This window comes from Yeguia hominis (assembly GCF_014384705.1).
GTDB lineage: Bacteria > Bacillota > Clostridia > Oscillospirales > Acutalibacteraceae > Yeguia > Yeguia hominis.
The window spans coordinates 1-54,733 of the sequence record NZ_JACRSN010000021.1; the positions used below are offsets into that span (position 1 = coordinate 1).

General features: G+C 48.0%; 52 protein-coding genes, 2 pseudogenes and 1 other annotated feature. Of the genes and pseudogenes, 17 read left to right on the top strand and 37 right to left on the bottom strand.

Translation table 11 applies throughout. The features are described 5' to 3' along the window. A partial coding sequence (locus tag IAG03_RS11950) for an IS256 family transposase (RefSeq protein ID WP_249320263.1) occupies positions 1 to 562 on the top strand: 562 nt, incomplete at its 5' end. A gap of 138 nt (positions 563 to 700) precedes the next feature. On the opposite strand, the gene IAG03_RS11955 is transcribed toward IAG03_RS11950, so the two are convergent. Further along, a complete protein-coding gene (locus tag IAG03_RS11955; RefSeq protein WP_249320264.1) occupies positions 701 to 1,180 on the bottom strand; it encodes a DDE-type integrase/transposase/recombinase in 480 nt (159 codons plus the stop codon). Between the two features lie 222 nt (positions 1,181 to 1,402). Here IAG03_RS11955 and IAG03_RS11960 point away from each other — a divergent pair, with 222 nt between their 5' ends. From IAG03_RS11960 to IAG03_RS11990, 7 genes and pseudogenes are all read left to right on the top strand, one after another. After that, positions 1,403 to 2,155 (top strand): N-acetylmuramoyl-L-alanine amidase, encoded by a 753-nt coding sequence (locus IAG03_RS11960; RefSeq protein ID WP_249320265.1) that lies wholly within the window; start codon positions 1,403 to 1,405, stop codon positions 2,153 to 2,155. Between the two features lie 226 nt (positions 2,156 to 2,381). Beyond that, positions 2,382 to 3,767, top strand: a complete 1,386-nt coding sequence (gene radA / locus IAG03_RS11965; protein ID WP_249320266.1) for a DNA repair protein RadA — start codon at positions 2,382 to 2,384, stop codon at positions 3,765 to 3,767. A gap of 333 nt (positions 3,768 to 4,100) precedes the next feature. Continuing rightward, positions 4,101 to 5,006, top strand: coding sequence for an efflux RND transporter periplasmic adaptor subunit (locus tag IAG03_RS11970; protein WP_249320267.1), 906 nt, complete (start codon positions 4,101 to 4,103; stop codon positions 5,004 to 5,006). After that, a complete protein-coding gene (locus IAG03_RS11975; RefSeq protein WP_249320268.1) occupies positions 4,978 to 6,201 on the top strand; it encodes an ABC transporter permease in 1,224 nt (407 codons plus the stop codon). Before IAG03_RS11970 ends, IAG03_RS11975 begins: the two co-directional genes overlap by 29 nt. Before the next feature lie 1,163 nt (positions 6,202 to 7,364). Beyond that, positions 7,365 to 8,345 (top strand): tyrosine recombinase XerC, encoded by a 981-nt coding sequence (locus tag IAG03_RS11980; RefSeq protein ID WP_249320269.1) that lies wholly within the window; start codon positions 7,365 to 7,367, stop codon positions 8,343 to 8,345. A 17-nt stretch (positions 8,346 to 8,362) separates the two neighbouring features. Then, entirely contained in the window at positions 8,363 to 9,547 is a 1,185-nt protein-coding gene (gene ytvI / locus IAG03_RS11985; protein WP_249320270.1) for a sporulation integral membrane protein YtvI, read from the top strand. Positions 9,548 to 9,762: 215 nt separating this feature from the next. Then, positions 9,763 to 10,047, top strand: a pseudogene (locus tag IAG03_RS11990) (transposase); the annotation flags it as partial. A 338-nt stretch (positions 10,048 to 10,385) separates the two neighbouring features. Here the strand turns inward: IAG03_RS11990 and IAG03_RS11995 are convergent. Together IAG03_RS11995 and IAG03_RS12000 are read right to left on the bottom strand one after the other, a co-directional pair. Beyond that, on the bottom strand, positions 10,386 to 10,820 hold the full coding sequence (locus IAG03_RS11995) for a cytidine deaminase family protein (RefSeq protein ID WP_249320271.1): 435 nt from the start codon (positions 10,818 to 10,820) through the stop codon (positions 10,386 to 10,388). Between the two features lie 340 nt (positions 10,821 to 11,160). Further along, positions 11,161 to 11,445: a hypothetical protein gene (locus IAG03_RS12000; protein ID WP_249320272.1), complete on the bottom strand. Its 285-nt coding sequence runs from the start codon at positions 11,443 to 11,445 to the stop codon at positions 11,161 to 11,163. A gap of 242 nt (positions 11,446 to 11,687) precedes the next feature. On the opposite strand from IAG03_RS12000, the gene IAG03_RS12005 reads away from it, so the two are divergent. Then, on the top strand, positions 11,688 to 12,071 hold the full coding sequence (locus tag IAG03_RS12005; RefSeq protein WP_249320273.1) for a helix-turn-helix domain-containing protein: 384 nt from the start codon (positions 11,688 to 11,690) through the stop codon (positions 12,069 to 12,071). 232 nt (positions 12,072 to 12,303) lie between these two features. Here IAG03_RS12005 and IAG03_RS12010 read toward each other — a convergent pair whose 3' ends face one another. From IAG03_RS12010 to IAG03_RS12020, 3 genes are all read right to left on the bottom strand, one after another. Continuing rightward, complete coding sequence (locus IAG03_RS12010; protein ID WP_249320274.1) at positions 12,304 to 12,570, bottom strand: hypothetical protein; 267 nt, start codon at positions 12,568 to 12,570, stop codon at positions 12,304 to 12,306. A 94-nt stretch (positions 12,571 to 12,664) separates the two neighbouring features. Continuing rightward, complete coding sequence (locus IAG03_RS12015) at positions 12,665 to 13,861, bottom strand: MFS transporter (protein WP_249320275.1); 1,197 nt, start codon at positions 13,859 to 13,861, stop codon at positions 12,665 to 12,667. A gap of 181 nt (positions 13,862 to 14,042) precedes the next feature. Beyond that, positions 14,043 to 14,684: a helix-turn-helix domain-containing protein gene (locus tag IAG03_RS12020; protein WP_346726144.1), complete on the bottom strand. Its 642-nt coding sequence runs from the start codon at positions 14,682 to 14,684 to the stop codon at positions 14,043 to 14,045. A gap of 309 nt (positions 14,685 to 14,993) precedes the next feature. On the opposite strand from IAG03_RS12020, the gene IAG03_RS12025 reads away from it, so the two are divergent. Beyond that, on the top strand, positions 14,994 to 15,164 hold the full coding sequence (locus IAG03_RS12025; protein WP_249320277.1) for a hypothetical protein: 171 nt from the start codon (positions 14,994 to 14,996) through the stop codon (positions 15,162 to 15,164). Positions 15,165 to 15,505: 341 nt separating this feature from the next. Here IAG03_RS12025 and IAG03_RS12030 read toward each other — a convergent pair whose 3' ends face one another. The 11 genes from IAG03_RS12030 to IAG03_RS12080 all read right to left on the bottom strand — a co-directional run bounded on the left by IAG03_RS12030 (position 15,506) and on the right by IAG03_RS12080 (position 25,356). Beyond that, on the bottom strand, positions 15,506 to 16,498 hold the full coding sequence (locus tag IAG03_RS12030) for a DUF624 domain-containing protein (RefSeq protein ID WP_249320278.1): 993 nt from the start codon (positions 16,496 to 16,498) through the stop codon (positions 15,506 to 15,508). Positions 16,499 to 16,531: 33 nt separating this feature from the next. Then, positions 16,532 to 17,422: a site-specific tyrosine recombinase XerD gene (gene xerD / locus IAG03_RS12035; RefSeq protein ID WP_249320279.1), complete on the bottom strand. Its 891-nt coding sequence runs from the start codon at positions 17,420 to 17,422 to the stop codon at positions 16,532 to 16,534. Positions 17,423 to 17,446: 24 nt separating this feature from the next. Next, positions 17,447 to 17,656 carry a hypothetical protein gene (locus IAG03_RS14690; protein WP_249320280.1) on the bottom strand — a complete coding sequence of 70 codons (210 nt, stop codon included), beginning with the start codon at positions 17,654 to 17,656 and terminating at the stop codon, positions 17,447 to 17,449. A gap of 582 nt (positions 17,657 to 18,238) precedes the next feature. Beyond that, positions 18,239 to 19,051 carry a pyrroline-5-carboxylate reductase gene (proC, locus tag IAG03_RS12045; RefSeq protein WP_283243144.1) on the bottom strand — a complete coding sequence of 271 codons (813 nt, stop codon included), beginning with the start codon at positions 19,049 to 19,051 and terminating at the stop codon, positions 18,239 to 18,241. A 307-nt stretch (positions 19,052 to 19,358) separates the two neighbouring features. Beyond that, positions 19,359 to 19,799 carry a TIGR04086 family membrane protein gene (locus IAG03_RS12050; protein WP_249320282.1) on the bottom strand — a complete coding sequence of 147 codons (441 nt, stop codon included), beginning with the start codon at positions 19,797 to 19,799 and terminating at the stop codon, positions 19,359 to 19,361. Between the two features lie 64 nt (positions 19,800 to 19,863). Then, entirely contained in the window at positions 19,864 to 20,199 is a 336-nt protein-coding gene (yajC, locus tag IAG03_RS12055) for a preprotein translocase subunit YajC (protein ID WP_249320283.1), read from the bottom strand. A gap of 70 nt (positions 20,200 to 20,269) precedes the next feature. Continuing rightward, positions 20,270 to 21,400 carry a tRNA guanosine(34) transglycosylase Tgt gene (tgt, locus tag IAG03_RS12060; RefSeq protein ID WP_249320284.1) on the bottom strand — a complete coding sequence of 377 codons (1,131 nt, stop codon included), beginning with the start codon at positions 21,398 to 21,400 and terminating at the stop codon, positions 20,270 to 20,272. Between the two features lie 280 nt (positions 21,401 to 21,680). Further along, the gene (locus IAG03_RS12065) at positions 21,681 to 22,031 is read right to left on the bottom strand and encodes a cupin domain-containing protein (RefSeq protein WP_249320285.1); all 351 of its coding nucleotides are present in this window, start codon (positions 22,029 to 22,031) and stop codon (positions 21,681 to 21,683) included. A 79-nt stretch (positions 22,032 to 22,110) separates the two neighbouring features. Further along, positions 22,111 to 23,148 (bottom strand): lipid II:glycine glycyltransferase FemX, encoded by a 1,038-nt coding sequence (locus IAG03_RS12070; RefSeq protein ID WP_249320286.1) that lies wholly within the window; start codon positions 23,146 to 23,148, stop codon positions 22,111 to 22,113. A 145-nt stretch (positions 23,149 to 23,293) separates the two neighbouring features. Next, positions 23,294 to 23,974 (bottom strand): D-lyxose/D-mannose family sugar isomerase, encoded by a 681-nt coding sequence (locus tag IAG03_RS12075; RefSeq protein ID WP_249320287.1) that lies wholly within the window; start codon positions 23,972 to 23,974, stop codon positions 23,294 to 23,296. Positions 23,975 to 24,030: 56 nt separating this feature from the next. After that, positions 24,031 to 25,356 carry an MFS transporter gene (locus IAG03_RS12080; RefSeq protein ID WP_249320288.1) on the bottom strand — a complete coding sequence of 442 codons (1,326 nt, stop codon included), beginning with the start codon at positions 25,354 to 25,356 and terminating at the stop codon, positions 24,031 to 24,033. Positions 25,357 to 25,651: 295 nt separating this feature from the next. Here IAG03_RS12080 and IAG03_RS12085 point away from each other — a divergent pair, with 295 nt between their 5' ends. Then, on the top strand, positions 25,652 to 26,008 hold the full coding sequence (locus IAG03_RS12085; protein WP_249320289.1) for a hypothetical protein: 357 nt from the start codon (positions 25,652 to 25,654) through the stop codon (positions 26,006 to 26,008). Positions 26,009 to 26,106: 98 nt separating this feature from the next. Here IAG03_RS12085 and IAG03_RS12090 read toward each other — a convergent pair whose 3' ends face one another. From IAG03_RS12090 to yfmF, 12 genes are all read right to left on the bottom strand, one after another. Further along, entirely contained in the window at positions 26,107 to 27,240 is a 1,134-nt protein-coding gene (locus tag IAG03_RS12090) for a Gfo/Idh/MocA family protein (RefSeq protein WP_249320290.1), read from the bottom strand. A gap of 20 nt (positions 27,241 to 27,260) precedes the next feature. After that, positions 27,261 to 28,121, bottom strand: a complete 861-nt coding sequence (locus IAG03_RS12095; RefSeq protein WP_249320291.1) for a sugar phosphate isomerase/epimerase family protein — start codon at positions 28,119 to 28,121, stop codon at positions 27,261 to 27,263. A gap of 96 nt (positions 28,122 to 28,217) precedes the next feature. Continuing rightward, complete coding sequence (locus IAG03_RS12100) at positions 28,218 to 30,914, bottom strand: YfhO family protein (RefSeq protein WP_249320292.1); 2,697 nt, start codon at positions 30,912 to 30,914, stop codon at positions 28,218 to 28,220. A 343-nt stretch (positions 30,915 to 31,257) separates the two neighbouring features. Next, positions 31,258 to 32,487 (bottom strand): tyrosine--tRNA ligase, encoded by a 1,230-nt coding sequence (tyrS, locus tag IAG03_RS12105; RefSeq protein WP_249320293.1) that lies wholly within the window; start codon positions 32,485 to 32,487, stop codon positions 31,258 to 31,260. Between the two features lie 96 nt (positions 32,488 to 32,583). Then, positions 32,584 to 32,831: a binding site (T-box leader), on the bottom strand. Positions 32,832 to 32,871: 40 nt separating this feature from the next. Further along, positions 32,872 to 34,542 (bottom strand): DNA repair protein RecN, encoded by a 1,671-nt coding sequence (gene recN, locus IAG03_RS12110; protein ID WP_249320294.1) that lies wholly within the window; start codon positions 34,540 to 34,542, stop codon positions 32,872 to 32,874. A gap of 14 nt (positions 34,543 to 34,556) precedes the next feature. Continuing rightward, positions 34,557 to 35,012, bottom strand: a complete 456-nt coding sequence (argR, locus tag IAG03_RS12115) for an arginine repressor (RefSeq protein WP_249320295.1) — start codon at positions 35,010 to 35,012, stop codon at positions 34,557 to 34,559. A gap of 3 nt (positions 35,013 to 35,015) precedes the next feature. Continuing rightward, entirely contained in the window at positions 35,016 to 35,873 is an 858-nt protein-coding gene (locus IAG03_RS12120; RefSeq protein ID WP_249320296.1) for an NAD(+)/NADH kinase, read from the bottom strand. Continuing rightward, positions 35,870 to 36,691, bottom strand: coding sequence for a TlyA family RNA methyltransferase (locus tag IAG03_RS12125; RefSeq protein WP_249320297.1), 822 nt, complete (start codon positions 36,689 to 36,691; stop codon positions 35,870 to 35,872). Before IAG03_RS12125 ends, IAG03_RS12120 begins: the two co-directional genes overlap by 4 nt. Beyond that, positions 36,684 to 38,576: a 1-deoxy-D-xylulose-5-phosphate synthase gene (gene dxs, locus IAG03_RS12130; protein ID WP_249320298.1), complete on the bottom strand. Its 1,893-nt coding sequence runs from the start codon at positions 38,574 to 38,576 to the stop codon at positions 36,684 to 36,686. Before dxs ends, IAG03_RS12125 begins: the two co-directional genes overlap by 8 nt. A 114-nt stretch (positions 38,577 to 38,690) precedes the next feature. Next, positions 38,691 to 39,755, bottom strand: a complete 1,065-nt coding sequence (gene lgt, locus IAG03_RS12135) for a prolipoprotein diacylglyceryl transferase (RefSeq protein ID WP_249320299.1) — start codon at positions 39,753 to 39,755, stop codon at positions 38,691 to 38,693. Continuing rightward, the gene (gene yfmH / locus IAG03_RS12140; protein WP_249320300.1) at positions 39,752 to 41,062 is read right to left on the bottom strand and encodes an EF-P 5-aminopentanol modification-associated protein YfmH; all 1,311 of its coding nucleotides are present in this window, start codon (positions 41,060 to 41,062) and stop codon (positions 39,752 to 39,754) included. Before yfmH ends, lgt begins: the two co-directional genes overlap by 4 nt. Beyond that, positions 41,059 to 42,342, bottom strand: coding sequence for an EF-P 5-aminopentanol modification-associated protein YfmF (yfmF, locus tag IAG03_RS12145; protein ID WP_249320301.1), 1,284 nt, complete (start codon positions 42,340 to 42,342; stop codon positions 41,059 to 41,061). Before yfmF ends, yfmH begins: the two co-directional genes overlap by 4 nt. 505 nt (positions 42,343 to 42,847) lie before the next feature. Here yfmF and IAG03_RS12150 point away from each other — a divergent pair. Beyond that, positions 42,848 to 43,333: a TspO/MBR family protein gene (locus IAG03_RS12150; RefSeq protein WP_249320302.1), complete on the top strand. Its 486-nt coding sequence runs from the start codon at positions 42,848 to 42,850 to the stop codon at positions 43,331 to 43,333. On the opposite strand, the gene IAG03_RS12155 is transcribed toward IAG03_RS12150, so the two are convergent. The 5 genes from IAG03_RS12155 to IAG03_RS12175 form a co-directional block, all read right to left on the bottom strand. Continuing rightward, positions 43,330 to 44,280, bottom strand: a complete 951-nt coding sequence (locus tag IAG03_RS12155; protein WP_249320303.1) for a DUF4097 family beta strand repeat-containing protein — start codon at positions 44,278 to 44,280, stop codon at positions 43,330 to 43,332. The genes IAG03_RS12150 and IAG03_RS12155 overlap by 4 nt on opposite strands. Before the next feature lie 7 nt (positions 44,281 to 44,287). Continuing rightward, positions 44,288 to 44,938 carry a permease prefix domain 1-containing protein gene (locus tag IAG03_RS12160; RefSeq protein WP_249320304.1) on the bottom strand — a complete coding sequence of 217 codons (651 nt, stop codon included), beginning with the start codon at positions 44,936 to 44,938 and terminating at the stop codon, positions 44,288 to 44,290. Between the two features lie 2 nt (positions 44,939 to 44,940). Beyond that, on the bottom strand, positions 44,941 to 45,273 hold the full coding sequence (locus tag IAG03_RS12165; RefSeq protein ID WP_249320305.1) for a PadR family transcriptional regulator: 333 nt from the start codon (positions 45,271 to 45,273) through the stop codon (positions 44,941 to 44,943). Positions 45,274 to 46,376: 1,103 nt separating this feature from the next. Continuing rightward, positions 46,377 to 48,632 (bottom strand): glycoside hydrolase family 3 C-terminal domain-containing protein, encoded by a 2,256-nt coding sequence (locus IAG03_RS12170; protein ID WP_249320306.1) that lies wholly within the window; start codon positions 48,630 to 48,632, stop codon positions 46,377 to 46,379. Between the two features lie 246 nt (positions 48,633 to 48,878). After that, positions 48,879 to 49,652, bottom strand: coding sequence for a M23 family metallopeptidase (locus IAG03_RS12175; RefSeq protein ID WP_249320307.1), 774 nt, complete (start codon positions 49,650 to 49,652; stop codon positions 48,879 to 48,881). Positions 49,653 to 50,004: 352 nt separating this feature from the next. Here IAG03_RS12175 and lexA point away from each other — a divergent pair, with 352 nt between their 5' ends. Beyond that, entirely contained in the window at positions 50,005 to 50,601 is a 597-nt protein-coding gene (lexA, locus tag IAG03_RS12180; RefSeq protein WP_249320308.1) for a transcriptional repressor LexA, read from the top strand. Here lexA and IAG03_RS12185 read toward each other — a convergent pair. After that, complete coding sequence (locus tag IAG03_RS12185) at positions 50,579 to 51,169, bottom strand: cyclase family protein (protein ID WP_249320309.1); 591 nt, start codon at positions 51,167 to 51,169, stop codon at positions 50,579 to 50,581. The two genes, lexA and IAG03_RS12185, sit on opposite strands and share 23 nt — an antisense overlap. A 29-nt stretch (positions 51,170 to 51,198) precedes the next feature. Next, positions 51,199 to 51,897, bottom strand: coding sequence for a 5'-methylthioadenosine/adenosylhomocysteine nucleosidase (locus IAG03_RS12190; RefSeq protein ID WP_249320310.1), 699 nt, complete (start codon positions 51,895 to 51,897; stop codon positions 51,199 to 51,201). Positions 51,898 to 52,120: 223 nt separating this feature from the next. On the opposite strand from IAG03_RS12190, the gene IAG03_RS12195 reads away from it, so the two are divergent. The 4 genes from IAG03_RS12195 to IAG03_RS12210 are packed head-to-tail and all read left to right on the top strand — an operon-like array spanning position 52,121 to position 54,398. After that, positions 52,121 to 53,083: a diacylglycerol/lipid kinase family protein gene (locus tag IAG03_RS12195; protein WP_249320311.1), complete on the top strand. Its 963-nt coding sequence runs from the start codon at positions 52,121 to 52,123 to the stop codon at positions 53,081 to 53,083. Continuing rightward, positions 53,076 to 53,318, top strand: a complete 243-nt coding sequence (locus IAG03_RS12200; protein WP_249320312.1) for a hypothetical protein — start codon at positions 53,076 to 53,078, stop codon at positions 53,316 to 53,318. The genes IAG03_RS12195 and IAG03_RS12200 overlap by 8 nt, the downstream gene beginning before the upstream one ends. Next, the gene (locus tag IAG03_RS12205; protein WP_249320313.1) at positions 53,308 to 53,841 is read left to right on the top strand and encodes an ECF transporter S component; all 534 of its coding nucleotides are present in this window, start codon (positions 53,308 to 53,310) and stop codon (positions 53,839 to 53,841) included. Before IAG03_RS12200 ends, IAG03_RS12205 begins: the two co-directional genes overlap by 11 nt. A 17-nt stretch (positions 53,842 to 53,858) precedes the next feature. Then, complete coding sequence (locus IAG03_RS12210; protein WP_249320314.1) at positions 53,859 to 54,398, top strand: TIGR01440 family protein; 540 nt, start codon at positions 53,859 to 53,861, stop codon at positions 54,396 to 54,398. Positions 54,399 to 54,621: 223 nt separating this feature from the next. Here IAG03_RS12210 and IAG03_RS12215 read toward each other — a convergent pair. Beyond that, positions 54,622 to 54,733, bottom strand: a pseudogene (locus IAG03_RS12215) (IS200/IS605 family transposase); the annotation flags it as partial.

Below are 54,733 nucleotides of genomic sequence, written 5' to 3' on the forward strand. Positions count from 1 at the left end.
CTTCCAGTGGCTGCGCGGGCGCGGTTTGGACGGCGTAAAGCTCCTCGTCGGCGACAAGTGCATGGGGATGCTGGAGGCCGTGGGCGAAGTGTTTCCGGAGGCCAAATACCAGCGCTGCACCGTGCATTTCTACCGCAATGTCTTCTCTGTTGTGCCAAAATCAAAGGTCAAAATTGCAGCGAAAATGCTCAAGGCGATCCACGCGCAGGAGAGCAAGAAAGTCTCCCGCGAGAAGACAAGAGCTGTCGTTGCCGAGCTGAGAGCGATGAAGCTGAAGGAGGCTGCCAAGAAGGTCGAGAACGGCATTGAGGAGACGCTGACCTACTGCGATTTTCCCAGCGAGCACTGGACGCGTATCCGCACCAACAATGCGATCGAACGGCTGAACCGTGAGATCCGCCGCAGGACGCGTGTGGTGGGAACGTTCCCCGATGGGAACTCTGCGCTGATGCTGGTCTGTGCAAGGCTGCGTCATGTGGCGGAAACGCAGCGGGGCAACAAGAAGCACATGAATATGAAGCATCTGGAGGCGGCTTTGAACGACGTCCCTATTGCCGGTTGACTTCATTAAGCCGAAGTCTGCAAATAATTATGCGCATAAATCTTGACAGTACCCAAAAGGTGGATATTGAAAAAATTAAACACAAAAATCCGCAATAAATTCAAAGAAGCACGATTTTGTACGCCAATTGTAGGTTTGTCAAACAAAATGGACAGCGAACTCGGAGGGAGAGAGCCAGCGGAGTGGTCTCATGGGTAAGTTGTTAGAGCGACGATTGTGAACGGCAAGCTGCTTTGTGAAATCATCCAGAGAATAGAAAGCGTGGCAGGAGTAAAAACGTTTCTGATCCTCGCGGCGGTTGCGCTCGACCTTGCCGTTGTGGCGCGGGGTATACGGGCGAATGAGCTTGTGCCGAACGCCCAGCTCAGCGGCAGTCTTTTCAAATAGCGTCGGTAAGTCGCGATTGCTGCCAGAAAAGCGGTTCGTAAACTCGAAGCCGTTGTCCGTCTGGACACACTCCGCCTTGATGCCGCGGCGCGCATACCACACTGTCAGTCTGCGAAGGAAGTCCGCCGAGGAATAGGCAGACTGCTCCGGATAGGCGGCGAGGAAACGCAGGCGCGTGAACTCGTCAATGGCGGTGTACTGGAACAGCCGAAGCTCCGGATTCGCATGCACGAGACCATCCCATACTTTGTGTAAACAGCACGTAATTTAAAATTTTACAAGTTAAAACGTTCCATGAGACATGTTTCGGCCGACTTGCTTGGCGAGATAGCCGCAAACCATTTTGATGACCTCCTTGTGCAAGTTAATGTCATGCTCGCAGAAAAACGCATGGAACCTTAAAACAGGACATATAGATAGGAAAGAACGCTACCTAAAAAGGGGGAGAGGAGCATGCATTGCTGTATTCGCGGCAGCCGGGTTCTTTGGAGTGCGGTGGTTTTCTTGTTTGTCGGATTATGTATTCTGTTTTCGGTGCTGACTGCATTTTCTTATAAAAGGATTGCCAAAGAGGCGGGCGCGCTTTCTGCGGAGATGCCTGCGCCACGGATTGTTTTAGACGCCGGTCATGGCGGGGAGGACGGCGGAGCGGCTGCGGCTAGCGGAATGCTGGAAAAAGAGGTCAATCTTTCTATTACGCTTGTTTTGCAGAATTTATTGGAAGCATCCGGGTTTCAGGTCGTCATGACACGGGATGCAGATGTTGATTTAGGCGAAAAATCACTTTCCAGTGTCCGCGAACGGAAGGTCTCCGATCTACATAACCGGAGGAAGCTCCTCGAGGAAACACAAAATCCAATGCTGATCAGCATCCACCAAAATTTTTTTACGGAGCCGCAATATAGCGGCGCGCAAATTTTCTATTCCACGAATCTTCCGGAAAGCGAAACGCTTTCTTCCGCGATTCAAAATCGGATTGTTTCGCTGCTCCAACCGGAAAACAAGCGGGAAATCAAACCGGCGGGGGAGTCGATCTATCTTTTACGGAACGCACAGTGTCCGGCTGTCATTGTAGAATGCGGCTTTCTTTCCAATCCGGAAGAGGCAGCCAAACTTTCTGATGAAGCCTATCAGAAGCAAATGGCATTTTCCATTTACTGTGGGATTTTAGATTATTTTGCGGCTGCTGAAGCACCGCAGATGTGATGCTATATCGTAAATTAAATGGAAAGGAAAAGCAGAGCGAGCAGACTTGTTTTGAATACAAAAATTCGATATAATAAATATGTCTTCCGGAAACACATGTTTGGGGAGGAAATGTCGGTTGCTCTAGCAGTTTTCTTCCTTTGCGCGCGGTGTTTTTTCACCAAATTCGGTAATTGCGATGTTTAAATTCCGGGGAAATTGGAAAAAGAATGAAGGCGGTAATGCGATGCCTGCAAAACAGAAAACGATTTTTATTTGTTCAGAGTGCGGATTTGAGTCTCCGAAATGGTTTGGACAATGTCCTGGATGCCGGGAATGGAATACCATGGAAGAAGTCATGCAGGATGCGCCGGCCAAAAAAGGGACACTTGGCGTATCTGCTTCCGGCAGCAAAGCGCGTACGTCTGCACCGATTCGAATCTCAGAAATCAGTACAGAGTCGGAATCACGGTATCATACGGGTCTGAGTGAATTGGATCGTGTACTGGGCGGAGGCATTGTAAAGGGGTCGCTCATTCTGATCAGCGGAGATCCCGGAATCGGCAAATCGACCATCCTGCTGCAAATTTGTGAATATCTCGGAAATAGTCTCAAGCTTTTATATATCACCGGTGAGGAATCCAAACGGCAGATCCGTCTGCGTGCAGGAAGACTCGGCGTTTCCAGCCAAAATCTTTATGTGCTGGCCGAAACGGATCTGGGACATATTCTCAATGAGGTGATTGCGGAAAAGCCCGATCTGATTATGGTAGACTCGATTCAGACGATGAACCTTTCTGAGCTTTCCTCTTCGCCGGGAAGCGTTTCGCAGGTTCGGGAATGTACGAATGCCATTATGCGTGTTTCAAAGGCGATGGACATTCCGGCAATTATTGTCGGACACGTGAACAAAGAAGGGGCAATTGCCGGTCCGAAGGTATTGGAACACATTGTAGATGCGGTTCTGTATTTTGAAGGTGACCGGCAGCATACATACCGGATTCTGCGCGCAGTCAAAAATCGGTATGGTCCAACGAATGAAATCGGTGTTTTTGACATGGGAAATGACGGGTTAAAGCAGGTGGAAAATCCATCCTCTGTGATGCTTTCCGGACGTCCGGAGCATGTCAGCGGCACCTGTGTGACCTGTATTATCGAAGGAACGCGCCCATTGCTCGCGGAAATTCAGGGCCTGGCAACGACGACCAGTTTCGGAAATCCGCGAAGAATGTCTACCGGATTTGATTATAACCGCATGTCGCTCTTGCTGGCTGTTTTGGAAAAACGCGCCGGCTACTATTTCTCGAATTTAGATACCTATGTGAATGTGGTCGGCGGATTGCGGCTCGATGAACCGGCTGTCGATCTGGCGGTCGCCATGGCGCTTGTTTCCAGCTTGAAGGATACGGCCATCCGCAGCGACACGATAGTGTTCGGAGAAATTGGCCTGACCGGAGAAATCCGCACCGTCACACACGCAGAACAGCGTATCGCCGAGGCACATCGTTTGGGCTTCCGGCGTTGTATTCTTCCGTACTATAATCAAAAGGGAAGAAATTTGCCGGCGAACGACAGTTTTGAAATTATTGGTGTAAAAACGGTTCGGGAGGCCTTTGAGGCTGCCGCAGAATAGTTGGGGGAGCAGCAGCGTGTTTTAAGTCAATTTTATGCACGCATCCTCCAGTGTGATTGGTGATCAGCGTTGGCGTTTCCAAACAGCAGTACCCTTCCTTCTGGTAGACGCAATCTTCATTGCACGGAATGAACCCCACAAGCAAAAACCACCCTTCTCATAGATCCCATGGCCTTTTTTGCCGCATCAGCTTTTGCTGGTGCGGTTTTTTTCTGTCCATAGTGTGTGATTGGATGTGCGGAAATATTCGCGAGAAAAGGATCATAATTTTGATGCGCAATCATAAAATAAAGGCTGTTGAGAAATTTTAGAAAGCAGGGAGGAAAAGGGTGGATGAAAAAAGCCGTCATGCTGATCCTGGTCACGGTGTGCTGCATTTTACTGATCGGATATGCGGGTGTGTTTTACAAAAATTCAATTGTAAAGGTTGATGCTGTTACAGCTGGTTTTGCACAAGGAGTCGAGTATGTATCCTGTACAGGTAATATAGAATACACAAACGAAAAGCCAATATATGCAAAGTCTGCAACCTTAACAGATGAAGTCCTCGCCGCCAGTGGATGTACGGTGAGCAAGGGAGATGTTCTTATGCGAGGATATTCTGCGACCGGTACTTCTTCCGAACTTACGTATCTTACAGACCACTTGCTGGAGATTCAAGCGCCGGTTTCCGGAACAGTGGTTTCTGTTCGAGCGAAAGCTGGTGAATTTCTATATCCAGGAGAAAAAGCATTTGTAATTGCCAATTCTGATGAAATGCAGGTCCGTCTTTTTGTGAATGAAGCGAATATCAGCGCCGTTAAAACCGGACAAAAAACGAGAATTACCGGAAGTGGATTTCAAAACACCTACACTGGTACCGTCTCTGAAATTTCCTCGGAAGCAGTTCAAAGCGCCTCATCAGCAGGCGGCGATACAAGTGTGGAGGTATTGGTTCGGATCGATCATCCCGCAGCAGAATTAAAGCCTGGGCTCACTTCATCTGTAAAGATTATTACTTCACAAGAAAAACAGAGCTTGATTTTGCCATACGAAACCGTAAAGGCTGATGAATTTGGCAAGGAATACGTGTATACAATACAAGACGGACGTGCCGTTCAAACACCGGTGATTACCGGAAAAGAATTCAGTAATGGATTTGAAATTCTGGATGGAATTTCAGAAAAAGACCAGATTGTTCTGCAGCCGGATTTGGTTTCTGACGGAACACATGTTTTTATTTGTCAGGAGGAGCAGTGACGTGATTTTTGATCTTTTTCGCAATGCGTTTCGAAATCTGCGTCATAAAAAAGGGCGCAGTATTTTAACAATTTCTTCTGTAGCGATTGGAGCGGCTGCTGTCATTGTGATCGGAAGCATCGGAGAATGCGGCACAGCGATTTTGAGCACGGAACTTGACAATATGGGAATGGGCGGTTTTACAATTGCGGTCGATTCTGAAACCAATTCCACCGGAAAATTATTGTCAGAGGATCTGACCCTTGTCAAAAATGAAACAGATGTACAAGATGCTTCTCCAATCCTGGTATATAACGGCAATGTCTCGCATCGAGATGTGGAAGAAGATGTGTTGCTTTGGGGTGTTGATGAAACAGCGGATGATATTGTATCGATCCAGCCTTTATACGGCCGAACGCTCACAAAGTTTGATATTCAGTCCCAAAATCAGGTTTGTTTGGTGGATGCAGAAATTGCAAAAGCATTTTATTTCCGGGACAATATTGTGGGCAAAACAATCTATTTAAATTGTATGGGCACACAACAAGCATTTGAGGTGATCGGCGTTGTAAAGACCGGAGGCGGTTTACTCCAAAATCTCATTGGAAATTATGTCCCATCGTTTGTTTATGTACCGGTATCAACCCTACAGGCATTGACACAGCGAAATGATTTCGACCGAATCGCCGTAAAAGCAACCGAAAATGCGGATCCGGTTCAGGCTGGAAACCTTATTTCGCAGAAATTGGATCGCAAAAGCCAAACAACGCACGGATATATCATCACAAACCTTTCTAATCAACGTGACCAGCTCTTGAATATTTTGGAGATGGTAACGCTGGTGCTTATTGTAATCGGTGCAATTTCATTACTCGTGTCCGGACTGGGAATTATGACGGTCATGTTGGTTTCTGTCAGTGAACGTACGAAAGAAATTGGAATCAAAAAATCGATCGGCGCAAAACGATCGCGTATTTTGCAGGAGTTTTTAGCAGAAGCAATGCTGGTTACGGCGTTTGGCAGCATGGTTGGCATCTTGGTCGGAGTAGGAATTTCCTGGATTGGAGCAACTATTTTGCAAGTGCAGTTAATACCAAATTTTTCCGTTTTAATTGGGACGTTTTGGGGATCCGTTTTAATCGGAGGTGTATTTGGCGTTTATCCGGCAGCGAAAGCATCCAAATTGGATCCAGCGGTCGCGTTGCGGGAATCATAAGTTTTTATGCAATTTTTATGGCGCTGCAGATTCCGTGGCATCAGTCTGGGTACAAACCTGATAAAATAAAGAAATTTTGAAGAACGCAGGATATCGGTAGCTATAATATAAAAATAAATAGAAAGAAAAAAATCATGAGAAAACGCTCCGAATAAGCTAGCAAAAAACAATTGCGGGTTTATAGGAGCTTATTTATTTTAAGAAATTTCTTTGCGTCAATTGCGTTGATTGAAAGATTCCGAATCTTGTTTTTATGTTTTCCAACATTTTGAAGTTGAAGCCAACCGCATATGAACAATGCAAACAAAGGAAGATGAATCTGCAGGCCAATCGGGAAATGAACTTTAAAATTAGTTTTGGTCTGATACTTGATAGATAAATTAATTATCGAAGATCTGCTTGTAAACTTAATGCGCAATAAAAGCTGAGGGCGATGCTTGAAATTGCTTTATGCAAACGAAATTTGGTTTTCGAACTGATCGGCCTGAATATCCAAGATATCAGCCTTAGTCTGTGGATTGCTGTTTCGCGTCGATAGTCAAATATATATCGTAATAAAAAAGCGCACAGAGCGTAACTGGCCTCAGAAGCACGCAGAAACCCACTTTGCTAAGTCTGGCCACAGGCCCACACAGGGTTACAAAGGTCCAATTTACCAGCCGTTCGAGCGTCAGCGTGCGGAAAAATGCTTTGGGTGCTCCCTTAATTATACAAAATATTCATTTTGTATAATAGATATTAGATCATGGAGCGGTAGAATGATTATCATTGCTTGTTTATTCCGTGCTTTATTAATGATTGCTTTTTCCTTCATCATATCGTTCCTCTTTTCTTTACTTCGTACGGCAAAAGATGCGTCCGTTATAGCCGGCCTTTTACTATAAGAATTTGAATGTCGATTATCTTTGCTGCTGTATCATCTGGTATACCGATCCGCACTGCAGTCGGCCCACAAGCTGGTTCAGGTTTTGTTTCTGCATCGTTCGATCTTTCCTTACCGTCAAATGGAACACAACGATTACTCGAAGATTTGTTCTGCTATGCGTAACGCTTCCAACTGCTCAATGATCTTTTTATAACTTTATAACTGAAAATTTCTTGCATTTTCCTATGGTTTCCATTACAATCAAAGATAGAATCCACAATAAGGGGCTAATTGCCGAATGAAGCAGGATCTCTTTTCTGAAGCACCGGCCTTGGTGCGTGAATTTCTCGGTTATCAAAGCACAGTAAAAGGACGTTCTCCCAAGACAGTTACCGAATACTATCTGGATTTGCGCACTTTTTTTCGTTACTTAAAATATACCAATGGCAGCGTTTCGCCAGATACGCCGTTTCAGGAAATCTCCATTGCAGATGTGACGGAAGAAATGATCACATCCGTTACCTTAACACAAGTGTTTGAATATATGAATTTTCTGATTTCTGAGCGCGATAACCATGCTGCCTCCCGACAAAGAAAAACCTCCAGTCTTCGGATGTTCTACAAGTTTTTGACGAATCAAAAGCATCTTATGGACGTCAGCCCTCTGCAGCAGCTGGAATCCCCCAAACAGAAGAAATCGCTTCCAAAATATTTGACCTTAGAGCAAAGTCTAGAACTTCTAAATGCCATTGATGGCCCTTATAAAGAGCGCGATTATTGCATGATTACGCTCTTTTTAAACTGCGGCATGCGGCTTTCTGAGCTTGTGGGGCTAAATTTGTCTGACATTCGCAAAGACGCTACGGTGATCCGGGTTGTCGGTAAGGGCAACAAAGAACGCATTGTGTATCTAAATGATGCCTGCAAAACAGCAATTCAGCGTTATCTTGCCGTTCGACCGCATGAAGGACTCAGAGACCGTGACGCGCTGTTTATCAGCAAGCAGCGCAAACGAATCAGCCCGAAGACGGTTCAATATCTTGTTAAGAAATATCTGGGAGAAATTGATCTGAAAAGCGGCGGATATTCTGTTCATAAACTGCGCCATACTGCTGCAACCCTGATGTATCAATATGGACACGTTGACATCCGGGTGCTAAAAGACATTCTTGGCCACGAAAATTTAGGCACCACGGAAATCTATACCCATCTTTCGGACAAGCAGATGGAAAATGCTGTAAATGCAAGTCCGCTGGCAAAAGTCAAATCAAAAAAATAAAGGGAATGTTGCCAATCATGGAACCGCAAATGCGCACCCAAAAGCGCCGTACATTTATTATCAACTGCATCTATTTTGCCTTGATTTTTGGAATTGTTTTTTTGTTCTTTCGGTATGCTATTCATTTAGTCATGCCGTTTGTGATTGCGCTATTGATTTCGTTGCTGGTAAAACCACTGATTAATTTGATTCACACAAAAACCAAAATCAACCGAAATCTGATTTCCATTTTGACCGTTCTTCTGTTCTATGGAACCGTCGGTGTTTTAGCCGTCCTTCTTGTGATTAAGCTTTTCGATTCCGCAAAAGATCTTTTACTGCAGCTGCCCTCTTTTTATACAAAAAATCTGGAGCCTTCGCTAAATGAATTTTTTAATGCATTGGAAAATTCCGTAAAGCGTGTTGATCCCAGTCTGGTAACCGCTGTGGATTCTATTTTTGAAAATCTCAGCAAATCTCTCGGTGACGCGGTTTCAAGTGTTTCCATGAAGCTGGTCGGCAGCATCACAAAATATGCGACCTCTGTCCCCGGCATTCTGATCAATATTTTGATTACCATTATTTCCACATTTTTTATCACAACGGATTACTATGTTATCACCAGCTTTCTCTCGAATCAAATTCCGGAAAAGACCAGAAACTTTCTGTTTTCTGTCAAGCGGCAGCTTGGAAAAACACTCGGAAAATACATTCGTTCCTATGCCCTGGTTTTGCTGATTACCTTTTCAGAACTCTTTATCGGGCTATCGATTATCCGTATTTCCAATGCGCTTTTGATTGCCGCTGTGATTGCATTTTTTGATATTCTTCCGATTATCGGCAGCGGCCTGTTTTTGATTCCATGGTCTGTTATTAGCCTCGTACAAGGAGAATACCTCACTGCATTGGGACTCATTCTGCTCTACATTGTCATTACGATTATCCGGAATATTATAGAGCCCAAAATTGTCGGTACACAGGTCGGACTGCATCCGATTGTGACGCTGGTCAGCATGATTGTTGGCGCAGGATTGTTCGGTGGATTTGGACTTGTCGGTCTTCCGGTGACCATTGCGCTGATTAAAAACCTGGATGATGAAGGGATCATTCATGTGTTAAAACGTCCGCCTCTCTCCCCTTCTGCAGACGCTGCAGACATTCTGGATGAAAAAGAACACACGGCAGAAGAAAACCCGCAAACGACGGATCCGCCATCTTGCTAAATAAAAAATGAACCGCAGTCCCGGGGGTATCGGGCTGCGGTTTTTTGAGCAAATGAAAGCACGGATGATTGCTTGCATTGGATACCGATGAAGAACGGAGAATGATAAGGTAAGATAAGCTGCGCAAATTGAAACGAGCCAAAAAGAAGACATCGCTTGCAGGCTCTGGCAGAATGAAGTCACAGCACAAATATTCTGAAAGGAGACAGCAAACGATGTCCGAGAAAATTGTACAGCTAAATGAGGAACTAATCAAGGGGCAGATCAAGGAATTGGTCCGAAGCAGCGTGGAAGAAACCCTGAACGAGCTGCTGGAAAAAGAGGCATAGTCCCTGACGCAGGCGGCCCGCTGCGAGCGCAGCGAGGCTCGTCAGGGCTATCGCAGCGGCCGCTATGACCGGAACCTCACCACGACCTCCGGCAATGTCACGCTCCATATGCCGCGGCTCAAGGGCGTGTCCTTCGAGACGGCCATCATCGAGCGGTATCGCCGCCGGGAACATATGTATGGACAATGATGAATTGATGAATTGCCGGCATCTTTGTACGCTGTTTCTTATATTTTTCTTTCGGTTCACATTTAAGTAAGAGAAACGGAACGCTAGGTGGCTATAAAAGCTCCTCTGCGGAGCTTCTTGCAGTTGCAGCCCGGTGAGTGGGAAGCGCTGGTAAAGCGTCTGCAGGAGGCAAGCGTTTTTGAATAAATAGTTTGCCATCTACCATTTCGTTTGAAACATCAATTTATCTCTGCCAATGATTGATATTTTTTCTCATTTCTGCTATCATCAATATGGAAGAATTCCCTTTTAATATTGGAAATCATCAAAATCGCGCATTTTCAATCGTTCTGCGCTGCTGCAGCTCGCTCTTCTCCCCACCATTTTGGAAGAAGCTCCCGCAGCGTGATGGTTTCCCGCGCCGCATAATCAACCATGATTTCAAGATCGGCGTTTGCAGCGTTTAGCTGATAAAAGAATTCTCGGCATGCACCGCAAGGCATGCCGCTGCCGCCGCCGTAAGGCGCACGATCCCGAAAGGCGATCAGTCTTTTGACTTTGGTTTGTCCGCTCAGCAGGTACATTTTGAGTGCAGCAACGCGTTCCGCACATAGATCTAAAACCCCGCTGCAGCTTTCGATGCAAAATCCCGTATAAATTTCACTGTTTTCGCTTTCGAGCGCGCAGACCACATGATGTGCCTCGATAAAAGGGCTAACACTTTCCGGGTGATATTCTTCTTTTGCCATCAAATATAGCTTTTTCCAAATATCCATGCATAACCACTTCATTCTTTTTATGCCAAGCAATAGATTTTTTGCCTGAAAAAAGCAAAATTATCCCGGAGACTCCCTTGTCTTTTACCATTTACAGTATTATAATAATAATATAATAACATGTCAAATCTCCTGTAGTCCCAACTCAATTTGGTTATGCGGACTATCCGGACTTTAAACACGACATTTCCATGCATGCACAACATGATTTGGCTTCTGGTTTTTATATGAATGTCTTTGCGATGTTTGCTACCGCGATAATATAATAAAATCAGAAGCACCCAATATTCCGAACTTTTCAGATCGGATATTGGGTGAAACTTTTTTATTGGACTCAGATTCAGACAATTGTGAATGTAGCACCCATGTCACGAAGGACATCATACCAAGAACCAATTCCAATGCTGTTTTCACAAATGTATTTCAAAAATGATGCGGCTTTCTCAAAAGATGTTGAGGAACATACACATGCTTCTGAACAGGTATCAGATTTGTCTTCTTGTTGCACTGAAAGATGGATTCCGTTCGGAAGCGCTTTTGCAGAGTACGTTACTGTCCTGCGTTCCTGAAAGCCCTCAATTTCGGAATACTGATTGACAAACGTGCATGCTTGTAACTGCTGCATGATTTTTCATCCTTTCCATATTGTATGTGTTTTGGCCTACATCGCAATATTTTGTTTTTGTTTTTTACAATTTTATTTTAGAGAGACATCAAAGTTTTGTAAATACGCAGATCTGAAATTCGCTTGCAACCATGCAATTTTTGTCTCCAAATTTGCAAATATGCATTCAAATTCAACAAATTTGACAAAAAGCCCGCAAAAGGACTTGTTATAGAGGTAAAAAAGGAGAGAGTGACCGATTTATGAAAGCGGAAGATTTAAAAAAGCTAAAGCTCGAAAGGAATCTGACAACCAAGCAGATTTCGGAATTGAGCGGAATTCCGGAAAGCACCATCAGCAGGATTCTTTCCGGGCAGACTGACAATCCTAGCTTCGATACGATCAGTGCAATTGTAAAAGCAATGGGAGGCTCGCTCGACCAGATGACCGGATTACATGCGGCATCCGACAATAACGACACAACCGCTGATTTATCTCCGCTCATCACGCTGTATGAGCGAGTCGTTGCGGAGAAAAATCGGTATATCAAATTGCTAGTTACCATTTCCTGCGTTTTGGTTGGAATCTTGGTTTTCATTTTGCTTTTTGATATCACAAATGGCGCTGTCGGTTTTATCCGATATTGATTCGCTGTTTTGCAGGCAGAAAAACGCATAGAAAAAGAAGAAGTCCTTCTGATCGAAAAAATGCATCAGAAGGACTTCTTTTATTGGTTAAGAAGCGTTCAAAATAAAATTGCGCATAGAACCCCACGCTGCAAAGATGCATGACAGTGAAGCTTTCAGATTAAAAAAGGTCGACTCTCCCCTGGCTTCTATGCACCTTACAGAATGACAAAGAGAATAGATAGGATTCCGTTTACTGATCCCGGTCCTTTTTTCGCAAACCAGCAAAGATCGCAAGATTGATTGCAGCAATTGCAGAAAACACACCTGACGCGCAATGAAACCGATGCACGCGCTGCAAACGAGCGACCTCGCAAAATGGCGCCGCACCGCTGTCCCCATCTGAACCGGGCAAAAAGGCACCTTCGTTTTCCCGTTCCGACAGCAATTTCATGATGATTCCGCCCAGCGCTGCAATCACGGCAATCAGAAAATAGGTTGACCGCTTGGTTCTGCTCATAAACGACGCGCTCCTTTTTCATTTCTTTTTCTTTTAGTATACCATGAAAAAGATGGTTTTCATAGCATCAATTTTCTCTTCCAAACCAGACAGCTCAATGTTCCGAAAAATGGCCTCTTCTGCGCGCTTCGCGCACCTCACCGCAAAAGGAATTCGGCATAGAGCTTCGCCATTTCTGAAATAGAATCCAGCCGAACAGACAAATCAGGCCGCCGAATCCGAACGCATAAGAAAGATTCCATGCGGCAATTGCGCCAAAGCACAAATTTGTCAGGATTCCGATACTGTCCATAACCATCGCGTGAATGCTCAGCGCGGTCGCACGGTTTTCCGACTGAATCTGGCGGTTCTGCAATTCAGTCTGCAGCGGACGAAAAAGGCTGTTTGCTGCGCGGAGCATCAGAATTCCTGAAACAGACGGGACAGCGGACTTCGCAAACGATTCTGTAATACATGCGAAAACAGCTCCCCCACAAAGCAAAGAGAGCGTGCGCCGAATTCCAATCCTTTTGGTAAGCGCAGATGACCAGACACTGCACAACCCTAAAACAGTGGTTAGGATATAGAGGATACCGATTGTGCGATCCGGCATTCCGCAGTGTGTAAATTGAACCTGGCTTAAAAACACCGTGATGGTCTGGTGCGCTTCTGATAAACATGCAGCCGCAATCAGGAAAAACAAAATCTGACGGTTTCCAAGGGTACTCTGAACCGTTTTCCGAAAGAATTCCGGTTTTGTACGAGTAGGATCCGGGGATTTGACCTCTTTCAGGAAGAGCGACAATCCTGCGGCGGCGCCATAACTAAGGATGGTCAAAAACGCCGCGAAGGAATATCGTTCCTGAATCCAACCCGAAAAAACACCGGCCGCAAGTAACAACCCGCACATCCCCATTGCGTTGTAAATTCCAAATACCCTTTGGCTGTCCTTTCCACGACAGGAAAGATACAACATGCTGGAATCCACACCGGAAAGACCGGTCATCACAATGCTCAGAAGGATCCGTTCCAACAGAAATCCCAGAAAACTCGTCGCCCGCCAAAAGATGATTTTGGAAACCAAGTCGAGACCGCAGCACAAAATCATAGTTTTGCGGTATCCAATTCGATCGGAAAGCATTCCCCATGGAAGCTCTAACACAATACACAAAGCCAGTGAAACGCTTTCGATGATTGTAATCTGAAAGAGTGAAACGCCTTGTGCCTGCCGGTAACGCGTTGCAACCGGCGCATAAAAAACCATGCCCTGAAAAAGTGCAATGGCATACATCAGTGCAATATTTCGTTTCACAAATATGATCCTTTCTAAATAAACATACGACAAACAGACGTGATCATGCCACGCCTGTTTTATGCTGTGTTTTCTGTATGTTTGTTTAAATTGGACGATTCATGAAAAATGCCACGCTTTCTAGAAATCAATGATTTGTAATCGCAAGTTTTCTTGCGGTATATGTTTGAGAAAGGACTGTTCAGAACCAGTCGGTACATCTCCGCAGTCGGTTGGCTGTACACATGAAAACGTTCGCGTGTGTTTCCAATTTCGATTTTCGATTCGCTGCCAGATAGGCGCGATGTTCGTCCGGCGCTGGATTACTTGCGAGAAAAAGCTTCAAAGTCGCAAACAAGCGTTCCGCTCCGATGTAGTAGCGAATCCACCCTACAGAACCTAACGTTAAATCCATCACCAAAAACACTACCAAAAAAGCGGCCAAAATACAAACAATCGTAAATAGGCGCATTTTATCCTTTTTCAGGGACTGCATAAATTGTTCCGAAGAATTTTGAAGAGCGGCGATCCGTTTTTCGTAAGATTCCCGCAGCAGGATTAACGCCGAAAGCTCTGAATCTTCCTCCTTAGGCGGATCTTCGTCTATGGTACCGCTCAGCATCGCGTCCAGAGAGCCGCCCATTGCAGAAACGATCAGGGAAATGGTTTCCAAACGCGGATCAGCTGTTTCGCCGCTGAAAATTTTTCGGATGGTTGAATCCGGAAGTTTTGTGATTGCAGATAAATCAGACCAGGACATTCCGGTGTGTTCCTTGCATGCCGCAAGGTATTTTCGAATCAGATCCAGCGTTTCAACCATATTTCGCCAATCATATCCCTGCATTTTATAATTATTTACCAGACATTACCATGGAATCTCAAATAATACCAATTCTTTTTTGACAGAAAACCTGTTACGCTATAAGCGGACAGGAGATCACCACCAAAACAACCACGAAATGAATCCGTCATCCACTTCCAAAAAACCGAAAGAATCGATCCTTGTTTTTGTTATGACATACAATAATTGCCACGTCAAGACCGAACAACGAAAAATGCAAGAATTTGCCACACGCTCCTGCCCTTTTTAAAAGCGTGCATACAAGTTCAAGTGAAGTGACAAAAGAACCACCGGCGAGGAAAGGAGAAAACCATGAACATTTTTGCGCAATTTTTTGACGAGTACGCTTCTACGGTCCTTTACACGGCGTTGACGGCAATCATTGGAGGAGTCGGTGTCATTTTCAAACAACAGTATGAAGAAACGGTCCGTGCAGTTTCGGAGACATTAGCCGGAAAAGGGCTTTACATTGCAGAGGTTTGAAACGATGCTTCGAATCGAAGCAGAACAAATTGAGGAACGAAAAGGTGCATAAAGCGGTAAAATCAAAGGCGGCCTCCCACCCCATTCCGTTTACGGGACAAAATCGGTGAACTTATCTATATGTGTCGACACATGGCCAAATCATGGATTCGTACGCTGAACGTTCTGAATGCTTGCCCGCGCAGCGTTGGATTTGTCGAAAAAATAAAAATTGCGGAACCAACACATTTACGCCCACTCAAAAAATCCGCCGGATCAACCGGCGGATTTTTCATGCATGAAATTCCGTTTTGGGTCAAATGCCAGGATTTTTGTCCTGTACAGATTTCCTCTCGCATCCCTTATTGCCGGTCGTCAAAAACCTGTGTGCCCTCTGCTTCCTCTCTGCGAATCAGCTTTCCGTTCACATAGACAAATTCAGACTGCTTCGGCTCAAGCGCATTGCGTTCGAGCGAATTCTCCTCTTCGGATGCTGCATCCGTATCTTTTTCCGGCTGATCCTTCTCAAGATACGGCTTTAAGAGATATTTTTCGATCAGCGGATAGACGACAAAGTTCACGGTATACATCGCCGTCGAAAACCCGAGAAGCAGGAAAAACAGCACAAGGAGAATCACGAGCAGCAGCATGATTGGAGAAATAAACACCGCATAAAACGCAAATGCTGCAAAAACAATCAATAGCAGAAAATTGCGCCATAAACCAAGGACTGCAAAAATAAATCCGTTCTTATAAATCTCACGGAATTTGAGTTCAAATGTAATGGCCATAACCGGAATGTAAAACTGCGCAAACAAAAACAGAAGCGCAAATAAAATGCTGATGGCAAACGGAATGATCATTACCTTATTGGTGCTGAGCATCGCCGAATAAAACCGAAGCGCGATGGAGAGAATGAAATAGCACAGATAGGTAATCACGCCGTTTAACAGGAAGAACTTCCAGTTGCCTTTTACAGCATCCTTAAAATCCGAAAAAACAAAGGCGTGCTCTTCGCGGACATAGTTTCTGGTAACATATGCGAGTCCCGGAACAAACGGAGACAACAAAATCAGCGGAAGCGGCATGACATACCATTTCCACAAATCAACAGAGATGGTGTTTTCTCCGACAGGCAAATTGACTGGGAACGATCCCAAATAAAGAAACACCATCATTACCGCAACCACCAGCGCAGGAACCAGGAAAATCAAATTCAGCTGAATCAGTTTCCAGAATTTCCGGAAGTAAAGCTGAAAAAATCGGATAAACGGTGGCTTCTGCGGCTCGTCCTTGCTGACGCCAGGCCCTTCCTTTGTATAATTGGCACCGAAAATCCCGCTAAAAAATCCCAAATTAAAACACTCCTTTGGTTGGTTTTCCGTCATTCACCCGATTTTGGCACGAGGATGACAATTATTATACACTTCTTTGAAATGATTGTCCAGAAGTTGTACATAAATCTGTGTTGAGGAAATATCTGCATGCCCCATCATCAGCTGAATGTCCTTTAAATCTGCACCATTTTCCAGCAAATGCAGCGCAAACGAATGCCGAAGCGTATGCGGCGTAATTTCCTTTACAATTTTGGCGGCTTCAGAATACCCTTTAACAATTTTCCAGAACCCCTGACGGGTCAGACGCGTTCCGTTCAGGTTGATAAAGAGCGCGTTTCCGCCTTCGGGTGTAATCATCAGATTGCGAACACGGTAGATGTAATCGGATACAGCAGAAATCGCCGCTGCATAAACCGGAACCGCGCGTTCCGATTTTCCGCCTCTGCAAAACAACAATCCGCGGCTAAGGTTGATGTCCTGGATATTCAGGTCGATCAGTTCTGAAACCCGGATTCCGGTCGCATAAAGCAATTCAAGCATCGCCTTGTCCCGACAGCCTTTGGCGTCTTTAATATCGGGTTGCGCCAAAAGCTGTTCGATTTCCTGCCCGGTAAGGATTTGCGGGAGTTTTTTCGGCGCCTTATCGAGCTTAAGCAGCTTTGCCGGATTGGAGTCCGTCTCTCCCCGTTCGATCAAAAACTGATAAAAACAACGGATGGAGGCAACATTCCGCGTAATGGTGGAAGCAGAACGGCCCGATTCCTTTAGCGTATCGATATAGTCCTCCAGCGCCTTTGGCGTAACCGCCTGCGGCGTGCATACCTGCGTGTCCAAGTAAGCAAGATACTGCCCAATATCATGCAGATATGAATCGAGCGTATTTTTGGAAACTTTTTTTGCCTGAGAAAGATATTGCTCAAATTCTGCGTAATACTCTTTCATGTGTTTCTACATCTCCTGTTTTTATCAAAAAGAAAACATCCCCGAAAAGCACAATGTCGTTAATGCGTCGATAGCAGCCGCTGCAAGTGCTAATAATAAAAACCGACAAAACCGCGTAAAATATCGGGAAAAAGCGATTGGCTCCGATTGTTTTTCATTCTTATGAAGAAAATGGCCGGTCAGATTTCTGGAAAAATGCGATCCTTCTTTTGCCGCATAAAGAATCGCCATCATTCCCAGATATGCGCCCGGAAGGATGACCAAAAGCTGAAACAAAACGCCTTTTAGCCCATAAGTGACCAAAAGGTACCCGGAAACCAGCCCAAATCCGAACCCGCGAAAAAACGGAACAACCGGAATCAGGGCGGTGCCCCAGAGGGAAAGGCCCAAAAGAAAACATGCCAATAAAAAAAGAAAAGATGAGGCAGCCGAAGCAATCAAAACAGCAGGAACCGATCCGTGAAAACGGCATTGCATACTGCTGAAAAACAAAAAATCCAGGCGTTCCAAAAGGGCAGCATCTGCATGCTTTGAAAACGATGCACCCCAAATTAAGCCGGCACAAAGGAAGCAGGTCTGCAATAAAATCGCGGCATGTTCCCGAATAAACTGCAAAACAGCAGTTCCAAATGGCAGATTTCCAAGCCGAAATGAACCGGAAGAAGGGCGACTCTGTTTAGGCAGCCGTGGAAATCCGTGAAACGTAGAAATTCGCATATGCATACATCCTTATCGAAGCAATTCTATCAATATGTATGCAAGGAAAAGAGAAACATGCCTTTCCCATACAAACCGTATGGAAAATTCACCAATCGATTATTTGCCGATTTCCCCAGCTCTGCGCGTACAGGCGTCCATAGCCTCTGCAACCAGTTGGGAAAAATCATGCTGATAAAACACATCGAGGGCGGCAAGCGTCGTTCCACCGGGAGAAGAAACCATACGAATGAGTTCTTCCGGCGTATGGCCGCTGTCTGTCAGCATCGCAGCACTGCCCTTTAAGGTCTGACAGAAAAGCGGCAGGGAAACAGACGGATCAATCCCCTGTGAGGCGGCATAGTCGACAGCAGCCTTTGCGAAAAGATAAATATAAGCGGGACTGCTTCCATTGACGGAGATCACAGCGTTCATCTGTGCTTCATCGATCACATGGACCATTCCGCAGGAGGAAAAAATGCCGTGAACAAGATCAAACATCGAATCCGGTACGTTCGCGGTCTTACACAGCGCCGTGGCGCCCTGTCCGATAAGGAGCGGTGTATTGGGCATCGCCCGGATAACCGGACAATCGACGCCAAGTGTCTGCTGAATATAAGAAGTGGAGATTCCAGCAGCGATGGAAGTAAATATCTTTACACCCAAATCAATACCAGATATACGGATGGAAGAAAGAAGCTCTTCCATGTTTTGCGGTTTTACAGCCAGAAAGATCATATCACAGGATTCTGTCAACTGTATCGGATCAGATTCCGCCGTGATTCCCTTCTCTTGAAACGCTGCGCATTTCTCTTCAGAAATATCGTATATATGGATACTGGATTTCGGGAAAATATCCGCAGATAAAATTCCATTGATAATTGCGCTTGCCATATTGCCGGCACCTAAAAAACCTAGCTGAATTCTAGACATCTTTCACCATCACTCTTCCAAAAAGCAGTACCCATACTATAATACTTTTTTGGGGTTTTCGCAAGGGAAATCCGCAAAGAAATTCATTTTTATGCAAATGCAGTAAAAGGCTCTATGAAATATTATGTAATCTACCAATAATTATGTAAATTAAAATACAGGGCGTATAATTGTATAAATACACACACGCTGCACACAAAGCTGCTTGCGTTATACTGTAAAAGCATCTGCCTTTACAGATCGCTTTTGTGCAAAAAAAGCCGCTTTATCCGGTGCTCTCCTCTTCCCCGGTATAAAACGGCTGTTCTTATTTTCTGCGCCGCGGTTTTCCGACCGCGTGCCGTTTGGGTTTTCGATTTACTGCCAGAATCCCGCCAATTGTTCCGCTGAGAAGCAAAATCATAATTTTGGTCAACGCACCAATTGTGAGCATTTCCCCCAATATGGCAATACTGCAGATCAGCCAAATTACTGCTAATACGCCACCAGATAATCCGCCATATAGAATACCGCGCTCTTTTGCAAGTTTTGCCGAAACACTGCCGGCGACAAAACCGCTTCCGGCAAGCAAAACCAGCATGATGCCATGAATCAGATTTCCCGGAAGCTTTCCGGATGCCGCAAAGCCTGCCGCACATGCAGTCATCAGTGCTGCACATAAAAAGGCGCCGGCTAGCGCGCCGATCATAACCGATCGGATGGCTGCTCCCGAAACCCGTTTCCCAACTCCGATTCGATTTTCTTTCACAAAAAAATCCCCCTCGCACCTATTTGTTTCATAGGTATGCGAAGGGGATAATATCTATGACAGCTTATTCTGCGTCATCGTGAACGGTTTCGACGCTTCCAATTGCCCAGCGCTTAATTTGCAGCTTGCTGCGATCAGAGCCTGTTTCAATCACAATCGTGTTTTCGTCTTTGATGCCAACAATTCGTCCGCAAATGCCGCCGATCGTGGTGATCACGTCGCCGATTTCTGCATTTTTGCGCATGGCTTCTTCTTTTTTCTTCCGCTTATTCTGCGGACGGAAAAAGATAAAGTAAAGGATCGCAAAAAATACAACATAAATTCCGATCATGATAAACATGGATCCGCCGCCGCCCTCTTGGGTTGCCGCTGCAGAAGTTAAAGGTAAAACATGGTTCATGATGACAAACACACCTCCATAATAATCTTAAATATTATAGCAAAAAATCCGCAAAAACGCAAGAGAAATCTCAAATTCTCTTTCCAATTACGGAAACATTTTCCTCGTAAAATGCATCAAACCGGTCCTCATCCAGCGCATCCCGGATTTTCTTCATCAAATTGTTATAGAAATACAAGTTGTGCAGAACACTTAGACGCATAGCGAGCATTTCTCCGCTCTTAAACAGATGATGCACATAAGCGCGCGAAAATGAACGGCAGACCGGACAGTCACAGTTCGGATCCAGCGGAGACAAATCACGCTCATATTTGGCGTTCATCAGATTGCGGCATCCCTCGGAAGTAAAGATATGTCCGTGACGCGCGTTCCGGCTCGGCATCACGCAGTCAAAAATGTCCACACCGCGTTTTACAGCCTCCAGAATGTTGACAGGCGTTCCCACGCCCATCAGGTACCGAATTTTATCCTGCGGCATCTCCGGCTCAACTGCCTCGATAATCTGGTACATTTCTTCTGCGCTCTCCCCAACCGCCAATCCGCCGATTGCATAGCCGTCCAGATTTAGCTTGCGGATTTCCCGCATATGCTGAACGCGCAGATCCGCAAAGGTGCAGCCCTGGTTGATTCCCCAAAGCATCTGTTTGGGGTTAATGGTATCCGGCAGCGCGCGCAGACGCTCCATTTCCTCCCGGCAGCGATACAGCCAGCGCAGCGTCCGTTCACAAGATTTTGCCGCATAGTCATACTCTGCGGGATTCTCGACACATTCATCAAAGGCCATGGCAATCGTGGATCCGAGGTTTGACTGAATCCGCATGCTTTCTTCCGGACCCATGAAAATTCGATGCCCATCGATATGGGAAGCAAATGTGACGCCTTCCTCTTTAATATCCCGCAGTTTTGCAAGAGAAAACACCTGGAATCCGCCGCTATCCGTTAAGATCGGACCGTCCCATTTCGTAAATGCATGCAACCCGCCGAGCGCCTTTACGGTCTCGTCACCTGGCCGCAGATGCAGATGATACGTGTTGCAAAGCTGCACCTGGCAGCCGATTTCCTTTAAATCCAGGGCGGATACCGCGCCTTTAATGGCACCACAGGTGGCAACATTCATGAACGCCGGCGTCTCAATCGTTCCGTGGCAGGTAACAAATTGTCCGCGGCGTGCGTTTCCGCATTGCTTTTTCAGTCGATACATGGGCTAAAAATCCTTTCCCGCAACCGTGCTTTTTCGCAGGCATTGCCAGCAAAAAGACGCATGGATATTTTCTTTTTAACGCAGTCCAAAGACGGTTCTGCTTACGTTTCTGCCGAATTTCCCGGAGACTGTTCTGTGGGCGGCGGCAGGCAAAAAAGCATTGCCATTATTATAATATAATTTTGAAAAACCTTCAAGCATTCTCACATCCGTAAACAAAATTCCGTACAAAAAAAGGAACCTAGATACACAAGTGTCCAGGTTCCTTTTTGCTCTGGAATTAATCGTTTTTCACAATACATGCAAGGAAGCGAAGCGTTTTGTCGGAACGGTTTGCGATTGCATGCGCTTCTCCGTCATAGCAGACGCAAACATCTCCGCATTGAACCGTGCGCGCGGTGCCATTGTCATCGAGAACACCTTGTCCCTCCAAAATATAAAAGATTTCGCTTTCACCTTCATGAACATGGCGTCCGATGGAACAGCCCGGTTCAATAGTTAGCTCAGAAAACAGGCGATAGTGTACCGGCAGTTTAGAAGTCTCCATAAAGGCATCCAAACGAACCGTGCCGTCTCCCCCGCGCATATTGGTTTTGACTTCTGTCCGTTTTTGATCCGCATGAAACAGCAAAGAAAATCCCTCTCTTTCCATTGTACAGTGTGGTTATATTCTAACACAAGAGTGGCATTCGTGCAAGGAAAGGATGCGGTTACCGCAGACAGCAAAGCGTTCTGCGCACCTGATTGACGGTTTTTTTGGCCTTTTCCGAAAAGGTACAGAAAAACTCTCCGGCATACGTCACGATTTCGCCATTGAAGCCTCTTTTAAACTGGTAGACACCATAATTTTGGTGTGTCGGGTCATCGTAAAACGGAATTCCCTGAAAATCATACCAGGCACATCCGGACTGAATTGCCCAACGGATCATTTCCCATTGCATCAGGTAATTCGGCATCAAATTCCGTTTATGATTCGAGGAGGCGCCGTAAACATAGCAGGTTTTACCCGCAAATTGTATGGAAATCGCGCCCGAAAGCGGTTCTCCGTCCGCATCAAAACAGAGGAAGAGTCGGCAGTGATCCCCGAGCGATTCCATCATCCTGCGGAAATACCGCTCTTTGCGTACACAGAAATGATCCCGTTTGCCGGTTTCCTGCATCATACGATAAAAATCATGCAGACGTTCCGGACCGCATACGCGGCAGGTTACGCCTTTGCGTTCCGCAAGCCGAATTTTGTACCGCCACTTGCTGTGAAAGGAGGCTAACACCTCCTCCTCGGTTTTCCCTGCAATGGAAAGCATGTAGTTCTGCCGAACCTGAATGGTCGCAAGCTCCGGTGCATGTGCAGAAAAAGAAAATCCAAAGGAGCGCAGAATTGCAATGTGCTTTTCATCTTCTTCCCGGATAAACGGATCCATTCGGAATTCATAGGCATGATACTTTTCGGCAAGCTTCCGGATCCCCTTAAACAGTTCGCGCAGTGCGGCTGTATCGTCGAAATCGCATACAGGCCCGTGCGGCGCATACAAAAAAGAAACACCGAGCAGCGGAATCGTGCGAATTAAAACCAGCACCGTACCGTTCAAGCGGCCGTCTTTTCCTCTTGCAAGCACTGCCTCGTGCCGCCAATTCTTTTTGACGCCGGTCCAGCGCAAGGACTGCGTAAATCCGCCGTTTGGATGTGCATCCACAAACGCTTCATACTCTGCGCAGGCGGCCTTATCCCCCATATTTAAAAACTCCATGCTAACAAATCCTTTCAAAAGGTCCCACAGTTCCCTTTTAGTGTATGGAATTTGTCCGCATGGAGTCTCTATTAAACTGCAAAAAAAATGCAAAAATTACGATATTACCCGGTCGAAAAGCTTGTTTGCGCCTGATACGGCAAATTTATTTTGCCGCAGGATATTCGTTACACAACAGATAGAGCGGCGCTTCGTTTTCTTCAATTTTCGGAAAACGTCCCATCGGCTCATAAAAACGGTTATCCGTGTTGTCGTCGTTGACCATCGAGACCTCGCCGATCAGCGTCTTTCCGTGCCCTTCTTCGGCCCAGAATGCATGATACTGGTGCGGAGGCAGCGTGATGCTCTGACCCGGCAGCAGACGAAGGATTGTACCGGCTTCCACAACAGAGACAACGCCATCCAAAGTGATCTGCACCGGCGTATCTGCGAGTCCTTCGTTCTCGTCCGAATTCCAAACCTGAATCATCAAAATTCCGCCGCCGCGGTTGATGATATCTTCCATTTTGTTCCAGTGGAAGTGGTTGGTGCAGAGCTGTCCGGGATTGGAAATGAGCAGCTTTTCCGCATAAGGCTTGCGGTACTTCGGGTTATTCAGGTTGCCGTTCCGGATTGTAAACAGAAAGAGACCGACTTTTTCATAATTGCCGAGGCCGTAATCTGTAATGTCCCAGCCGAGCATGTTATCGCGAATTTCATCGCATTCGTGTCCCTTTTCCTTCCACTCTTCCGGCGTCCAATACGCAAACGGCGGCAAAGAAAAATGCATCTCCTTAATAAAGGCGATGTTTTCCCGAAGGATTGCATTGATTTCTGAACGTTTCATTTTTTCGACTCCTAACCCCAAAAATTCATCTATACAAATGATAGATTTCAAATTCATCACACGGAGCGCAGTGTTCCGTCGCGTTTCATATTGCGGTAACGCCGCCAGAATACGAGCATTGCCGCAGTCCGCACAAGCAGAATCAAGAGGAAAGTCAAGAAGATGGCCTGATGATCCGAGCCGAGCGCAATGTAAATCTGAACGCCCAGATAGGGCATCAGGCTGTTGCTCAAGGTCACCGCAATCGTATAAAGACTGATAATCATGGCGCGGTTGCGTTTTGGAGAAAAGTTGAGCAGCATCTGTACCGCGCAAATATTGATCGCCGTCTGCGGAATCGTCGAAAGATTCACCAGAACCATCAGAAGCAGCATTCTGCAGGAAGCCGGCATCAGCAATGTCAGCGCAACCGAAAAGGAACTGCCAACGAGTCCCGATATCGCAAAAATAAAGGTAAAATAGACGCTCTTCCTGCCGTTGAGCCGGGACCAGAATCCCAGAGATAACAGCTGGACAATGCAGCTGATCGAGCACCAATACCCCAGCTCCACCTCCGTGTAGCCGCAGTACTGAACCTGCATGATGTAAATAACACTCCAATCCAGATGCCAGCCGAAATAGAAAAGCATCATGGCGAGAAAAAAGGATAAAAACCGCTTGTCTGCGACCATCTGCCGCAAAACGGAGCCGACATCCTGCACTGAAAACTTTTTCATTTCTGCAAGCAGCTCCGGTGAACGTTCGCCATCCCGAATTTTAAAAATAGCAATTGCCTGCAAAATCATCATGCCGCCGCACAGATAATAAAAGATTCGCAGGACAAGAAGTTTCTCTTCCGGAAGTTCAGCCGGAGACATGGCCAAACTGCAAATCAGCGGCGTAATCGTTCCGGCGAACATCATAAAGCGGTTGCGGAACGTGTAAACCAGATTACGCGCATGCGGATGAACCGTATCTCCGAAAAACGTTTGCCACTGCGCGTTGTAGGTTTGCAGCGTGCTGACCGTCATGCCCAGAAAAATAAAGAAAAACAGCATTCGATGCTTCCCGAAAACCGGCACGGTCGCATACCCGATATACATCAATCCCAAAAAGAGCAAGAGCGTCACCAAAACCGGTTTAGAAGACTTCATCCGGTTGGTGATCACGCCGATCGGCAAAAGCGAAAGCACGGTAATCATATTCGGGATCGTCTGGATCAGGCCGATCTGAGAATCTGTCGCGCCCAGATTCGTCGCATAGAGATTGTTCCCATAGTTATTCACAGATGTTGCAAACTGCAAAAAGATGCCTTCAATTCCGAACAGCAGCATCATCCCGCCCATATCGTTCGTGGCAAAGGACCGCAGCCGTTTGAGATAAGCATGAAAAGAAAATTTCATATCAGACGCCCTCGATACATTCAAGTCTCATTTTGGTCCTTTCGCGTGTGGAGATATGGAACGTGGAGAAACATCATAATCTTATGCTATAAACGGGCTTCTGTCAATGGGAGAAAAACAAAAAAATATTTTATTTTTCAACGCGAAAAACATTGCAAATTTCTGCAGGAATTCTTACAAAATCCTTACGAATTTCTAAATTTTTGCATTTCTTTTGCATTTTTCAGGGTACTTGCTGTCGGTTGCCATGCGAAAATAAACATATCATCAGGCGAAAGGAAAGGAAGCATGCTCTATGAAACAACTGCACCCGGTTCAAACGCTCAAAAATTTATTGCCGGAACTTGGATTCACCGCGCTAATCTGCGGCGCCAGCATGCTCTTCTGTTTCCTCTTTTTGGGTTCGCCGTCTGCAGAAACACAAGTTCCCTCTTCTGATGGTACCAGACAGGAACTCTTTTTGGAAACCGCTGCGCCTGACCTGCAAATCCGCTGCGAAGTTCGTTCCAGAGAATCCTATCAGCATTTACTGAAACCCTTCCGCAATTCTTACAGCAGCTGTGCTTCCAAAGTTTTGGAAGGTACGGATGAAGCGGTACAAATCCGGTCTTATTCGGAAACGAACATCGTTCTTGTTCCGGTCGAGAGATAATCCTCTACGCGGTTTGCACATCGCAATACCACAGCTTTGCAATTTCTGAAATGCCAGACCGGCCTCGGGTCTGGCTCTTTTTTATTATGTATGCGCGCTCACGGCACCGCAACCCAGCGCCGCTCCTGTGCGCTCTGATAGATCCGGTCGAGCAAAATCATACTGTGCAGGCCGTCCGCAAAGGTAGCAAACGGGTAATCGCCGCCCGGATTCAAAATGGATGTATAAAACGCCCGGAAGCACTGCTTAAACGCATCGGGATAGCCTTCTGTGTGACCTGCCGGATAAGAAATCATCGACGCGGTGCCAGGCGCTGCCTGTGCAGGATTTTTGGCAACCAGCTGATTCGGCTGATCGGCATTTCCTAAAATTAAATTACAACAGTTCTCAGAGTTCCACTGCGCAGACTGTTTGCTGCCGCTGAGGAGAAGCCGCAATTCATTATCTTTTCCTGCAAACACCTGAGAGACCGCGAGGCTGCCGATCGCGTCGTGATCAAATTCCAAAAGCAGGCAGGCCTGATCTTCCGTCGTCACCGGAACCTGCCGGTACTCTGCCGCCGAATCATTCTTTTCAAACGTTGCAGCCGGCTTCAGCGGCACCCGGCGCACCGGATAGACCGTTTGAAAAATTGCCTGCACCGCCGTGATTTTGTGGAGCGATACAAATTCCGCGAGATCCATCCAGTGTGAGCCGATGTCCCCCACCACGCGGGTCTTGCCGTTTGTATCGTCCAGACGCCAACTGTATGTATCATCGTGCAGCATATAGTCCTGCAGATAACTGCCCTGGACACTCAGCACCTTGCCGAATTCGCCTGCAAGGTTTTTCTGCCGGATGGTATTGGCCATCGGATAAAAGCGGTTATGAAAATTCACCGCATTTTGCAGACCGGTCTTTTTCGCGAGTTCGCAGAGTTCTTCGGCCTCTGAAACGGTCACGGTGAACGGCTTTTCACAGAGCACGTGGACTCCGTGCTCCAACGCAAATTTTGCGATGGCATAGTGCGTACCGTTCGGTGTACAAATGTGAATGGCATCGATTCCCCCATGCAGAATCATCTCCTGATAAGAATCATACCATTGGGAAATTCCGAGCGCTTTTGCCCGTTTTTCCGCACCGGAACCGGATGCAATCGCTGCAACCTCGACGGTACCAAGACGGCGAAGCGCCTCAACATGCGCGTAGCCCATAAAACCCATTCCAACGACGCCGGCTTTTAAGCGTTCCATGTTTTTTCCGCCTTTCGAAACTAATAGTCAATGTGGTTTTCCTGTGCAAGCTGTTTTAAGCGGGCAAGTCCGCGCTGATATTCGTCTTCCTTTTCCAGATGTTCGAGCATCAGCGGCACGGCCTGCGGCAGCGCATCGCAGGCTTTCAGCAAAGCTGTCAAATCCGCAACCCCTTCGCCGGGCACTGCTTCCAGAATCCGGGTTGACAGAGCCGGTGTTTCCAATCGGACATCTTTTACGTGGACAGAGAGAATCCGATCCGCAAAAAGTTCGATGCAGCGCCGGATAATATCCGCGCCGGCAAAGACTTCCCGCGGAGAAACCATCAGATTGGTATAATCGACATGCGCGCCAAAGTGTTCCCGATCTACCATGCGAATCAGCTGCGCATACGCTTCCGGAGAATCCAGACCGCAGTACATAAACATTTCATACGTAAACGCCGTATGCTTCGGTTGCACAGCGTCAATAAAGTCCCGCGCCATTTGGGCGGCCTCTTCCAGATACTGCGGCGCAAAATTTCCGGCGCTGTGATGATACCATCCGGTTCCTTCACAGTAAAATCCAATCGTATTGACCACACACAGTGCGCCGAGTTCTTCTGCCATCTGGTACGTTTGCAGCATTTCCTGCCGGTTTTTCTTGCGAATTTCCGGACGGGTATCCAGCAAATTCTCCCAATATCCAGCCTCTGCAACAATCAGACCTTCCCGTTCAAAAACCGTCCTGGCCTTTCGAATTTCATCCGATTTTGCTTCGCGCAGATAGGACGGTGCATAAATGGCGCGATATCCCATTTTTTTCGCAAGATATGCATACCGCTCCGGATCTCTCCCCAGGGCCTCCTGTTCCGGAAAAACAGGCCCTCCAAAACAAATCATTTTGCCGCCTCCCCTTTTTTCACGGTCTTGTTTTAAAGGTATCATACTCTTTACCAAAAAACAAGAACCATTCTTTACGAATTTATATCAATATTTTCACGTTTTGAGCGCAGCAATGATTCGCACCAGAAGTGGGAAAAAGTAGATTAGAAACAACGCAATTGCAAAAGCAGCCGTCACCACATATGAAACAATCTGTTTCAGCTTTTGTTCGCAGGCGCTTACCATTGGTTTCTGCCTTTTCAGCCAAATCAGGATAAGAATTCCCATCACAGAAATCGCCGCACCGGCAATCAGCCCCGGCGGGATATAGGAAACGGAAATCGTATTCTCGCCTTGTGCAAGGGGAATTGCCAGATAGCCGTCAAATACGCAGCAGATTTCGACCGGTTCGCCATTGACGTGTGCGGAATATCCGGTTCCGTACGGAATCGGTAAAAAGAGATACTGTCCCGCTCTTTCAGCGGTCGCAGTGCCGCTGAGCGTATTGCCTTTCTGCGTAAGCGCCGGACAGGAAACCGTGCGGAAATAAGTCTCCATTGTTTCGTGTTTCAAGCCATACACGCCGAAGGAACGCGCATTGATATCCTTCAGCAGTTCAATTTCCACCAAAACCGATTCATCGGTAAATGTTCCGAGTTCCAGAATGCCGTTGTTTTTTTGCGTGGGGTATTCCGTCTCAATCGGGTCCCCGTTCACGTAAACATTGCAACCGCCATTGATGACCTCGCGCAGACGGACCGAAATTTCATTAAAGCAGTCAAAATACAGTGTTTGCGTTCCTTTGACGTCAATCTGATAATATAAAATGCCCGTCAGCAGCTCATCCGTTCGGCGATAGGAATAAACGGTATCGTAGCTCATCGTCAGATTGGCCATGGTTTCCGGTTCATAGGTTTCAAAAAGCGTTTCGTTCGTTTGAAAAAGCCGCTGAAAGATCCCGTTCTGCTCCGGAATCCGCTCTGTTTCAGCAAGTGGAAATCCATTTTCCGCCTGAAGCGCTTCGAATCCATCGACAACCATTCCGACAGAAAATGCATCCGGATTTTTGCGGATTACAAACCGGTCGTTTGTGTAAACCGGATCATCCCCGTCCGAAAGCGTCCCGATTCTGTCAATGGTATAGCGCTGTCCGAGAATCGCATCCGAAAATTCTGTCCCGCCAACAGGACTGACTTCCATCCAATAGGAAGAATAACCGAGCTTTTTCATGGTGCTGATGGTGTCGGCATCCGTAAAAGAGGTGTAATGTCCGAGCGAACCGTACCCCAAAGCGCCGATGAGATTGATGTCGAAATATTTCTTTTGCAGTTTTACCCGGTAAAGGCTGTCCTCCTCAATTTTTCCGGAAAGATCAAAGACCTCACGATTAAAGGTGATATCATTCCCGGCATAACCGAGAAAAATCGAGCCGCAGAACATGGATTCGCATACCGTAACCGCGCATAAAAACACGGTAAACATGCGGCGCGTCAGCATCCGGAAACGATAAAGCAGCATCAAAAGCAAATATAAAATCAGCGCAACAAATCCAAATTGCAGAAAGGCCTTAAGAAACGACTGATTCAGCCATAACCGCCGCATATAGACGGTCAGCGCCTCGCGTTCCCCTACAAGCAGCACTGTGCCGAGCCCTGCAAGGGCAAAAAGAATCAGCCCTAAGCACGGCAAAAAAACGGATCGCACTCTTTTTCCGAGCGAATCCGGCAAATGCTTCTCTGCATTCCACCGGTCAAGACGGGAAAGTGCTTCTGCTGCAAGAATTAGTCCGCATAGGACGGTAACAAACCCGTAACGCGACGGAAAGGCCTGGTAGCTGCCGGTGTGCCACATTTTGTTGATAGGCTCGATGCCAAGCGGCAGGAGCATCATGAAAAAGAGCAGAAGCGGCACCGTCGGGATCTGTTCCGTTTTGCGCGGAAAGAAAAACAGCATCGGAATGGCGGCAAACATCAGCATATTGCAGAGGACTGTCGTAAGCGTTGTCTCCCAGCGCGCCCAGATTCCGCCGGTAAGCAAGCTGGTCAGCAAGCCGGTTGCCCGCGCGGAAGCAGCATATTGTGCCATCAGCGGCATCCACACCACGGCAGTAACGAGAAACGCCGCCAGAATCGCAGCGGAAAAGCGAAACAAGAACACGCTGCGCGCATCCTTCGGCATACAAATGTACGCATACAAAACCGAAGCAAACAATACAAAAAGCAGCACCATATAGGTCAGATAAAACTGAATGACAATTGCTGCGCAAAACGAGAAGAAAAACAGCCAGATTTTTCCGGTTTTCGCAAGCTGAATCAGCCCAAGCAGCACCAGCGGAAACACATACAGCATATCCAGCCACACGAGATTCTGAAAATAAAGCATCGTATAACCGGAAAACGCATACATAACCGAGAGCGCCGTAGACTGCGCGGTACCAAGCACAGGATAAACCGACCGAAACAGGCATCCGGCCGTCAACGCCGCGACCGCCATTTTCAGCAGCACCAGAATATTGACGAGCATGTAAATTTCTTCCGCAGGCACAAACGCCACCAGAAACGTAAACGGGCTGGAAAGGAAGAAGAAAAATGGACCGAAAAAATTCATGCCGCCTGCATTTTGAAAATTGAAAAAGAAGTCCGCTTCCCCGGAGAGAATTTGCTTAAATTCAATGAGCAGCGGAATGACCTGTTGTTTCATATCACACCAGGCAATGGTCAAATTGGAAAATGGAAACAAAGAAAACGCCGCATAAATCACAAGGCCAATCGCCAGTGTGCATACTGGCGGCCAATACCATCCTTTTTTCATTTCAGCGCCTCCTTTCCGCTCTTTCCGTTTTCAAAATGCAAGAATGTAAAATTTGTAAGTGGGAAAAACAACGGACAAGCAGAAGGCCTAAAGGCTTTCCGCCTGTCCGCATTTTTATCTTGTACCGATTTTGGTAAAATTATAAACAAAACAACAGCCGATTTTCGGGTTTATCCATGGGGCCTTCTCAGATTCCCGCGGCATTCATTTTTCAGCTTGTCTATTCTGTCAGCTGGTTTCCCCTTTTACAGAACAGCAGACTCGCGTTTTCTATCCGATATGGTCCCTGATTCGGGTATCAAAGAAATCCGATAAAAATCCTTTCAGGCTGTTTTTAGTTTCCTTAATCCGAAAGCAGCGCTTTGTGGAACACTTTTTTGCCCTTTCGGAGCATGACGTGTCCTTTTTCAAACGCAGAAAGCGGAACGCTTCCCATCGAATCAGTCATTTTTTGATCGTCGACAGAAACACCGCCCTGGACAATCAGACGTTTTCCTTCGCCTTTGGAAGCGGCTAAGCCGGTTTTCATCAGCAAATCCGTCAATGCAATGGCGCCGTCCGTGAAGTCTGAAGCTGTCAGCGTTGTGGAAGGCATATCCGCGCTGTCTTTTCCGCCGCCAAACAACGCACGCGCTGCGCGCTGCGCTTTTACTGCTTCTTCTTCCCCGTGAATCAGCTTCGTTACCTCAAACGCCAAACGCTCCTTGGCAACATTCAATTCGCTGCCCGACAGCTTTGCATATTCCCGGATTTCCGAAATCGGCACAAAGGTCAGGATATTCAGGCAGCGAATGACATCCGCATCCTCAACATTCCGCCAGTACTGGTAAAATTCGAAAGGCGAAGTCTTTTCCGGATCCAGCCACACTGCGCCCTTTTCGGTTTTGCCCATTTTTTTGCCTTCACTGGTGGTCAGAAGCGTAAACGTCATGCCGTACACTTCCTTACGCGCCGACCGTCTGACCAGCTCCACGCCGCCGATGATATTGCTCCACTGATCGTCTCCGCCAAGCTCCATCACGCAGTTATAGCGCCGGTTCAGTTCCAGGAAATCATAGCTCTGCATCAGCATATAATTCAGCTCAAAAAACGTCAGGCCGCGTTCCATACGCTGTTTATAGCATTCGGCAGCAAGCATCCGGTTGACCGAGAAATGCACGCCAACCTCGCGCAGGAAGTTGACATAATTCAAATCAAGCAGCCAATCTCCGTTATTCGCCATGATCGCTTTCCCCTCTGAAAAGTCAATCAGGCGGGACATCTGCTTTTGAAAGCAAGCAATGTTGTGCGCAATTTCTTCTTTTGTAAGCATCTTGCGCATATCACTCTTTCCGGAAGGGTCGCCGATCATGCCGGTTCCGCCGCCAAACAACGCAATCGGAATATGTCCGGCACGCTGCATATGCGCCATCACCATCACCTGCACAAAATGTCCGACATGCAGGCTGTCTGCGGTCGGGTCAAATCCGATGTAGAATACCGCACCCGTTCCGTTAATCAGCTCGCGTACCTTTTCTTCGTTGGTCATCTGTGCAATAAAGCCACGTTCTTTGAGTTCTTCAAATAATCCCATTTTGAAGCTCCTTTTCTAAAATTTTCTGTTTTTCAGCATTGGAACCCCGGGCCGATCCGGACGCAAAACAGAAAAAACGCCCTCTGCCCAAAATGAGCAGAGGGCGGAAAAATTCCGCGGTACCACCTCAGTTTACCGGCAGCTCACACTGCGCGGCCTTCGCGGGTATCTAACAATACCCTAGCGCGATAACGTGCGCTTTTCCGGCACAGCCTACTGCCCTTCGGGTTCAGCCGTGCAGCTCCGGAATGTACTTCCCAAATGGACGCCCTACCGGCTTTCACCAACCGCCGGTTCTCTGAAATGACAATTTCCAGTGGTACTCTTTCCATCGCAGCCGATAGGTACATTCTATCCAATTCGGCTGCACTTGTCAAGCAAAATTCAAAGCTTTTTTCCGCGCTGGATCATCTCCGCGGCATTTTTGAGCATTAGCGGGGTAATCTCGGACCCGCCCATAATCCGCGCAAGTTCCTGCGTCCGTTCTTCAAAAGAAAGCGGCGTTACATGCGTAAACGTTTTGCCGTCATGGACTTCTTTCTGTATCCGAAAATGCGCATCCGCCATTGCTGCAATCTGTGCCAAGTGCGTCACACAGAGCACCTGTGCGCTTCGGGCGGTCTCTTTAAGCTTTTGCCCCACCTTCTGCGCCGCACTGCCGCTGATTCCGGTATCCACTTCGTCAAAAATCATCGTATCCGTACTGCCTTTTCCTGAAAGAACCGTCTTGATTGCCAGCATAATTCTGGAAAGTTCGCCGCCGGAGGCAATTTTGGAAATCGGTTTCGGCGTTTCCCCCGGATTTACGGAAATCAGGAAATGAATTTCATCGCAGCCCGACGCATTGAGCGGACAGCGCGTCCTTTGCGCCTGAAAAACGACTCCCGGCATATCCAAAAAACGCAGCTCCTCCATCACGCGTGTTTCAAACTCCGCAGCTGTTGTCCGGCGTTTGGCAGAAAGCGCTTTCGCAAGTGCAACCGCCTGTTCCTTGGCCTGTTCGAATTCCGCAGTCAGGCGTTCGCGGTTCTCGTCGGAAAGTACGATAGATTCCCGCTCTTTTTGGGCGGTCTCCAAAAAAGCCAGCATCTCTTCTTCGCTCGCACCGTATTTCAGTCCAAGGCGGTACAAAACGTCCAGACGTTCTTCAATTTCATCGAGTTCCTGTTCGTTAAACTCCATTCGGGAAGCCTGCTGCCGAATTTCCGCGGCACAGTCTTCCAGTAAGTATTCTGCTTCCCGCAGTTTTTCCGCAACCGGTGCAAGTTCCGGACAGACGCGCTCCGTCTGCTCCAGCGCCGCTGCCGTGTCAGAAACAGCGGACAATGCGCCGCCCTCTTCGGTGCCGTCCATCGCAGCAATCGCAAATGCCAGCGCTTTTGCAATTTGCTCTCCGTTTTGAATCCTTGCTTTCCGGGCGATCAGCTCCTCTTTTTCACCAAGCCGAAGGTTCGCAGCTTCCAGCTCATTGATCTGATATGTCAAAATGTCCATCCTGCGGGCTTTTTGGGATTCATCGAGATCGGTATCATCGAGTTCTTTCCCGATCCGTTTGAGTGTCTCATACGCCTTGCGGTATTCCGCCTTCAGATCCTTGTATCCGCCGACTGCATCAATATAGTTCATATGCGTTTCCGGCGAAAGCAGATCATAACTTTCGTGCTGGCCCTGAATCGAAATTAAAAACGGAGCTAGTGTCCGAAAAATGGATACAGAGGCCGGACGGCCGTTAATCCGGCAGGTGGTCTTTCCTTCCGGGCGGATCTCCCGCTGCAGCAGCAGCGTGCCGTCCTCTTCCGGAGAATAGCCGAGACTCGCAAGCGTTTCTGTCGCCGCCTCGCCAATCCCTGAAAACATGGCGCTGACAAATGCAGCGCGCGCACCGGTTCGCACCAGGTCACGCGAGGTGCGGCCGCCCATAATGGCGTTAATAGAGTCGATTACAATGGATTTTCCTGCGCCGGTTTCGCCGGTCAGGACATTAAAACCAGGTTGAAACGGGATTTCAGCCTTCTCAATCACCGCAATATTTTCGATAAAGAGATCACGCAGCAAGCCAAACGCCACCTTTACCTTTTAATTACGAGTTTTTTTAGTTCCTGCACAACTTCCTGCGCCGCCGCATTGCTGGCGCAGGCCACAAAAATCGTATCTTCGCCGGCAAGTGTCCCGACAATTCCCTTCCATTCCAGCGGATCCATCGAGGCGCACACCGCCTGCGCCATTCCGGTCATCGTTTTAATCACAACGAGATTGCACGCCTCCATCACGGAGAGGACAGAATCGGCAAAAAGGGAATAAAACTTTGCAGAAATATCGTGAGACAGAGGTTTTCCGGTTGCGTATTTATACCTTCCCGTGCTGGAAAGCGTTTTAACAAGACGCAATTCCTTGATATCGCGGGAAATAGTTGCCTGTGTTACATCAAATCCGGCTTCAGACAGCCGTTTGAGCAATTCATCCTGAGTGTCGATATCGTATGCGCTAATCAGTTCTAGAATTTTTTCATGCCGCCGTGTTTTCATGGTTTATCCCCGCCTCCCTGCAAGCTTTTCTGTAACCACCTCGTAAAAATCGCGCTTTTTCAGTTGGATCAGCCCGACGGATAAGGAGGAACGCCGCACCGTCATCATTTCCCCGGGCTGAATCTGGAGGGAATTCTCTCCGTCCACCGTCAGGAAAATTTCGCTGTCCGTATTCGGTCTTGCGTGTACGCTGAGTTTAGCATCCGGGTTAAAGACCACTGTCCGTGTAAAAAGCGCATGCGGGCAGATTGGCGTTAAAATGATGCACTCCATCGACGGATCAATCACCGGTCCGCCTGCCGCAAGAGAATAGGCGGTCGACCCGGTCGGTGTTGAAAAGATCAGTCCATCCGCGCGATAGCTGCAAATGTTATTGCCGTTAAAAGACACGCTGAAATCCAAAATTCGAGAAAGCGCACCGCGCGCGATGACAATATCATTGAGCGCACGATAAAAAACCGGTTTTCCGTCCCGGAACAGAGAAATATTGAGCATCATCCGGTTTTCAATCTGGTAATTTCCCTGGACAAGGTCGCGCAGACGGTCAAGTTCATCGACTTCAAGTCCTGCAACATAGCCGACCCTGCCGACATTGATGCCCAAAACCGGTTTGCCTTTTTCCGCAGCCTGCCGTGCAGTGTGGATAATGGTCCCGTCACCGCCAACCGGAATCACAACGTCGCAATCGATCAGCAAATCTTCCAGATCATTATAAAACAGGATATCGGCGCCCGCAAAATAGGGCTTCATTGCGGCATGCATCATCACCCGCGCGCCGAGCTGCGTCAGCCGGTTTGCGATAATTGTCGTGCGCATTTTCGCATCGCGTTTGGTCAAATTGGGAAAAATAGCCGCCTTCAATTGCTGTCACTCCTATCGAGCGTCAAATGGGATTGCGCCACCGTATCTGCAATCGCCTGCTCCGAAACCGCAGAAGGCAGCGCATTCTTCTGAACGAACAGTAAATATTCAATATTGCCTTTCGGACCCTTTACCGGCGAAAATGAAAGTCCTTGCGGTGAAAGTCCGCAGGAAGGCGCAAAATCACAGACTTTGCGGATCACTTCTTCATGCACCTTACGGTCGCGCACGACGCCGTTCTTTCCGACATGCTCTCTGCCCGCCTCAAACTGTGGTTTGATCAGACAGACGCCTTCCCCACCATCCATGAGAAATGCGGATGCAACAGGCAGCACCAATTTTAAAGAAATAAAGGAAACATCCACGCTGAAAAACGCGAGTTTTTCCGGAACCTGCTCTTCTGTGAGGTAGCGGACGTTTGTGCGCTCAAGATTGACAACACGCGGATCCGTGCGCAGCTTCCAGGCCAGCTGACCGTAGCCGACATCAACCGCGTAGACGCGTTCGGCGCCATTTTGCAGCATGCAGTCTGTAAAGCCGCCAGTCGAAGCCCCGATATCCATACAAACCTTTTCGCAAAGGGAAATTGGAAAAATCTGCATCGCCTTTTCCAGTTTCAGTCCGCCGCGACTGACGTAAGGCAGCGTTTCTCCGCGCACCTCTATCACAGCGCCTTCCCGGATCATGGCACCGGGCTTATCTGATTTCTGATGGTCGACATAGACGCTGCCGGCCATAATCAGCGCCCGCGCCTTTTCTCTGCTCTCTGTTAGGCCGAGCTCAAATACGAGCGCGTCCAGTCTTTTTTTCTCAGCCAATTTTTTGTTTCTCCGTCCGATTTTGTATTTGCAGGATTTCCTGCTGAATCGCTGATTCCATGCCTGCCTCGTCAAGGCCCAACGCGTGGAGCGTTTCTGAAACAGAAGCATGTTTTACAAACGTATTGTCAATTGCATATAGGTGAAATTTCCCGGGAAATCCACAACTCAGCAGCTGATCCGCAAACGCTTCGCCGACACCGCCCTGGCGGATGCCCTCCTCAAAGAAGAAGATCTCTTCCGCGCTGGACGCCGTCTTGGCTGCCGCCGGATCCAGCGGCCGAATCCGATTGAGCTTCAAAACAGCAATCTCAATCCCGTTTTCCCGCAGCGCCTTTTGTGCAAGACACGCGGCGGAGAAAAGCCGGCCGTATGTGACAAGCATCCTTTTCGAAGTTTGCGAGCCATAGACCTGATAAGGCTCGCGTGAAAGTGTAAAATCAGCCGGACGGTACCCCTCTCCGCCACGCGGATATCGAACCGCCGATACACCTTTACACTGGTAAATCGAGTTTTGCAGCGCCAAACGCAGTTCATCAAAATACGCCGGCGAATAGACAGTCGCGCCGGGCACTGTATTGAGGAATGCCGCGTCGAAGACACCCTGATGGGTCTCGCCGTCATCTCCGACCACACCAGCGCGGTCAATTGCCAGCGTCAGGTCGACATGCTGCAGCGCGGCGTCATGCAGAATCTGGTCGTAACTGCGCTGCAAAAATGTGGAATAGACTGCAAAAACCGGATGCATATTTCCGGCGGCCAACGCGCCGGAAAACGTCAGCGCATGCTCCTCTGCAATTCCGGTATCAAAAAAGCGCTTTGGGTATTTCCGGGCAAACTCTGTCAGACCGGTTCCCGCCTTCATTGCGGCTGTAACCGCACAAATTCGATCGTCTCCGCCGGCGATCTCGCAAAGCGTAGCGTCAAATACGCTGGAGAAGGAAGGAGTTGCTTTCTGCATTTTTCCCGTATTGAGATCAAATCCGGAGAGTCCATGAAACAATCCTGGGTCATCTTCCGCGTAAGGGTAACCTTTCCCCTTGGATGTCAACACATGCAAAAGAACCGGTTTGTTGATTTTTTTGGCATTTTCAAGAACTTCGGTAAGTTCCCGGACATCGTGCCCGTCAAAAGGCCCATAATAGGTAAAGCCCAGATTTTCAAAAAAATTACTGCCGTAGATGATATGCTTGACCAGGTTTTTCATTCGGGTCATCCCGTGGTGCAGCGGCTTCCCGAGTTTTGGAATATGGTCGAGGATTGTTTCGACATTTCCCTTGGCACGCAAATATCCCGGTGTTGTCCGGATATGCGCCAGATAGCGCGAGATGGACCCCACGTTTCGGGAGATCGACATCTCGTTATCATTCAAAATGACAATAAAGTTCCGGTGCAGCCGCCCTGCATTGTTCAGCCCCTCATAGGCAAGCCCGCCTGTCAGCGCGCCGTCCCCGATCACGGCAACAACATGCCCTTCTTCCTTTCGAAGCGCCTTTGCCGTCGCAAATCCGAGCGCTGCCGAAATAGATGTGCTGGCATGTCCGACTGAAAATGCATCGCACACACTTTCTTCCCGGTTTGGAAACCCGGAAAGCCCGTCCTTTTTCCGAATCGTTCCAAACTGTTCCCGACGGCCGGTCAAGAGTTTATGCGTATATGCCTGGTGGCCGACGTCCCAGATAATCACATCCTGCGGCACATCAAACGTCCGGTGCAGCGCAACGGTGAGTTCCACTGCCCCCAAATTGGAGGCTAAGTGCCCGCCGTTTTCTGATACCGTCTGTAAGATCTGCCGGCGAATCTCCGCGCAAAGATCTGGAAGTTCCGATACGGGAATTTTTTTCAGATCTTCTGGCGCGTTGATGCTTTCTAAAAGCTGACCCAATCCAATTCCATCCCTTGTTTTGTTTTTCGTTCCAGAAAAACACGGATTTTAATCCGGAAGATGGCCTTGACCGCAGACCACCCATCCGCAGCCAAAGCCTTTTTCTATGCCAATTTATTCTCCGGTTTCTTCTTCGGTTTTTTCGTCGTCCGTCTGCTCTTCTTCTGCAGGTTTCGGTTCGGCGTCTTCTGACGCTTCCTGCGTTTCCGGAGCAGACGCTGAATCGTCTGCATGGTCAGCTTCCGCTGCTTCTTCATAACCGAGATCGCCAAAAATGGTTCCGAATTCCGGTTCGATATCCGGTTCATTGATTTCATCTTCCGGAATTTCGTCTGAAATCCGGTTCAGTTCCATAACCGCCGCATTGCCGCAGCCGAGCAAGGATGTCCGCTTCCGGAAAACAATCAAAAGCACGATACTCGCCAGTACTGTCACAGCGGCCACGAGCTGCGAAACCCGAATATTCGCAAACGCAATCAGGCTGTCCGTGCGCATGCCTTCAATAAAGAAACGGCCAACGCCATACCAGATCAGATAGAGCAGAAACGTCTGTCCGTCATAGCGGCGCAATTTGCGGGTAAAGAAGTGCAGCAGCAAAAAGCCCAGCAGGCACCAAACGGACTCATAGAAAAAGCAGGGGTGCGCCGCACCTCCAACAACTGCTTCTGTATTTTCACTGTACATTCTCCAGGGAACCGTTGTTTTGGTGCCGAAGGCTTCCTGATTGACAAAATTTCCCCAGCGTCCAATTCCCTGACCGATCAAAAATCCGAGAGACGCGACATCCAGCACTGCGAAAATTTTCAGCTTGCGGATTTTCGCCATCACCGCGCCGCCGAGCAATCCGCCGATAATTCCGCCGTAAATCGCAAGTCCGCCATTCCAGATATACAGAATGCTTTTCGGATCTTTTATGTACATGTCGCCGGGATAAAATGCGACATAGTAAAGACGTGCGCCGACAACACCGACGAGAATGCCGACGATAACCACATCGAGCAAACGATCCTGGTTGATATTCATTTTTTTACAGCTGGATAATGCATAAAGAAACGCGAGCAAAAATCCGACCGCAATGATGACCCCATACCATTTGATGGTAAAATCTCCGATATGAAAGGCGTCAGTATTTACGGTCGTATCGATTCCGAGCCCCGGAAATTGCACATGATACGTCATAACTGTTCCTCCTGATTTTTTTCACCTTCCGCAAACGGACGGATCACGGAAAGTGTTGCATACTTTTTCTGAATACTTTTTGCCAGGCGCGCTGTGACGTCTTCCAGCGTTACAGCGGCAATGGCGTCGAGATACCGGAACAGCTCTCTTCCGGCAAAGGTGAGGGAAACAATCGAATTTGCGAGGTTTTCCGCGCTGTTTAGCGACGCAATATTTCTGCCGTAAACCGCTTTTTTCGCGCGCGCAAACGACTCTTTCGGGATCCCGGATGCTCTCAACCGGTCTGCCTCCGCGAAAATCTCCCGTGCGACGGCGTCCGGATCGTTTGATTCTCCTGAAAAAATGACCGCTGCAAATCCAGAACCCTCGAAATATTCGGTCCCAAAAGACGATTCATTCACAAGCCCATGATCCAGCAGCCTGCGGAACAGCGGTGAAGCATCCGAAGCGAAAAGCTCCAATAAAATCTGGGTTGCTGCAATTACCTTTTCAGAAGCGCGCGCCTTTCCGGCCTCTTCTTTAAATCCAAGTTCAAAGAGCGGAACCGCCACCGAAAGCGCCTGCTCCACGCGGTGTTTTTGCACCGTACGGGGTTCTTCCTCAAAAATCCGGGAAACAGAAACCGGCTCTGAAGGCTTGAGCATCTTGTCTGCCAGTGCAAAGACCTTTTCCGGGTCAATATTTCCGGCAACACAAAGCGTCATATTGTGCAGATTATAGAACGTATGATAACAGTCGTAAAGATACGCCGGCGTAATTTCGGCAATACTCTCAACCGTACCGGCAATGTCCGTGCGAACCGGATGTTTTTCGTACATGCCGCAAAGCATATTGAACATCACGCGCCACTGCGGATCGTCGTCATACATCCGGATTTCCTGTCCGATAATTCCCTGCTCTTTCTGTACGGTCTGTTCTGTAAAGTAAGGAGACTGTACAAAGTCAAGCAGGATTTCCAGCGATTCATAGACATGCTCCGTGCAGGAAAAGAGATAACACGTCATGTCAAAGGACGTATAGGCATTGGCAGAAGCGCCGGTTTTGGCATAACGCAGAAAAGCGTCGCCGTCTTCGCTTTCAAACAGCTTATGCTCGAGAAAATGCGCAATTCCGGCCGGTGTTTCTTCCGGTGTGTCTGCATCCGAACGCTGAAAGCGCGTATCGATGGATCCATAACGCGTTCCGAAAATCGCATAGGTGCTGTGGCTGTCCTTTTTGGGATAGACCTGAATCAGCAGCCCGGAAGGATGCTGGAGCCGATAATAGCGGTCGCCGGCACGTTTGCTTTCGATGATCTCTGCTGTCATTGTGCGGCACCTCCTGTCAGAATATAAACAGTATCCAGCGCTGTTCGCTTGGCTGCCGCGATGATTTCCTCACGTGTGACCGCAGAAATACGTGCTGCAGTTTCCTCGGGCGTGCGGATTTGATCCTGGAACGTACGCACGAGATACCAGCCTTCCAGCCCGCTGATATAGTCGCCGACTGTACGGTAAGAATTGCACAAACTCATCTTTGCGGCATCGATTTCTTCATCTGTAAAATCTCCGCTGCGAATGCTCGCAAGCTGGGCAAGAATTTCTTCTCGTGCCCGGCTGATATTTTGTGTCTCTACCCCACTGTCAACCATCATAATTCCCTTGTTGCCGTCTGCGCCAGCTGCACAGTAATAGCAGAGACTGAGTTTTTCCCGTACATTTAAAAAGAGCTTTGAGTGCGCAGTACCGCCTAAAATGGCAACCATCAGCCGGATGGAGGAAAAAGCATCCTCTTCGGCAGCAGAAGCGCCTAGACGGAAGCCCATCACCAGCTTGGACTGTGCAACCGCCATCTGCTCGGTCTCTTCTTTGACTTCCGACACGGTTTTTACCACCTGCATCGGGTGCACGTCCCGCGGGGTTCTCTTGCAATTGGCAACCGCTGTTTCAAAAACCGGTCGGATTTCTTCCGGATTGCAGTCGCCAATCGCCAGAATTTCGATCCGTGCGGTTTGAATCGCGGTTTCCCATGTTTTTTTGAGCTCCTCACGCGTAAGCGCCTCCACAGCTTCGCGGGAACCGTAACGCGGAATGCCATAAGGTTCCTGTGCGCACATGATCTGGGTGCAGCGCTGTTTGGCATACATCCGTTTGTCGCTGAATTCCGAGTCGATCATCTCCAGCGTCTGCCGTTTTTCAAGCTGAAATCCGTCCTCCGGAAATTGTCCGTCCGCATCAAAAAGCGGATCAAACCACACGCTGCACAAAAGCTTTGCGAGCTCTGCGGAAATGTGTTCGCCGTTCAGGGCATACCGGTCGGAAATCCCCGAAGCAGAAATAGACAGCACCTGCATGTCCCCGACCTTCTGAACGTCGGCATGCAGTGCCGCGCCGTACAGATCCGCGAGATGCTCCCCGAGCTTTGTATAATCCGGATACTCCCGGGAGGTTCTGCTCAGAAGGAACGGAAGCAGCGCATTGGCTGCAGCCGTTTCCCAGCACAGCGGCAAAAAGAGATGCATCGAAATCCGCATTGTTTTAAATTTGCAATCCGGAATACTGCGGAATGCCACACCATCCCCAATGGTGCGGTATGCAATGTTCGTCATAAAAAACGATTCACTTCCCTTGTTACGTTCTATTCAATCGATCATAAAAGAAAATCGAAAAAATGCAGTCACGCAAATGATTTCGCTAAAATACGTTCTTTCTGCCCCAAAGAATCTCGGTGCCGGTGCGCCGTCCGCTATGCGCAAGCATGACGTTTTGAGGTTATTATGCCCCGGCAAAATGTTCTCAAACAGCAAAGCAAATGCTTTGCATGTACGGCAACGCCGTCCACCATGCGCAGCATGGGTTTGAGGTTATTATAACACATTCCCCCGCAATAGAAAAGAATTTTTATTCTGCATTTTTTACAGAAACCGTGTGTTTATGCATCAAAGCCCTGAGATTTCTAAAATATTCTCGATTTGAAAAGGTGTTCGATCTCAAAATCACACTGATTTTACCTTGGCATACACAATTTATTTTCAGAATAAATATATAGATAGCCTGCCGCGGAATCCATCACCGGGCAGGCTATCTGTATTTTGATTTTAGGAGGAACCGATTATGCAGTCCCATTCAATTCGGATTCAGCTAAAAACACTGCTTCTCTGTCTCGTGATTCCATTGGCAGCCGGTGGGCTTTCCGCTTATTTTGTCCGAAACGATTTTCGTCTCTACGAAATATTGGAGCGTCCAGCGTTTGCGCCGCCTGCTGTGGTTTTTCCGATCGTCTGGACGATCCTGTATCTGCTGATGGGCGTTGCTTCGTATCTGATTTTCACTGCAGACTGTCCGGAACGCACACGCGCAAACGCAATTTACCTATACTGTTTGCAGCTCGGAATCAATGTCCTGTGGCCGCTTCTCTTTTTCAAGCTCGGCGCGCTTGAATTTGCGTTCATCTGGATCATTTTACTGGCAACTGCAGTCACATTGACCGTAATTTTCTTCTTCCGCTGCAGCAAACCTGCCGGCATTTTACTGCTGCCTTATTGGTTATGGACGCTGTTTGCCCTGGTTCTCAGTGCAGAAATTCTAAAACAAAATTAGCCAATCCGCTTAATCTGCATATCGCCGCTGACGGTTTCCATCCGAAATTCTGCTTCTCCATTTTTATAGAGGCAAGAATGTTTGCTGTTTTGCGTCGAGAACTCACAGAAAAAGTCACCGCTGACCGATTCAAATCCCGTCGTAAAACCGTCATTTTCCGGAATCAGCAGCGTGAGATTTCCGCTGACAGAATCCATTTCTACAGCCTCCGGACAGATTTTGCTGCTGATTTCCATATCGCCGGATACCGCTTCTGCAGAAATCTTTGAAAAATCACCGTCAAGGGAGATTTCCCCGCTAACCGCATCGACGGTAAGTTCCTGGGCGGTCAGATCATTTGCCGTTATATTGCCGCTGGTTGTCTCCAGTTCAGCTGTATCACAGACCGCGTGCGTCAGGGAAAGGTCGCCGGAAGTCGTGTTGATCCGCAGGTCTTGTGCCGCGAGATCGTTTGCGGTCATGCTGGCTGATATGGTTTCCAGTTTCAATTCCTGCAAAGCCGAAGCTTTTGTCATAGAGGCCGGAATTTCAAGCGTCAGAGTTTTCTGTTTATACGCTTCCCCGATTCCGAAAAATGAAAAAGGCTTTCTGTGCTGTATAAACAGTTTTCCGTCGCGGATAAGATACCGCATTTCCTCGTCTTCCGAAAGCTTGGAGTCCGCTGTTTCCGAAAACCGGATCCGGTCTCCGTCATAAGTCGAAATCAAAACTTCTCCAGCGCCCCAATGTACTTCGATTTTTTCGACAAGATCCGGCTGGACACTGCCGCCGCCGCGTGTGTAGCTTTCGCTGTCCGGATAATCGAGTTCACTCTGCAGACCGCCGGTATGAATGATAAACTTGCTTGGGATCCAGCCCGGCTTTAAAATTCCGACACATAAAATCCCGACCAGAAGCACCGCTAAAAATGCATAGATCACAATTCGAATGATTGCTGATGTTTTCATATCGCGATCACCTCTTTCCTCCAAGATCAAAGATTGCCTTGACCATACCTGTTACCGCGGTACCGATCAAAAAAATGATCCAGGTAATCTGCCACGCAGAGGTCAGAAAGCTGACAACCAAATATACAGCAACCGTAAGCGACCAGATTGCGCTGTTAATCGCATTCATGGATCGCCTTCGCGAAGCATTGGCTGCTTTCCATTCCCGAAATTCTTCTACAACCGTATCATCTGCACGGATATATTTCTCTTTGGTCATTCCGTTATAAATAATCAGGCCGGTTGCAACCGCAATCATGATAAACATCAGGACAATCCCGATGAGCGTATCCTCAAACAAGATGCACGGAATGACTGAGAGAATATAAAGCATTACTGCAATAGAAACCAGCAGTGCTGACCGCCGGCGGCTCTTTTCGATTTCTGAATTTGGTCTGCCGCTGCCCTCCGATTCCAAATCCGAAAGCAGTCCGCTAATATCGCCCACGCTGGCAACTGCCAGGTTAAAAGCCGTTTCTTCTGTCTTGCCTTCGGCAAGGAGGTCTTGGTACTTGTCATACAGATTTTGCAGCATTTCTTCTTTTAATTCTGCTGTTTTTCTGGTATTGGGTGCTTCTGAAAAAAGATCATCCATATAGGTTCGCAGTCGTTCGTACATGCTTACTCCTCCCCGCTGGTTAATTGGTCGATAATTCGTTTGGCATCATCCCAGTCTGCACGCAGACGCTTGTAGCACTCTCTTCCGTATTCGGTGATGGAATAATATCGCCTTCGTGCGCCGGTTGTCTCATTTCCCCAATAGGAAGAAATATATCCCAGCTCCTCCAAACGCCGAAAAGCGGTGTAAAGCGTCGCCTCTTTCAGTTCATACTGATTTTCCGTTTTCTGCCGGATCGCTTTATTGATTTGATACCCATAGCTGTCTCCGCGCATCAGGTGCGCTAAAATGATCGTATCCGTGTGTCCACGGATGAGATCCGATGCAATGGACATGGAACCATCCCCCTTCAAGTTATATAGTATCACAATATACCTCGTCTGTCAATGTATATTTCATATGAATGTATTTTGCTATTTTATTTCAAGTAAACGCAAACGCTTTTATATTTGCGTCATTTCTTTCTATGTTGTTATGTGTTTGATTTTTTGTTGATCAATTTTTCACTTGTACTCAATTACCCCTGCTTAAACCAAACGAAATGCTGCGAAAGTTTTTTCCAATTGCTTTTTGGCTTGTTGGAATAAAAAGCATTTTGTGATGTTGTTTTAGAACGCCTAGGATTGACGGGAAAATATTTTGAATCTCATGTTCGTTTTGCCGCGGAAAACAAAAGATCTCTTTTCCAAGTCCAAAGTTTACAGCAAGTGAAATGCGTCTTATTTTTCCGCTTACATCATTCAGATTTCTTTCAAACCTCTCATCTGATAGAGAAAAAAGATTCTTATCATAAATTGAAGTTGAAGCATCATTCTCTTCGATTGCCCATCCTGATGAAAATTCGAATTCAAAACCGCCTTCCCGTTTTATTGTTTCCCTCTATCGGCATTACACTATTTTTTATAAAGCGCAGCCTCATGAACCGCCAAAAAGCGGATAGCGCTTTCGATTATCCGTAACGTTTGGGAAAACGTCATTTTATCGACCCGATATTGGGTACATTTTATTTTTTCAAAATTCCGATTTGTTTATCTTTTTTTAATTCGTCTGTACGGTTTCATTTTCCGACATAACGGTATAAAACGGACGTGGTATGGAAGTTCTTTCTTCGTTTTTTTCGAGACTTTGGCGATTTTATTTAAATATTCTCTTGAACACATTGCTATTTTGTTTTGAATTTATTATCTTTGAAAATTTCTGTCAATCTTTTTTCGCAAAACAAGAATCCTTTCTTGTGTAAATTCCCCCATAAAGGTCCCCAGCCAGCACCGAAATGGTGCTGGCTGGGGACCTCTTCTTTGGATTTCATTTCTCATCATCAAATTTACTGCAGGCCGCAATATCCACCGGTTCCGGCACCAAACGTTCGGATGCTGCAAAGGCTTTCATCGTTTCATTATGAAGAGATTTTCCGTCACCGGTTGCAAAAACGCACGCTTCAGGCCTCTTTTCTTGCCTCCTGCAGACGCTTTACCAGCGCTTCCAACTCACCGGGCTGCAACTGCAAGAAGCTCCGCAGCGACCGCAGCGGAAGGTTTACAATCATCTGATAGGTCATTTCCTCCGATATCGCTTCTTTCGATGCCTCCGAATCCGATTGTCCGAAGGCTTCCGCAATCTTTTTCTGATATTCCGCAATGATCGGCGCGAGGGCCGGATCCTTCAGCAGGTCTCCGATCGGCGTGTTGCTGTCAATCCGCAGCGACGGCGCCCGGCTTGCCGTGATTTCCACACATTCGCGCAGTAGAATCTTTGCCGATGAGCTTCCTACCAGAATCTCATATTCTCCGCTCGACGCATACCAGTCTTTCCGCTCCGGATCATACCACGCAAACGCACGCTTCGTGAGCGTCATTTCAATGGTCTTCTCCTCGCCCGGCTCCAACGCTACCTTCACGAAGTTCCGCAGCTCTTTTTCCGGCCGGACTGCTGTTTTCGTATGATCCGCCACGTACAGCTGGACAATCTCTTTGCCCGCCATCTTCCCCGTGTTTTTCACCTGCAGTGTCACGGTCAGCGTGTCCGTATCCTGTATGGTTTTTCGGCTCAGTTTGAGATCCCGATATGTAAACGTCGTGTAAGAAAGGCCGTGCCCAAATGGGTATCGGACGGCCATCTTTTTCGCATCATAATACCGATAGCCCACAAACAATCCTTCTGCGTATGTGACTGTTTTTCCATCACCCGGGAAATTGAGGTAGGATGGGTTGTCTTCCAAACGCATCGGAAACGTTTCCGCCAGCTTGCCGCTCGGATTTGCTTTTCCGTACAGCAGGGCGACCGCTGCTTCTCCGACTGCCTGGCCTCCCAGATACATTTCCAAAATCGCCTTGACGTCGTTTTCCCACGGAATCTCGATCGGTGAGCCGTTGTGCAGCACGACGACCGTATTCGGCTGGACTTCCGCTACGCGCCGGATCAGTTCATTCTGGTTTTCCGGCATCCGCATATGGCTCCGGTCATAGCCTTCCGATTCAAATGCATCCGGCAGACCGGCGAAAATTACCGCTACTTCCGATTCTTTTGCCGCCTGCACCGCTTCTGCCAACAGCGCCTCGTTCGGCTGATCTTCGAGCGTATATCCCTGTGCATACCGTACACCGGGTTTTGCTTCCAACGCGCTTCCCGTCCGGTACGAATTGATATGTGAGCTTCCGCCGCCCTGATACCGCGGCTCTTTGGCAAACAGACCGATGAAAACTGCCTTTGCGTCTTCTTTCAGCGGCAGGATCCCGTCTTCATTGCGCAGCAGTACAGCGGATTCTGTCTCGATTTCCCGCGCCAGTTCATGATGCCGCTCAAATGCAAACTCTGCTTTTTGCCGGTTTTCGGCATATGCCGCAATCTTTTTTAGGATTCGCTCCACCGCCTGATCCAGCACCGATTCTTCCAGGCTTCCATTTCGGACTGCCTCTACAATCTCTGCATCCGTCAGGCCTCCGCTGGCCGGCATCTCCAGATCAAGCCCTGCTTTCAGGCCTGTGACGCGATCTGCTACCGCGCCCCAGTCCGACATCACATACCCGTCAAAGCCCCATTCCTCCCGCAGAATTTCCGTCAGCAGGCGGTGACTCTCCGACGCATATTCGCCGTTGATTCGGTTGTAGGAGCACATCACCGTCCACGGCTTTGCTTCTTTGATTGCGCTCTCAAACGCTGCCAGATAGATTTCCCGCAGGGTTCGTTCGTCCATTTCGGAGGAACACGACATTCTCCGGTATTCCTGGTTATTCGCTGCAAAATGCTTAATAGAGGTTCCCACATGCTTCGACTGCACGCCGCAAATATGGCTTTTCGCCATTTCCGACGCCAGATACGGATCCTCTGAAAAATACTCAAAGTTTCGGCCGCACAGCGGTGAACGCTTGATATTCACCGCCGGTCCGAGAATCACCGACACATTTTCCGCCTGGCATTCTTCTCCGATTGCCTCGCCCAGCCGATGCAGCAATTCCCGGTCAAACGAACACGCCGTTGCGCATGCCGTCGGGAAGCACACCGCGCGGATGCTGTCATTCATCCCCAGGTGATCCCCTTTTTCCATTTGTTTGCGCAGCCCGTGCGGGCCGTCGCTCACCATCACCTCCGGCACACCTAACCGTTCCACGGATTTCAGTCTCCATGAGTCTTTTCCCGAACACATTCCTGCTTTTTCTTCCAACGTCATCTCGTTGATTATTCTTTTTACGTCCATTTTTTGCTCCTTTCTCTATTATGTATGTAGGCCGTTTTTCTTATCTAAATTTGCCGATCGAAAAATATTTTTATGTTTTTCTTACGGATATGACACACGTGTTATTTGTAATTATAACACAAATCCCCCTCTATTTACAAGAGGAGGATTTGTATTGAATGACATTTTCATTATGGATCTGGGCCGCCGTTTCCGGCAAGGCCCGTTTGCCCCTAAGCGATTTCTGGACGAGGGCAAGATTATGGGTTATCCGGGAAGCAGATCGGCCGGATCGATCCATTCCCCGTTTTTCTGAAATCCGATATGCAAATGCGCTGGTTCAATGGATTCACAGGGCATTGTGCCAATAGAGCCGATATCCTGTCCAATTACAACATTCTGCCCCTCTTTGACAAGCGCCGTATCCCCCAGACCGCAATAATAGACATCCAGATCATCATACGAAATCACCGCAACATTTCCGTACATTTCATCGGAATACCATTCCTTCACAACACCGTTTCCGATAGAATGCACCGTGTCGCCCGCTGTTGCAGCCAAATCCATTCCGGTATGAACCCGCCAATCCTTCATGGTTTCCGAATAGACCAGTTCTTCGCCGCTAAATGCTTTTAAAACCGTATTTCCGGCCGGAGAAATAAACTGCTGTTCCTCTGCACCTGAAAACATGAGGCCGGCCTCTCCGGTATCCGGTTCGGATACTGCCTCCTGTTGCGGCTCTGAAGATTCCGGCGCTTCCGAAGGATCAGAGCTTTCCGGCTCAATTGTAAGATCGGCATCATGATTGGGAGTCGGGGTCGGGGTTGACTCCGGTGTCTTTGGAATTCCACTCAGTGTATTTTCCGTTTCTATAGCTGAGGAAGATTCTGCGCTTGCTTCCGGCATTTTGGTGTATTGCGCAACGTTATCATACGTCATCCAGGCTGCTGCGCCGACTGCAATCAGGCAAATACCGAGTGCAATATAAAAGCCTTTTCCGCCGGACTTCTTTTTGTTTTTTTTATAATGTAAATCGCTCATTCTATGGCACCTCCGCTGTTATTCTGGTGTTATTCTGGCCACAAATTGCGTAGAATATGCCATGGAACAAGAAAAAGAACCGGACAACTTGTCCGGTTCTTTTTCTTTAACTCGAGGGGTATATTGAGGAGGGTAGAACATGTATTCTCGTATGGTGCGGCTCCATCGTCTGAATACAAGTTTATTATATACAAATTGCACGGGCAGTTTGTAAATTACCTGTGAATTTTCCATGAATTTATAATTGATTTTCTGTAAAAAAAGAAGATGCTCTTTGCCAAATTTTTTTCAAACAAATGTTTGCATCTTTGTGTAAAGTATGCTATACTAAACGCAGAAAGGAGGTTGCGTTATGAAGCAGTTAACGGAAAGTCAAAAAAGGATTTATCTTTTTCTGAAAGAACGGGCACAGTACGGAATTCCGCCAAGCGTTCGGGAAATCTGCGCTGCAACCGGGTTAAAGTCCACCTCCACGGTTCATGCGCATCTGTGTGCGCTGGAAGAAGCCGGATACATCGAACGCGAAGCCGGACTCAACCGTTCGATTTCCTTAAAAGGTGCGCCGCCCATTGCGCAGGTTCCGATCATCGGAAAAATCACCGCAGGAATGCCGATTCTTGCAGTAGAGGAAGTGCTGGGGAGCATTCCATACGCCGCAGAAGGGCAAAATCCGGACAACCTGTTTGCGCTCCTTGTCGAAGGGGAAAGCATGCGGGATGCCGGAATTTTAAACGGTGATTATGTCATTGCCAAAAAATCCGAAACCGCCAACAACGGCGATATTGTGGTTGCGCTCATCGATGATGAAGCAACTGTAAAGCGGTATTTTTTAGAAAAAGGCGGGACAATCCGCTTACAGCCGGAAAACCCCGCCTACGATCCGATCATTTCGGACAGGACAACCGTTTTAGGAAAAGTTACCGCAGTCATTCGGTATTATCACTTTTAATCAGCACGGCGCGCACAGGGGAACCTTCCGCGCCGTGTATTTTTATGGGAAATGCAGCGAGCAGATATCGGCCGTCCGGCACGCCGTCCAGGCAAAGCCCTTCTAAGATCACGGTTTCGCGCTCTAAAAATTCCCGATGGGTTTCCTCTTCAGCGTCCGGAGATGCAATCGAACACGCATCTGTTCCAACCAGAAGGACACCGGCATCGCATAGCGCAAAGGCAGCGCTCGGCGTCAAAAACGCCTTGCCTTCTCCACGAAACAACACTCGCTTTTCACAATAGGGCAAAATCTGATCCATATGTGCTCCGGTCAAAACACCGCTGGCAGTCAAAAGCGTACACGGCCCGAAGCAATGGTCCAAAGAAAGTTCCGAGATATCTTTTCCGCCCAGGATATAGTGGCTGGGCGCATCTGCATGCGTACCGCTGTGACAGCAGGCATAAAATGCAGAAAGCGTGTAGTCTTCCCCCGCCTCCATACTGCGGATTCGTTCGAGATACGGCTTTGGGTCTCCCGGATACGGCTCTGCGGACAACAAATCTCTTGAGATATCGTAAAATTCCACTCTGCCCCACTCCTGTTTCTGTTCTGCGGTTATGCGTTCTTCCAATTTTTCAGGAACGTACAAATCAGCCGGCTGGAACGCGCAGATGCTTCCCGCGCAAACTGCGGGAAATCCAGATCCGCGTGATGATCGGCCTGGTCTGAAATTGCACGAAATACTGCAAACGGCACCTGATTCATCGCGCAAACGTGCCCGATGCTGCCGCCCTCCATTTCACAGGCCTGTGCATGGAAGGCCTGCGCGATGGCATGCAGGGCGTCTCCGCCTGCAATAAACTGGTCGCCTGTTGCGATGACACCAACATGGACGCGCGCGGGATAAACCGTTTCGGCAGCCTCCTGCAGCGCACGGTTGAGCAATGAATCCGGCTTTAAATAGACGGTATCCAGCCCGGAAATAAAGCCCCGTTCTTCTCCGAGGGCCGTGGTATCCAAATCGTGCTGCACGACTGCATCAGCAATCACAGCGTCACCGATTTTAACTTCTGCGCCAACGCCGCCCGCAACGCCTAAATTGATGACCGCTTCCGGTGCATATTTTAAAATCATGGCTTCTGCACAGATCGCCGCATTCACCTTGCCGGCGCCGCATTTTGCAACCACACAGGGCATCCCCTCAATGGTTCCGATATAAAATAAGATTCCGCTCACGGATTCGGTCTGCGTTTGTTCCATACAGGCGACAAGGCCGCTGATTTCCATCTCCATTGCGCCGATGAGTCCGATCATTCTGCCACAGCCTTTCTAAATTGTTTTTTCTAAAACGATTGTTTTTTCTAAAACGAGGCGAAATATCGACCTGCATTCTCCAGTTTATCCTCAGTATACGGCTTTTCGGACAAAAAATCAATTTTCATGCCGAATTTTCTCTGAAACCCCTGCATTTTCTTGCAAAATCCCGCATTTCCTGTTATTCTGAGATAGAAGAATTTTTACCGGAGGGTGTTCCACCATGCATCACATTTTCGTTATCAATCCCGCAGCCGGAAGCCGAAATGCGGAAGCCTCACTGCGGCCTGCAATTGAAAAAATTGCCGCGGAACTCGGGCTCCAGGCGACGTGTTATGTCACAGCCTCTGCGTCTGATGCTGCACAATTTGTTCGGAACACCTGTCAAAAAGGCGAAGCTGTCCGGTTTTACGCATGCGGCGGAGACGGGACGCTCAACGAGGTCGTCAACGGTGCGGCCGGATTCGCAAACGCGGAAGTCGCCTGTATTCCGACTGGAACCGGGAACGATTTTATCCGGAGCTTTACAAATCCGGAATGCTTTTCTGATTTACAGGCACAAATTGCCGGCAGTGTGATTCCCATGGACCTGATTCACTGCAACGACCGGTATGCTATCAACATGATCAATATTGGCTTTGACTGTTCTGTTGTTGCAGAAGCCGCCCGTCTAAAGAAAAAGCCTTTTCTGACCGGCTTTATGGCTTACATTGTCGGTGTTGTCGTGGTGCTGATGCAAAAATTCGGCCTTCACCTGACAATCGACTACCAAAATGGAAAAATCTGCAGCGGCGAGCAGCTTCTGATCGCGATTGCAAACGGCAGCTTTTGCGGAGGCGGCTTTAAAAGCGCACCGAACGCCATCTTAAATGACGGCTTATTGGAAGTCTGTCTAGCGCATAAATTAAGCCGTATGAAATTCCTTCGTCTCGTTGGAAATTACCGGAGCGGCACCTATGCAGATACGCCGCTTGGCAAACAATATGTAGAATGCGACCGATGCCCGGCGCTGACAATTTCCCCAAAAGAAGGCGAGATGCTGGATATCTGCGCAGACGGTGAAATCTTTCGTGCAGCACAGGCCAAAATTTCCACGGTGCCCGGTGCAATCCGGTTTTCTGTACCAAAGGGCAGCAAACCATTGTTAGAAGTATCCACATTGGAGCCTTCTCTTGTCAATGCTTAAATTCGATTTGCTGGATTTTCGGACGGGATATTCCCGTCCGTTTACTTTTATCGATCGTTGTGCTATAATACGTTCGACTTCCGTTTTACCCGGAATTTTATCCGGAGCACACGCCGCTTTCCAGATGCAGTTTGCTGAAAAAAGCGGCGGTTCTCCAAATTTAAATCGTAGCGGCCTTATTTTCGACTGTAATCTGCGCCGTAAAAAAAGCGAGGTCCTTTTTCATGAAATCTGAACAAATTCGAAATCTGGCACTCTCCGGCGTTCTGGCTGCGCTATGTACGGTGGCCACGATTGTCATCCAGATTCCCTCCCCACTCGGCGGCTATATTCATCTGGGCGACGCCGTTGTTTTGCTCTGTGGATTTTTGCTGGGGCCGGTATGGGGCGCTGCCGCTGCCGGAATCGGGTCCATGGCGGCCGATTTAATCACCGGATACATGCTCTACGCACCCGGCACGCTGGTAATCAAAGCACTCGTTGCACTTTGTGCCGCGCTGGTGGGACGCACGCTGCTTCAAAAGCATCCTACTTCAAAACTGCCATTCCTTATTGCGGCGCTTCTCGGAGAAGCCGTTATGGTGGTGGGCTATTTCCTTTATTCCGCACTCTTGATGGGAAAAGGCTTTGCCGCCGTTGAGGGTGTCACCAGCAATTTGGTGCAGGCTGTTGCCGGAATTGTCATTTCAGAAGTTGTTCTCATTGCACTTAGCAGAACGAGTTTCTTCAAAACACGGTTTACGGCACAAAGCAACTAAAGAAAGAAGGCTTTCACATGTTGGAACAAATCACAATGGAAGCGGCTGACGCCGTTCGGGAAATTCTCGAAGCTGCACCGTTAAAGGCCGGTTCGCTCTTTGTTGTCGGCTGTTCTTCTTCGGAGATGGTCGGCGGCCGGATTGGAAAAAACTCCAGCTGTGAAACAGCAAAGGCTGCATTTGACGGAATCTATCCGGTGCTTTGCGAGCATGGAATTTATCTTGCCGCACAATGCTGTGAGCACTTAAACCGCGCATTGATTCTGGAAAAAGAAGCCGCGGAAGCGTTTGGTTACGAACCGGTGATGGTGGTTCCGCAGCCAAAAGCCGGCGGTTCCTTTGCAACCGTTACCTACCGGAGTCTGCGCCAGCCAGTCGCTGTTGAGCATATTCGTGCACAGGCAGGTATGGATATCGGCGGCACCATGATCGGAATGCATTTGAAAGACGTTGCCGTTCCGCTGCGGATTTCAAAAAAGCAAATCGGTCAGGCCATTCTCCTCTGCGCATACACACGCCCCAAATACATTGGCGGTCCGCGCGCGCAATACGAATAAAGCTATGCGCTGCACATTTTCAGCGTAACATCTGCAATCATTTAAACGCCGCACAAACGCCGGAAAGGCTCAATATTCCATTGCCGACCGGATTCCTTTCCGCAAACCCAAAAAGTCAAGACCACCCCTCTAAGGGGTGGCTTGACAAAGCCCTATAAGGGCTTAATACAGCCAGCGCCTTTTAGGCGCTGGCTTTCACTTCGTTCAAGCCATTGTGGACTGATTACTTGGCCAGCCCCTTAAAAGGGTCTTCCAATTCCTTTGTTGTGATTTTATCCATCATCTGATCGTGCGTCTCTTGCTCACGTATATCCTTCCGTATCGTTGCTTCATTT

Bases quoted from the DNA above. Each gene is read 5' to 3' on its own strand.
- IAG03_RS11960 (WP_249320265.1), top strand. From the start codon at position 1,403: ATGCATTGCTGTATTCGCGGCAGCCGGGTTCTTTGGAGTGCGGTGGTT.
- radA (WP_249320266.1), top strand. From the start codon at position 2,382: ATGCCTGCAAAACAGAAAACGATTTTTATTTGTTCAGAGTGCGGATTT.
- IAG03_RS11970 (WP_249320267.1), top strand. From the start codon at position 4,101: ATGAAAAAAGCCGTCATGCTGATCCTGGTCACGGTGTGCTGCATTTTA.
- IAG03_RS11975 (WP_249320268.1), top strand. From the start codon at position 4,978: ATGTTTTTATTTGTCAGGAGGAGCAGTGACGTGATTTTTGATCTTTTT.
- IAG03_RS11980 (WP_249320269.1), top strand. From the start codon at position 7,365: ATGAAGCAGGATCTCTTTTCTGAAGCACCGGCCTTGGTGCGTGAATTT.
- ytvI (WP_249320270.1), top strand. From the start codon at position 8,363: ATGGAACCGCAAATGCGCACCCAAAAGCGCCGTACATTTATTATCAAC.
- IAG03_RS11995 (WP_249320271.1), bottom strand. From the start codon at position 10,820: ATGGATATTTGGAAAAAGCTATATTTGATGGCAAAAGAAGAATATCAC.
- IAG03_RS12000 (WP_249320272.1), bottom strand. From the start codon at position 11,445: ATGCAGCAGTTACAAGCATGCACGTTTGTCAATCAGTATTCCGAAATT.
- IAG03_RS12005 (WP_249320273.1), top strand. From the start codon at position 11,688: ATGAAAGCGGAAGATTTAAAAAAGCTAAAGCTCGAAAGGAATCTGACA.
- IAG03_RS12010 (WP_249320274.1), bottom strand. From the start codon at position 12,570: ATGAGCAGAACCAAGCGGTCAACCTATTTTCTGATTGCCGTGATTGCA.
- IAG03_RS12020 (WP_346726144.1), bottom strand. From the start codon at position 14,684: ATGCAGGGATATGATTGGCGAAATATGGTTGAAACGCTGGATCTGATT.
- IAG03_RS12025 (WP_249320277.1), top strand. From the start codon at position 14,994: ATGAACATTTTTGCGCAATTTTTTGACGAGTACGCTTCTACGGTCCTT.
- xerD (WP_249320279.1), bottom strand. From the start codon at position 17,422: ATGAAAGAGTATTACGCAGAATTTGAGCAATATCTTTCTCAGGCAAAA.
- IAG03_RS14690 (WP_249320280.1), bottom strand. From the start codon at position 17,656: ATGATGGCGATTCTTTATGCGGCAAAAGAAGGATCGCATTTTTCCAGA.
- proC (WP_283243144.1), bottom strand. From the start codon at position 19,051: ATGTCTAGAATTCAGCTAGGTTTTTTAGGTGCCGGCAATATGGCAAGC.
- yajC (WP_249320283.1), bottom strand. From the start codon at position 20,199: ATGAACCATGTTTTACCTTTAACTTCTGCAGCGGCAACCCAAGAGGGC.
- tgt (WP_249320284.1), bottom strand. From the start codon at position 21,400: ATGTATCGACTGAAAAAGCAATGCGGAAACGCACGCCGCGGACAATTT.
- IAG03_RS12070 (WP_249320286.1), bottom strand. From the start codon at position 23,148: ATGGAGTTTTTAAATATGGGGGATAAGGCCGCCTGCGCAGAGTATGAA.
- IAG03_RS12075 (WP_249320287.1), bottom strand. From the start codon at position 23,974: ATGAAACGTTCAGAAATCAATGCAATCCTTCGGGAAAACATCGCCTTT.
- IAG03_RS12080 (WP_249320288.1), bottom strand. From the start codon at position 25,356: ATGAAATTTTCTTTTCATGCTTATCTCAAACGGCTGCGGTCCTTTGCC.
- IAG03_RS12085 (WP_249320289.1), top strand. From the start codon at position 25,652: ATGAAACAACTGCACCCGGTTCAAACGCTCAAAAATTTATTGCCGGAA.
- IAG03_RS12090 (WP_249320290.1), bottom strand. From the start codon at position 27,240: ATGGAACGCTTAAAAGCCGGCGTCGTTGGAATGGGTTTTATGGGCTAC.
- IAG03_RS12095 (WP_249320291.1), bottom strand. From the start codon at position 28,121: ATGATTTGTTTTGGAGGGCCTGTTTTTCCGGAACAGGAGGCCCTGGGG.
- IAG03_RS12100 (WP_249320292.1), bottom strand. From the start codon at position 30,914: ATGAAAAAAGGATGGTATTGGCCGCCAGTATGCACACTGGCGATTGGC.
- tyrS (WP_249320293.1), bottom strand. From the start codon at position 32,487: ATGGGATTATTTGAAGAACTCAAAGAACGTGGCTTTATTGCACAGATG.
- argR (WP_249320295.1), bottom strand. From the start codon at position 35,012: ATGAAAACACGGCGGCATGAAAAAATTCTAGAACTGATTAGCGCATAC.
- lgt (WP_249320299.1), bottom strand. From the start codon at position 39,755: ATGACGTATCATGTGCAATTTCCGGGGCTCGGAATCGATACGACCGTA.
- yfmH (WP_249320300.1), bottom strand. From the start codon at position 41,062: ATGACAGCAGAGATCATCGAAAGCAAACGTGCCGGCGACCGCTATTAT.
- yfmF (WP_249320301.1), bottom strand. From the start codon at position 42,342: ATGACGAACATTGCATACCGCACCATTGGGGATGGTGTGGCATTCCGC.
- IAG03_RS12150 (WP_249320302.1), top strand. From the start codon at position 42,848: ATGCAGTCCCATTCAATTCGGATTCAGCTAAAAACACTGCTTCTCTGT.
- IAG03_RS12155 (WP_249320303.1), bottom strand. From the start codon at position 44,280: ATGAAAACATCAGCAATCATTCGAATTGTGATCTATGCATTTTTAGCG.
- IAG03_RS12160 (WP_249320304.1), bottom strand. From the start codon at position 44,938: ATGTACGAACGACTGCGAACCTATATGGATGATCTTTTTTCAGAAGCA.
- IAG03_RS12165 (WP_249320305.1), bottom strand. From the start codon at position 45,273: ATGTCCATTGCATCGGATCTCATCCGTGGACACACGGATACGATCATT.
- IAG03_RS12170 (WP_249320306.1), bottom strand. From the start codon at position 48,632: ATGGACGTAAAAAGAATAATCAACGAGATGACGTTGGAAGAAAAAGCA.
- IAG03_RS12175 (WP_249320307.1), bottom strand. From the start codon at position 49,652: ATGAGCGATTTACATTATAAAAAAAACAAAAAGAAGTCCGGCGGAAAA.
- lexA (WP_249320308.1), top strand. From the start codon at position 50,005: ATGAAGCAGTTAACGGAAAGTCAAAAAAGGATTTATCTTTTTCTGAAA.
- IAG03_RS12190 (WP_249320310.1), bottom strand. From the start codon at position 51,897: ATGATCGGACTCATCGGCGCAATGGAGATGGAAATCAGCGGCCTTGTC.
- IAG03_RS12195 (WP_249320311.1), top strand. From the start codon at position 52,121: ATGCATCACATTTTCGTTATCAATCCCGCAGCCGGAAGCCGAAATGCG.
- IAG03_RS12200 (WP_249320312.1), top strand. From the start codon at position 53,076: ATGCTTAAATTCGATTTGCTGGATTTTCGGACGGGATATTCCCGTCCG.
- IAG03_RS12205 (WP_249320313.1), top strand. From the start codon at position 53,308: ATGAAATCTGAACAAATTCGAAATCTGGCACTCTCCGGCGTTCTGGCT.
- IAG03_RS12210 (WP_249320314.1), top strand. From the start codon at position 53,859: ATGTTGGAACAAATCACAATGGAAGCGGCTGACGCCGTTCGGGAAATT.